General features: G+C 71.7%; 50 protein-coding genes (2 of these 50 only partly in view). 28 read left to right on the forward strand and 22 right to left on the reverse strand.

Annotated elements, in window-relative coordinates:
- Positions 1 to 815: the 3' portion of a LysR family transcriptional regulator gene (locus ACIBKY_RS20360; RefSeq protein WP_397098217.1), read on the forward strand. 25 nt of this gene lie to the left of the window's left edge; the window shows 815 of its 840 coding nt (coding positions 26–840); its start codon lies off the left edge, out of view; its stop codon occupies positions 813 to 815.
- Positions 816 to 831: 16 nt separating this feature from the next.
- Positions 832 to 1,455 carry a MerR family transcriptional regulator gene (locus ACIBKY_RS20365; protein WP_379625042.1) on the forward strand — a complete coding sequence of 208 codons (624 nt, stop codon included), beginning with the start codon at positions 832 to 834 and terminating at the stop codon, positions 1,453 to 1,455.
- A 1-nt stretch (position 1,456) separates the two neighbouring features.
- On the opposite strand, the gene ACIBKY_RS20370 is transcribed toward ACIBKY_RS20365, so the two are convergent.
- Genes ACIBKY_RS20370 through ACIBKY_RS20380 form a run of 3 tightly spaced genes read right to left on the reverse strand, consistent with a single transcriptional unit; the run spans position 1,457 to position 3,955 of the window.
- A complete protein-coding gene (locus ACIBKY_RS20370; RefSeq protein ID WP_397098219.1) occupies positions 1,457 to 2,218 on the reverse strand; it encodes an SDR family NAD(P)-dependent oxidoreductase in 762 nt (253 codons plus the stop codon).
- A gap of 19 nt (positions 2,219 to 2,237) precedes the next feature.
- A complete protein-coding gene (locus ACIBKY_RS20375; protein ID WP_397098430.1) occupies positions 2,238 to 3,092 on the reverse strand; it encodes an RNA polymerase sigma-70 factor in 855 nt (284 codons plus the stop codon).
- Positions 3,092 to 3,955, reverse strand: a complete 864-nt coding sequence (locus ACIBKY_RS20380) for an NAD-dependent epimerase/dehydratase family protein (protein ID WP_397098221.1) — start codon at positions 3,953 to 3,955, stop codon at positions 3,092 to 3,094. The genes ACIBKY_RS20375 and ACIBKY_RS20380 overlap by 1 nt, the downstream gene beginning before the upstream one ends.
- An 88-nt stretch (positions 3,956 to 4,043) precedes the next feature.
- Between ACIBKY_RS20380 and ACIBKY_RS20385 the strand changes: the two genes are divergently transcribed.
- On the forward strand, positions 4,044 to 4,718 hold the full coding sequence (locus ACIBKY_RS20385; protein WP_397098223.1) for a ThuA domain-containing protein: 675 nt from the start codon (positions 4,044 to 4,046) through the stop codon (positions 4,716 to 4,718).
- Here ACIBKY_RS20385 and ACIBKY_RS20390 read toward each other — a convergent pair.
- A complete protein-coding gene (locus tag ACIBKY_RS20390) occupies positions 4,708 to 5,310 on the reverse strand; it encodes a TetR/AcrR family transcriptional regulator (RefSeq protein ID WP_397098225.1) in 603 nt (200 codons plus the stop codon). The two genes, ACIBKY_RS20385 and ACIBKY_RS20390, sit on opposite strands and share 11 nt — an antisense overlap.
- 54 nt (positions 5,311 to 5,364) lie before the next feature.
- Here ACIBKY_RS20390 and ACIBKY_RS20395 point away from each other — a divergent pair, with 54 nt between their 5' ends.
- From ACIBKY_RS20395 to ACIBKY_RS20405, 3 genes are all read left to right on the forward strand, one after another.
- On the forward strand, positions 5,365 to 5,991 hold the full coding sequence (locus tag ACIBKY_RS20395; RefSeq protein WP_397098227.1) for an NAD(P)-dependent oxidoreductase: 627 nt from the start codon (positions 5,365 to 5,367) through the stop codon (positions 5,989 to 5,991).
- 71 nt (positions 5,992 to 6,062) lie between these two features.
- Positions 6,063 to 7,712 (forward strand): FAD-dependent oxidoreductase, encoded by a 1,650-nt coding sequence (locus ACIBKY_RS20400; RefSeq protein ID WP_397098229.1) that lies wholly within the window; start codon positions 6,063 to 6,065, stop codon positions 7,710 to 7,712.
- A complete protein-coding gene (locus ACIBKY_RS20405; RefSeq protein ID WP_397098231.1) occupies positions 7,709 to 9,196 on the forward strand; it encodes an ATP-binding protein in 1,488 nt (495 codons plus the stop codon). Before ACIBKY_RS20400 ends, ACIBKY_RS20405 begins: the two co-directional genes overlap by 4 nt.
- Positions 9,197 to 9,201: 5 nt before the next feature.
- Here ACIBKY_RS20405 and ACIBKY_RS20410 read toward each other — a convergent pair whose 3' ends face one another.
- The 4 genes from ACIBKY_RS20410 to ACIBKY_RS20425 form a co-directional block, all read right to left on the reverse strand.
- Positions 9,202 to 10,977 carry a hypothetical protein gene (locus tag ACIBKY_RS20410; RefSeq protein ID WP_397098233.1) on the reverse strand — a complete coding sequence of 592 codons (1,776 nt, stop codon included), beginning with the start codon at positions 10,975 to 10,977 and terminating at the stop codon, positions 9,202 to 9,204.
- A 62-nt stretch (positions 10,978 to 11,039) separates the two neighbouring features.
- Complete coding sequence (locus ACIBKY_RS20415; protein ID WP_397098235.1) at positions 11,040 to 12,254, reverse strand: alpha/beta fold hydrolase; 1,215 nt, start codon at positions 12,252 to 12,254, stop codon at positions 11,040 to 11,042.
- Positions 12,214 to 13,170, reverse strand: a complete 957-nt coding sequence (locus ACIBKY_RS20420; RefSeq protein WP_397098237.1) for a LysR family transcriptional regulator — start codon at positions 13,168 to 13,170, stop codon at positions 12,214 to 12,216. The genes ACIBKY_RS20415 and ACIBKY_RS20420 overlap by 41 nt, the downstream gene beginning before the upstream one ends.
- 4 nt (positions 13,171 to 13,174) lie before the next feature.
- On the reverse strand, positions 13,175 to 14,095 hold the full coding sequence (locus ACIBKY_RS20425; RefSeq protein ID WP_397098239.1) for a carbon-nitrogen hydrolase family protein: 921 nt from the start codon (positions 14,093 to 14,095) through the stop codon (positions 13,175 to 13,177).
- 67 nt (positions 14,096 to 14,162) lie between these two features.
- Between ACIBKY_RS20425 and ACIBKY_RS20430 the strand changes: the two genes are divergently transcribed.
- Complete coding sequence (locus ACIBKY_RS20430) at positions 14,163 to 15,218, forward strand: LLM class flavin-dependent oxidoreductase (protein ID WP_397098241.1); 1,056 nt, start codon at positions 14,163 to 14,165, stop codon at positions 15,216 to 15,218.
- Between the two features lie 36 nt (positions 15,219 to 15,254).
- Complete coding sequence (locus ACIBKY_RS20435) at positions 15,255 to 16,769, forward strand: AMP-binding protein (protein ID WP_397098243.1); 1,515 nt, start codon at positions 15,255 to 15,257, stop codon at positions 16,767 to 16,769.
- Here ACIBKY_RS20435 and ACIBKY_RS20440 read toward each other — a convergent pair.
- Positions 16,754 to 17,344 (reverse strand): TetR/AcrR family transcriptional regulator, encoded by a 591-nt coding sequence (locus tag ACIBKY_RS20440; protein ID WP_397098245.1) that lies wholly within the window; start codon positions 17,342 to 17,344, stop codon positions 16,754 to 16,756. The two genes, ACIBKY_RS20435 and ACIBKY_RS20440, sit on opposite strands and share 16 nt — an antisense overlap.
- 77 nt (positions 17,345 to 17,421) lie before the next feature.
- On the opposite strand from ACIBKY_RS20440, the gene ACIBKY_RS20445 reads away from it, so the two are divergent.
- Complete coding sequence (locus tag ACIBKY_RS20445; RefSeq protein ID WP_397098247.1) at positions 17,422 to 18,552, forward strand: cytochrome P450; 1,131 nt, start codon at positions 17,422 to 17,424, stop codon at positions 18,550 to 18,552.
- Here ACIBKY_RS20445 and ACIBKY_RS20450 read toward each other — a convergent pair.
- Complete coding sequence (locus ACIBKY_RS20450) at positions 18,549 to 19,433, reverse strand: cyclase family protein (protein WP_397098249.1); 885 nt, start codon at positions 19,431 to 19,433, stop codon at positions 18,549 to 18,551. The genes ACIBKY_RS20445 and ACIBKY_RS20450 overlap by 4 nt on opposite strands.
- Before the next feature lie 29 nt (positions 19,434 to 19,462).
- On the opposite strand from ACIBKY_RS20450, the gene ACIBKY_RS20455 reads away from it, so the two are divergent.
- A complete protein-coding gene (locus tag ACIBKY_RS20455; protein ID WP_397098251.1) occupies positions 19,463 to 20,587 on the forward strand; it encodes a serine hydrolase domain-containing protein in 1,125 nt (374 codons plus the stop codon).
- 5 nt (positions 20,588 to 20,592) lie between these two features.
- On the opposite strand, the gene ACIBKY_RS20460 is transcribed toward ACIBKY_RS20455, so the two are convergent.
- The 3 genes from ACIBKY_RS20460 to ACIBKY_RS20470 are packed head-to-tail and all read right to left on the reverse strand — an operon-like array spanning position 20,593 to position 23,651.
- Positions 20,593 to 21,387, reverse strand: coding sequence for an SDR family NAD(P)-dependent oxidoreductase (locus ACIBKY_RS20460; protein ID WP_379637216.1), 795 nt, complete (start codon positions 21,385 to 21,387; stop codon positions 20,593 to 20,595).
- A gap of 5 nt (positions 21,388 to 21,392) precedes the next feature.
- On the reverse strand, positions 21,393 to 22,004 hold the full coding sequence (locus tag ACIBKY_RS20465) for an isochorismatase family cysteine hydrolase (RefSeq protein WP_397098253.1): 612 nt from the start codon (positions 22,002 to 22,004) through the stop codon (positions 21,393 to 21,395).
- Positions 22,005 to 22,046: 42 nt separating this feature from the next.
- The gene (locus ACIBKY_RS20470) at positions 22,047 to 23,651 is read right to left on the reverse strand and encodes a BCCT family transporter (protein WP_397098255.1); all 1,605 of its coding nucleotides are present in this window, start codon (positions 23,649 to 23,651) and stop codon (positions 22,047 to 22,049) included.
- Positions 23,652 to 23,760: 109 nt separating this feature from the next.
- On the opposite strand from ACIBKY_RS20470, the gene ACIBKY_RS20475 reads away from it, so the two are divergent.
- Genes ACIBKY_RS20475 through ACIBKY_RS20500 form a run of 6 tightly spaced genes read left to right on the forward strand, consistent with a single transcriptional unit; the run spans position 23,761 to position 30,439 of the window.
- The gene (locus ACIBKY_RS20475; RefSeq protein WP_397098257.1) at positions 23,761 to 25,506 is read left to right on the forward strand and encodes a protein kinase; all 1,746 of its coding nucleotides are present in this window, start codon (positions 23,761 to 23,763) and stop codon (positions 25,504 to 25,506) included.
- 26 nt (positions 25,507 to 25,532) lie between these two features.
- Positions 25,533 to 25,748 carry a Zn-ribbon domain-containing OB-fold protein gene (locus ACIBKY_RS20480; protein WP_397098259.1) on the forward strand — a complete coding sequence of 72 codons (216 nt, stop codon included), beginning with the start codon at positions 25,533 to 25,535 and terminating at the stop codon, positions 25,746 to 25,748.
- Positions 25,745 to 26,068 (forward strand): VOC family protein, encoded by a 324-nt coding sequence (locus ACIBKY_RS20485; RefSeq protein WP_379620627.1) that lies wholly within the window; start codon positions 25,745 to 25,747, stop codon positions 26,066 to 26,068. The genes ACIBKY_RS20480 and ACIBKY_RS20485 overlap by 4 nt, the downstream gene beginning before the upstream one ends.
- Positions 26,069 to 26,084: 16 nt before the next feature.
- Complete coding sequence (locus ACIBKY_RS20490) at positions 26,085 to 27,620, forward strand: class I adenylate-forming enzyme family protein (protein ID WP_397098261.1); 1,536 nt, start codon at positions 26,085 to 26,087, stop codon at positions 27,618 to 27,620.
- Positions 27,607 to 29,703 (forward strand): acetate--CoA ligase family protein, encoded by a 2,097-nt coding sequence (locus ACIBKY_RS20495; RefSeq protein ID WP_397098263.1) that lies wholly within the window; start codon positions 27,607 to 27,609, stop codon positions 29,701 to 29,703. The genes ACIBKY_RS20490 and ACIBKY_RS20495 overlap by 14 nt, the downstream gene beginning before the upstream one ends.
- Positions 29,690 to 30,439 carry a glucose 1-dehydrogenase gene (locus ACIBKY_RS20500; protein WP_397098265.1) on the forward strand — a complete coding sequence of 250 codons (750 nt, stop codon included), beginning with the start codon at positions 29,690 to 29,692 and terminating at the stop codon, positions 30,437 to 30,439. Before ACIBKY_RS20495 ends, ACIBKY_RS20500 begins: the two co-directional genes overlap by 14 nt.
- A 7-nt stretch (positions 30,440 to 30,446) precedes the next feature.
- Here the strand turns inward: ACIBKY_RS20500 and ACIBKY_RS20505 are convergent, their stop codons facing one another.
- On the reverse strand, positions 30,447 to 31,124 hold the full coding sequence (locus tag ACIBKY_RS20505; protein WP_397098267.1) for a GntR family transcriptional regulator: 678 nt from the start codon (positions 31,122 to 31,124) through the stop codon (positions 30,447 to 30,449).
- Positions 31,125 to 31,364: 240 nt separating this feature from the next.
- The gene (locus tag ACIBKY_RS20510; RefSeq protein ID WP_397098269.1) at positions 31,365 to 32,012 is read right to left on the reverse strand and encodes a PaaI family thioesterase; all 648 of its coding nucleotides are present in this window, start codon (positions 32,010 to 32,012) and stop codon (positions 31,365 to 31,367) included.
- A gap of 266 nt (positions 32,013 to 32,278) precedes the next feature.
- On the opposite strand from ACIBKY_RS20510, the gene ACIBKY_RS20515 reads away from it, so the two are divergent.
- Positions 32,279 to 33,976: a CHAP domain-containing protein gene (locus ACIBKY_RS20515; RefSeq protein ID WP_397098271.1), complete on the forward strand. Its 1,698-nt coding sequence runs from the start codon at positions 32,279 to 32,281 to the stop codon at positions 33,974 to 33,976.
- Between the two features lie 48 nt (positions 33,977 to 34,024).
- On the opposite strand, the gene ACIBKY_RS20520 is transcribed toward ACIBKY_RS20515, so the two are convergent.
- From ACIBKY_RS20520 to ACIBKY_RS20530, 3 genes are read right to left on the reverse strand one after another with little or no spacing between them, the layout of a single operon-like run.
- Positions 34,025 to 34,852, reverse strand: coding sequence for a TIGR03619 family F420-dependent LLM class oxidoreductase (locus tag ACIBKY_RS20520; protein WP_397098273.1), 828 nt, complete (start codon positions 34,850 to 34,852; stop codon positions 34,025 to 34,027).
- Positions 34,849 to 35,784, reverse strand: a complete 936-nt coding sequence (locus tag ACIBKY_RS20525) for an acyl-CoA dehydrogenase family protein (protein WP_397098275.1) — start codon at positions 35,782 to 35,784, stop codon at positions 34,849 to 34,851. Before ACIBKY_RS20525 ends, ACIBKY_RS20520 begins: the two co-directional genes overlap by 4 nt.
- Positions 35,781 to 36,878, reverse strand: coding sequence for an acyl-CoA dehydrogenase family protein (locus ACIBKY_RS20530; RefSeq protein ID WP_397098276.1), 1,098 nt, complete (start codon positions 36,876 to 36,878; stop codon positions 35,781 to 35,783). The genes ACIBKY_RS20525 and ACIBKY_RS20530 overlap by 4 nt, the downstream gene beginning before the upstream one ends.
- Before the next feature lie 78 nt (positions 36,879 to 36,956).
- Here ACIBKY_RS20530 and ACIBKY_RS20535 point away from each other — a divergent pair, with 78 nt between their 5' ends.
- The gene (locus ACIBKY_RS20535; protein ID WP_379620607.1) at positions 36,957 to 37,712 is read left to right on the forward strand and encodes an SDR family oxidoreductase; all 756 of its coding nucleotides are present in this window, start codon (positions 36,957 to 36,959) and stop codon (positions 37,710 to 37,712) included.
- Between the two features lie 10 nt (positions 37,713 to 37,722).
- Positions 37,723 to 39,084, forward strand: a complete 1,362-nt coding sequence (locus tag ACIBKY_RS20540) for an FAD-binding oxidoreductase (protein ID WP_397098278.1) — start codon at positions 37,723 to 37,725, stop codon at positions 39,082 to 39,084.
- Here the strand turns inward: ACIBKY_RS20540 and ACIBKY_RS20545 are convergent.
- Positions 39,081 to 40,169: an alcohol dehydrogenase catalytic domain-containing protein gene (locus tag ACIBKY_RS20545; protein WP_397098280.1), complete on the reverse strand. Its 1,089-nt coding sequence runs from the start codon at positions 40,167 to 40,169 to the stop codon at positions 39,081 to 39,083. The genes ACIBKY_RS20540 and ACIBKY_RS20545 overlap by 4 nt on opposite strands.
- Positions 40,170 to 40,269: 100 nt before the next feature.
- Between ACIBKY_RS20545 and ACIBKY_RS20550 the strand changes: the two genes are divergently transcribed.
- From ACIBKY_RS20550 to ACIBKY_RS20560, 3 genes are all read left to right on the forward strand, one after another.
- Entirely contained in the window at positions 40,270 to 41,523 is a 1,254-nt protein-coding gene (locus ACIBKY_RS20550) for an ABC transporter substrate-binding protein (protein ID WP_397098282.1), read from the forward strand.
- Entirely contained in the window at positions 41,520 to 44,798 is a 3,279-nt protein-coding gene (locus tag ACIBKY_RS20555; RefSeq protein WP_397098284.1) for an ATP-binding cassette domain-containing protein, read from the forward strand. Before ACIBKY_RS20550 ends, ACIBKY_RS20555 begins: the two co-directional genes overlap by 4 nt.
- 113 nt (positions 44,799 to 44,911) lie before the next feature.
- A complete protein-coding gene (locus ACIBKY_RS20560) occupies positions 44,912 to 45,652 on the forward strand; it encodes an ABC transporter ATP-binding protein (RefSeq protein WP_397098286.1) in 741 nt (246 codons plus the stop codon).
- An 853-nt stretch (positions 45,653 to 46,505) separates the two neighbouring features.
- On the opposite strand, the gene ACIBKY_RS20565 is transcribed toward ACIBKY_RS20560, so the two are convergent.
- A complete protein-coding gene (locus ACIBKY_RS20565) occupies positions 46,506 to 47,048 on the reverse strand; it encodes a TetR family transcriptional regulator (RefSeq protein WP_397098288.1) in 543 nt (180 codons plus the stop codon).
- Positions 47,049 to 47,139: 91 nt separating this feature from the next.
- Here ACIBKY_RS20565 and ACIBKY_RS20570 point away from each other — a divergent pair, with 91 nt between their 5' ends.
- On the forward strand, positions 47,140 to 49,359 hold the full coding sequence (locus tag ACIBKY_RS20570; protein ID WP_397098290.1) for an MMPL family transporter: 2,220 nt from the start codon (positions 47,140 to 47,142) through the stop codon (positions 49,357 to 49,359).
- Positions 49,340 to 49,834, forward strand: coding sequence for a cupin domain-containing protein (locus ACIBKY_RS20575; protein ID WP_397098292.1), 495 nt, complete (start codon positions 49,340 to 49,342; stop codon positions 49,832 to 49,834). The genes ACIBKY_RS20570 and ACIBKY_RS20575 overlap by 20 nt, the downstream gene beginning before the upstream one ends.
- Here the strand turns inward: ACIBKY_RS20575 and ACIBKY_RS20580 are convergent.
- Positions 49,831 to 50,916 (reverse strand): ROK family transcriptional regulator, encoded by a 1,086-nt coding sequence (locus ACIBKY_RS20580; RefSeq protein ID WP_397098294.1) that lies wholly within the window; start codon positions 50,914 to 50,916, stop codon positions 49,831 to 49,833. The two genes, ACIBKY_RS20575 and ACIBKY_RS20580, sit on opposite strands and share 4 nt — an antisense overlap.
- 109 nt (positions 50,917 to 51,025) lie before the next feature.
- Between ACIBKY_RS20580 and ACIBKY_RS20585 the strand changes: the two genes are divergently transcribed.
- The 4 genes from ACIBKY_RS20585 to ACIBKY_RS20600 are packed head-to-tail and all read left to right on the forward strand — an operon-like array spanning position 51,026 to position 55,206.
- On the forward strand, positions 51,026 to 52,249 hold the full coding sequence (locus ACIBKY_RS20585; RefSeq protein WP_397098296.1) for a Gfo/Idh/MocA family protein: 1,224 nt from the start codon (positions 51,026 to 51,028) through the stop codon (positions 52,247 to 52,249).
- Positions 52,249 to 53,502 carry an ABC transporter substrate-binding protein gene (locus tag ACIBKY_RS20590; protein WP_397098298.1) on the forward strand — a complete coding sequence of 418 codons (1,254 nt, stop codon included), beginning with the start codon at positions 52,249 to 52,251 and terminating at the stop codon, positions 53,500 to 53,502. Before ACIBKY_RS20585 ends, ACIBKY_RS20590 begins: the two co-directional genes overlap by 1 nt.
- Positions 53,499 to 54,410 (forward strand): carbohydrate ABC transporter permease, encoded by a 912-nt coding sequence (locus ACIBKY_RS20595; protein WP_397098299.1) that lies wholly within the window; start codon positions 53,499 to 53,501, stop codon positions 54,408 to 54,410. The genes ACIBKY_RS20590 and ACIBKY_RS20595 overlap by 4 nt, the downstream gene beginning before the upstream one ends.
- Positions 54,397 to 55,206, forward strand: coding sequence for a carbohydrate ABC transporter permease (locus ACIBKY_RS20600; RefSeq protein WP_397098301.1), 810 nt, complete (start codon positions 54,397 to 54,399; stop codon positions 55,204 to 55,206). The genes ACIBKY_RS20595 and ACIBKY_RS20600 overlap by 14 nt, the downstream gene beginning before the upstream one ends.
- 3 nt (positions 55,207 to 55,209) lie before the next feature.
- Here ACIBKY_RS20600 and ACIBKY_RS20605 read toward each other — a convergent pair whose 3' ends face one another.
- On the reverse strand, positions 55,210 to 55,489 hold the 3' end of the coding sequence (locus ACIBKY_RS20605) for a cytochrome P450 (protein WP_397098303.1). The gene runs 881 nt beyond the window's last position; 280 of the gene's 1,161 nt are visible here — the last part of the coding sequence; its start codon lies off the right edge, out of view — the gene reads right to left on this strand; it ends in the stop codon at positions 55,210 to 55,212.

Below are 55,489 nucleotides of genomic sequence, written 5' to 3' on the forward strand. Positions count from 1 at the left end.
CCATTGCGATCGCGCGGGCCGGCAGCCTGCGCCGCGCGGCCGGCGTGCTGCACATCGCCCAGCCCACCCTCTCCGAGCAGCTCAAGGCGCTGGAGAGAGAGATCGGCGCGGAGTTGTTCACCCGCTCGTCCAGCGGTGTGCGGCTCACCGAGGCGGGCGAGGTGTTCCTCGCCCAAGCCACCGTCGCCGTCGACGCCTTCGAGCGCGCGGTGGCCGCCGCCCGCGGCAAGGGCCAGGCGCTGCGCATCGGCGTGGCGGACGGGCTCGGAGACGTGCAGGCGCGGCTGCTGTCCCACCTGCCCGGCGAACCCCGGCTGCGCGTGGCGCCCATGAGCACCGCGGAGCAGATCGTCTCGATCACCGACGGCAGCCTGCAGGCGGGGCTCGGCTACGCCCCCGGCACGCTGCCGCGCGGCGTGGCCCGCACGCTCATCCAGCGCGCCGCCGTCCACGCCCTGCTCCCCCGCGAGCACCCCCTGGCCTCCCAGGACGCGCTGCCGCTGGCCGCCCTGGCCGCCGAGCCGCTGGTCATGCCCGAGTCGGACGGCGGCCGCTTCCTGTCCGGCTTCGTCCGCCACCGCCTGCACCCCCGCCTCGGCCCTGCCGCCGCCACCCACGACCTGGCCGTTAACCTGGTCGCGTCCGGCGCCGGCTACACCCTGTGCGTACGCAAGGGGACGCCCGTGCCGGAGGCGCTGGCGTTCGTGCCGATCGCGGAGGCGGTGCCGCCCATCGAGGTCGTCTTCCTGTGGAACCGCCAGGCGGAGGTGCACGACCTCGTCACCGCGGCCCGTCAGCTCGCACGCTCCGGTTAGACGTTATGGTCTACCGATGCGCATCTCAGAGCTGAGCGCCGAGTCCGGTGTCGCCCTGCCGACGATCAAGTACTACCTGCGTGAGGGCCTGCTCCACCCGGGTGAGCAGCGCTCCGCCACGCGCGCCGACTACGACGACACGCACCTGCGCCGGCTCCGGTTGATCCGCGCCCTGCTGGAGGTGGGCAAGCTCCCGGTCGCCTCGATCAAGAAGATCATCGAGGCGGTGGACGACGAGAGCCTGCCCGTCCACACCATGCTCGGCACCGCCCACTACGCCCTCGCGCCCGAGGTCTCCCCCGCCGAGCCCGGCGACGAACTGGAGGCCGCCCGCGCCGAGGTGGACCGGGTGGTCGCCGAGCACGGCTGGCGGGTGCTGCCCGACGCGCCGCCCAGGGCGGAACTGGCCGAGATCCTCCTCAGGATGCGCAGCCTGGGCATGACACCGGACCTCGCCCCCTACGCCGAGGCGGCCGACCGGATCGTGCGCGAGTTCGAGATGGCGACCATCCCGTTCGACGGGCCGCGCGACGCCGCCGTGGAGGCGCTGGTGCTCGGCACCGTCCTGTACGGCAAGGCGTTCGACGCCCTGAGGCGCCTGGCCCAGGAATCGGAGTCGGCCCGCCGCCTCAACCGCTGATTCAGGCGATCACGTGGGTCTCGCCGCCGTCCACCAGGAGCGAGGCGCCGGTGACGAAGGAGGCCGGTTCGCCGGCCAGGAAAGCCACCACGTCGCCGATCTCCTGCGGGCGGCCGATGCGGCCCATCGGCGTGGCCGCGGCACGGGCGGCGAGGTTCTCGGCGCTGCCGGACAGCTCGCGCAGGCGGTCGGTGTCGACCGAGCCCGGCAGGACGTTGTTGATCAGGACGCCTTCCGCGGCCACCTCCCTGGCCAGGGTCCGTACGACGCCCGCGACCGCCGACCGGGTGGCGTTCGACAGGGCCAGGCCGTCGAGGGCCTCGCGGACCGAGCGGCTGGTGATCGTGACGATGCGGCCCCAGCCTCGCGAGCGCATCTCGGGCAGCACGGCGTGGATCAGGCGGACGGTGCCGAGGAGGTTGCGCTGGACGGCCACGTCCCACTCGGCCAGGCTCATGTCCACGAAGCGACCGGCGGGCGGGCCGCCGGCGTTGGCCACCAGGATGTCCACGGGCCCGAGGACGTCACGGGTCTCGGCCACCACCCGCGCCGCCGCCGCGGGGTCCTCCACGTCGGCGAGGACGGCGTGCACGACGCCGCCGAACTCCTGAAGCTCGACCACCGCGTCCGCGAGGCGCTCGGGGTTGCGCGCGCTCACGCAGACGTTGGCGCCCTCCCTGGCCAGAGACTTGGCCGAGGCCAGGCCGATGCCCGCGCTGCCGCCGGTGACCAGTGCTACCTTGCCCGCGATGCCGAGATCCATACGGGCGACTATAAGCCGATCATGGGCGTATCCGCGTGAGCTTGTCGGGGTTGAGGACGCCGAGCATGGTGACGATCTTGCCGTCGCGGATCTCCAGGCTGACGAGCTGGTCGGTGCCGCCCACCGTGGTGAGCAGCGCCGGATGGCCGTTGGTCTCGCCGAGCCGCATCTCGCCGAACAGGTAGCGCGACATGAGGCCGTTGAGGAAGGCCATGACCTTGTCCCGGCCGTGGATCGGCTTGAGCGCCGCGCGCACCTTCCCGCCGCCGTCGTTCCAGATGACCACGTCCTCGTGCAGGAGCGAGGTGAGCGCGGCCATGTCGCCGCCGGCCGCGGCCTCCATGAAGCGGGTCAGGAGCTCGGTGTGCTGCTGGGCCGTGGGGGTGAAGCGGTCGCGGCCCTCGGCCAGCCGTACGGAGGCCCGGTGGTGCATCTGCCTGGCGTTGGCCTGCGTCACGCCGACGATCTCGGCGATCTCCGGGTACGGGAGCTCGAAGGCCTCCCGGAGCACGAACACCGCCCGCTCCGGCGGCGTCAGCCGTTCCATGAGATGGAGGGTCGCGAAGGCCACGGTGTCGCGCAGTTCGACGGTGTCGAGCGGGCCCACCTGCGCGGCGGGCACAGGCTCCGGCAGCCACGGCCCGGTGTACGCCTCCCGCTTGACCCGCGCCGAGCGCAGCTGGTCCAGCGCCAGGCGCGAGACCACGGTCACCAGGAACGCCCGCGGCTCCCTGACCTCCTCCCGGTCGGTCCCCTGCCAGCGGATCCAGGCTTCCTGGACGACGTCCTCCGCGTCCCACATGCTGCCGAGCAGGCGGTACGCCAGCCCCAGCAGCATGGGGCGGTGCTCCTCGAATGCGTCCACGCCCAGCATCATGCCTTCTCGTGGACGAAGGCCGAGTGGCGGGGCCGCCAGTTGAGCTGGAGCCGGGCGCGCGTGTTGTCGGCGCCGCGCAGGCCGGTCATGAACGCCACGCCCCAGCCGCCCAGGGCCGGCCTCGCCATCTCGACGGGCACCCGCGCCGGCTCCGGCGCGCCGAGCCGGGCGGCCAGCGCGGGCAGCCACTCGGCCATGGTGACCGGGGTGTCGTCGACCACGTTGAGCGCGCCGGTGAGGTCGCGGTCGAGTGCGGCGACGACCGAGGTGGCCGCGTCGTGGGCGTTGGTGAAGGAGAAGACCGAGCCGCCCTCGCCGACGACGGGCAGCTGACCGGCCAGGATCGCCCGGGTGGTGGAGCCGCCGGCGTCGTAGGCGGTGCCGGGGCCGGTCAGGTGGCCGATGCGCAGCACCAGGCCGCCCGCCCGCGCGGTGAGCGACTCCAGTTCGATCAGGGCGTCGCGGACCGCCGTGAACTCCGCGGGCGGGTTCTGCCAGAGCGGGGTCTCCTCATCGGCGGGGCCGTCGCCGGGCTCGTAGGCGTAGGCAAGACCCTGGCTGATGATCCGCGCGCCCGGCGCGGCCTCGATGAGCGTGCGGGTGCCCTCGGTGCGCAGGCGGCTGGTCAGTTCCATGTCCCGCGCGAAGGTGAGCGGGTTGATCGCGTGCGGGATCGCGGTCAGCAGGTTGACGATCACGTCGGGCGCGGCCGCGCGGACGTAGCGCACCGCCGCGTCGTGGTCGAGCGCGTCAAGACCGGTGGACCGCGAGCCCGCGATCACCTCATGGCCGACCGCGTCCAGCAGCGGGACCAACTGGCGGCCGATCACTCCGGTGGCTCCGGCGACGAGAACTCTCATGATCACTCCAAGTCTTAGGGCAGGTACTGTCGCCTACTGGACGGAACACCCCCTTGGGTTGTGACAACTTCCGTGATGAGGTTTGTGGGTGGCGAGAAATCTGATCCTTTCCGGAGGCCTCTTCCACGACTTCGAGGCCACGTCGGCGGCGTTGGCCGAGGTGCTGGCCGAGGTGGGCGTCGAGTCCGAGATCACCGAGGACATCGCCGGCGCGCTGAGCGAGCCGACGGAGGTGCCGCTCATCACCGTCAACGCGCTGCGCTGGCGGATGGACCTCGACCGCTTCGCCGACCAGCGGGAGCGATGGCGCTTCGAGCTGCCCGCGCAGGCGCGCACGACGCTGCTCGACCACCTCGACCGCGGCGGCGGGCTGCTCTGCATGCACACGGCCGCGATCTGCTTCGACGACTGGCAGGGCTGGCCGAGGGTGCTCGGCGGCTGCTGGACCTGGCCCAAGTCCCATCACCCGCCTCTGGGCTGGACGGGCGTGCGGGTGCACGGCGGCCACCCGATCGTGGCCGGGCTGCGCGACTTCGACGTCGTGGACGAGGTCTACAGCGACCTCGACGTGCTGCCCGACGTGCGGCCGCTGGCCTCGGCGAACGGCCAGCCCCTCGTCTGGGCCCGTCCGGTACGGCGCGGCCGCGTCGTCTACGACGCCCTGGGCCACGACACCCGCTCCTACGACAACGAGGTTCACCGCACCCTGCTGCGCCGGGCGGCGCTGTGGCTGCTGAAGCGGCCGGTGGAGTTCAGCGAGTAGGGGCGCCGAACAGGGTGGCGACGACGGCGCGCGCGTACTCCTCGGCGCTCACCGCCTGGTCCACGAAGTACGACAGGTGGGCCCGGTGGTAGCAGGCGCCCATCAGCAGGGAGGCGAGCACGTCACAGTCGGCGCCGGCGGCGATCCGCCCGCCTTCCTGCTCGGAGCGCAGGATCGAGGCCAGGATCCGGATCGGCAAATGGGGCCCGGCTTCCCGGTTCGCCAGCATCCCGCGGAACGTTCCGAGCAGCGGCGGGTCGCCGATCATGCCGGAGGCGATGGGCGCGGTGCTGGTGTAGAAGGTGATGGCGGCGAGCGTGAACTCCGTCAGGTGGGCGTTCAGGTCGCCCTCCCCCGTGGCGGCGCGCAGCCGTCCCAGCGGCGGGGCGAGCGCGGGCATGCGCTCCAGGATCACCGCCAGGAACAGCTCCTCCTTGGCGCTGAAGTGCTTGTAGAGCAGCGCCTCCGAGCATCCGGCCAGCCGGGCGATGCGCTTGGTCGTGGCACCGGCGATGCCGTGCTCAAGAATGGCCTGGTAGGCGGCCTCGATGATGCGCTCGCGGGTCTGCCCGGCTTGACGGTGAGTAGGCACTCACCCATCATAGGGGTGAGTGAGCATTTACTTACTAAGAAGAGGACCGTTCAGATGAAACTCACCGTCTACGGCGCGACCGGCGGCACTGGCCGCCTCTTCATCGACCAGGCGCTGCGCGAGGGCCACGTGGTGACGGCGGTCGCCCGCCGCCCGGAGGCGGTCACGGCGGAACATCCGGGACTCGGCGTGGTGGCCGGCGACGTCATGGAGGCCGGGACGCTGACGATCGAGCCCGACTGCGACTCCGTCGTCTTCCTCGCCGGTCCGGCCAGGAGCGGACCGCCCACGGTCTACTCCGAGGGCGTGCGCAACGTGATCGGCGCCATGGACGCCGCCGGGGTCAAGCGCCTCGTGGTGGTCACCAACGGCATGATGAACGGCCCGTCCGACACGGTCGCGCAGCGGCTGACCAAGATCGTCATTCGCTCGCTCTTCCTGAGGACGCCCTACCGGGACAACGTCCGCGTGGTCCGGTGGATCCGCGACAGCCCGCTGGACTGGACCGTCGTCCGCCCGCCCCGCCTGCTCGACTCCCCCGCGCGCGGCACCTACCGCACCGCCGTCGACGACTGCGTGCGCGGCGGGATGTCCATCGGCCGCGCCGACCTGGCCGACGCCGTGCTCCGCGTGCTGCCCGACCCGGACACCCACCGGCACACGGTCGACGTCGCGTACTGAGGCGGCGGCTTACCTCGTCATTGGAAAAGCCATGACATCCTTCCCTTAGGAACCTTGGGGAAGGGACGGGCATGGACAAGCCGGTCATCGTGACAGTCGACGACGACCCTGGCGTGTCGCGGGCAGTCGCCCGCGACCTCAGACGCCGGTACGGCCAGCAGTACAGAATCGTCCGCGCGGAGGCGGCGCAGCAGGGCATGGACGCCGTCAAGGAGATGCGGCTGCGCGGCGACGACGTGGCGGCCATCCTCGCCGACTACCGGATGCCGCAGATGAACGGCGTGCAGTTCCTGGAGGCCGCCATGGACATGTACCCCTTCGCCCGCCGTGTCCTGCTCACCGCCTACGCCGACACCGACGCCGCGATCCAGGCGATCAACGTGGTCGACCTCGACCACTACCTGCTCAAGCCCTGGGACCCGCCGGAGGAGAAGTTCTACCCGGTCATCGACGACCAGCTCGACGCCTGGCAGCGCACCGACCGCAAGGAACGGGCCGAGCTGCGGGTGATCGGTGACCGGTGGTCGTCGGGGTCGTACAAGGTGCGCGACTTCCTTGCCCGCAACCAGGTGCCCTACCAGTGGATGCTGGCCGACGACCCGGAGGCGACCCAGCTCATCGCCGCCGCCGGTGAGGACTGCCGGCTGCCGCTGGTGGTCACCGCCGCCGGCGACACGCTTGAGGCGCCCGACCAGGCCACGCTCGCCATGTCCGTGGGCCTGTCCACCACGCCGGCCACCGACTTCTACGACCTGATCGTCATCGGCGGCGGCCCCGCCGGGCTGGGCGCGGCCGTGTACGGAGCCTCGGAGGGGCTCAACACCGTGCTGGTCGAGTCGCTGGCCACCGGCGGGCAGGCCGGGCAGAGCTCCAGGATCGAGAACTACCTGGGCTTCCCCGACGGCGTATCCGGCGCCCAGCTCGCCGACCGGGCCCGCCGCCAGGCACTGAAGTTCGGGGCCGAGATCCTCACCGCCCGCAAGGTCGCCACCCTGGAGCCGCGCGGCCAGGCCCGGGTGATCGGCTTCCACGACGGCGGCGAGATCGCCGCGCACGCCGTCATCCTGGCGACCGGCGTCAGCTACCGCAGGCTGACCGCCCCCGGCCTGGACGACTTCGTCGGCCAGGGCGTCTATTACGGCGCCGCCCTTACCGAGGCCCCCTCGTGCAGGGACAGCGAGGTCTGCATCGTGGGCGCGGCCAACTCGGCCGGGCAGGCCGCCGTCTACCTGTCGGGATTCGCGAGCAAGGTCAATTTGTTGGTGAGGGGTGACGGACTGGAGGCCTCCATGTCGCACTACCTCATCGAGCAGATCGCGGCGATCCCGAACATCGAGGTCCACGTGCAGACACACGTGACGGCCGGGCACGGTGACGGACACCTGGAGCGGGTGACCGTCTCCACCAAGGGCGAGGAACGCGACATCGACACCCAGTGGATGTTCGTGTTCATCGGGGCCGAGCCGTACACCGACTGGATGGGCGAGGCCGTGGAGCGGGACGCGCGAGGTTTCGTGCTGACCGGGCCCGACCTGGTTCAGGGCGGCAAGCGGCCGCGTAACTGGTCGGCGCGGCGGGAGCCGTACTTCCTGGAGACCAATGTGCCCGGGGTGTTCGCGGCCGGCGACGTGCGGGCCGATTCGATCAAGCGGGTGGCCTCGGCCGTCGGCGAGGGGGCGATGGCCGTCTCGCTCGTGCACCGTTACCTGGAGAAGCAATGACCGATCTACACGGTGAACAACCGGACGCGGCGTGCGCGGTCGTCGACAGCGGCCACGGGCCCATCGACATAGACGAACTGCGCAAGCTCTTCCTGTTCGAGAAGCTCACCGACGGGCAGCTCACCAAGCTGGCGATGAGCGGCAAGGTGGTGGAGTTCGCCGCCGAGGAGAACATCGTCACGCAAGGCGAGCCGGCCGAGTGCTTCGCGGTGCTGATCTCCGGTGAGATACAGATGATCCAGGAGACCCTCAGCGCGGGCACCGTCGCCATGCCCCGCACCTCCCAGCCCGGCGTGTACGGCGGAGCCACCTCCGCGTACCTGGCCGACCGGGCGCCGGACACCTACCAGCACACGCTGCGCGCGACGGCGCCGACGCGGATGTTCATCCTGCCGGGCAAGAAGTTCGCGCACATCGTGACCGAGTGGTTCCCGATGGCGATGCACCTGCTCGACGGCGTGCTGTCCGGCGGCAGGATGCAGCGGGAGATCATCGACCGGCGCCAGCGGCTGACCGCCCTGGGCACGATCACCGCGGGCCTGACCCACGAGCTGAACAACCCCTCCGCCGCGGCGGTGCGGGCGGTGGGTGAGCTGCGCCAGCTGATCAAGGACTCCCGCATGCAACTCGCGCAGCTGGCCGAGGACGGGATACCGCCGAGCAAGCTCCGGCACATGATCGAGATGCAGGACGCGTGCGCGAGCGCGGTCGGCCAGCTTCCGCCCCGCAGCCCGCTGGAGATCTCCGACGCCGAGGACGAGCTGGGCGAGGCGCTGGAGGCCATCGGCGTGAGCGACGCGTGGGACCTGGCGCCCGCGCTGGTCAACGCGGGCTTCGACCAGATGAACCTGGACAAGATCACCCAGAAGGTGGGCCGCGAGCACGTGCCCGGCGCGCTGCGCTGGCTGGCCGAGGCGGTCGAGATCTCGCAGATGCTCAACGAGGTGACCGAGGCCACCGAGCGCATCACCAAGCTGCTGGCCTCGGCCAAGCAGTACTCGCAGATGGACCGCGCGCCGTTCCAGATGGTCGACGTGCACGACCTGCTGGACAGCACGGTCACGATCTTCCGCGGCAAGATCGGCCCGGGGATCACCGTGGTCACCGACTACGACCGCACGCTGCCGACGATCCCCGCCTACGCCGGCGAGCTCAACCAGGTGTGGACCAACCTGATCCACAACGCCCTGGACTCCATGGGCGAGGAGGGCACGCTCACGATAAGGACGGCCCACGACGAGGACGAGGCGATCATCGAGATCGGCGACACCGGCCCCGGCGTGGCCGAGGCCATAAAGGATCGCATCTTCGAGCCGTTCTTCACCACGAAGACCGTCGGGCAGGGCACCGGCCTCGGGCTGGACATCTCCTACCGGATCGTGGCGGGGCGGCACGGGGGCGAGCTCAAGTGCCGGTCGGTGCCGGGTGACACCTGGTTCGAGGTACGGCTGCCGCTCAGGGAGACCGTCCAGACCCAGGCATAGCCTCCTCAGCAGGCGGTCCAGGTGACCCAGCCCTGACCTCGGCCGGTGATCTTCCAGCCCGCCGGAGGCGCACCCGCCTCCGGCGCGGCCACGACCGTGCACAGGCCCTCGGGCAGGGGTCCTTCGGCCGGTCTGAGGCGTTCGACCGCGGTCCAGTGCACCCGGTGGATCAGATGCACCCAGATGTTCCACTTCACCCGGGTGTCCAGGCCGACACGGCCGTGCGTGAGCCTGGGCAAGCCGTCGTTCCCGGCCGCCGGAGCCGACTTGGGCGCGAGGTCCGCCGCGAAGGCCACGTTGGGCACGGCCAGCGCGAAGGCCAGCACCAGCGCGCCCGCCACCCTCGTGCGAACCGGCCCCTTCGCACGAACCGGCCCCTTCGCACGAACCGGCCCCTTCGCACGGACCGGCCCCTCTGCGCCGATCAAAGCCCTTGTGCGGATCAGCCCCTGTGCGCGGACCAGCGCCGCGGCGGTGATCGCGGCCAGCAGGACGAGCGCCGCGACCGAGGCGCCCACCGGGTCGAACCGGTCGCGTACCCCGCTGAGGAAGGCGGTCTCGGGGAAGTCGAAGGCGATGTAGTGGTAGCGGGTCAGCCGGTCGCCGGCGTACCAGGCGGCCAGCCCGCCGGACAGCGCCAGCAGCCCCGCCGACGCCGACGCGCCCGCCAGGGCCGCCCGCCGCGAGCGCAGCAGCGCCACCAGCCCCACGAGTGTCCACGCCACCGCCACGCAGGCCAGGTAGCGCCCGTAGGCGTAGTTGCCGACCCGGTGCTCATCGGGCAGGGCCGCCGACGACGCGTACGCGATCCCCAGCGTGAGCGCCAGCGCCGCCCCCGCCGTCACCCGGTACGGCGAGCCCCCGCGCACCAGCACCACCAGGGCCGCCACGATGCCGACCCCGGCCATGCCCCAGGTGGCCGTGACCAGGTACCAGATCTGCCCGGCCGCCCCGGCCAGCGAGCGCGCCTGCCCCTCCAGGCTGGTCATCCGCTCCAGCGCCAGCCCCGACAGGTCCTTGACCCCGCTGGGGTACAGGGCGGCCTTGAGCCGGGCGTTGACCAGCGCCCCCGCGGCCCCGGCGACCGCGGCGGCCCCCAGCGCCCAGAGCCCGGCCCGCAAGGGCATCCGCCGAAGGGCCAGCACCCCGGACACGCACACCACGAAGACACCGAACAGGATCGCGCCGCGCATGTGCATGGCCAGGGCGAGCCCCGACAGCGCCCCCGCCACCACCCCGGGCACCACGCTCCGGCGGGTCACCAGGTCGTGAAGGGCGGCCAGCCAGCCCAGCACCAGCGTCGGCAGCACCGCGTCCACCAGCGCCAGCCCGGAGAACACCAGCAGCGACGGCGCCAGCCCGGCCACGAACGCCAGCACCAGCGCCGCCCGCCGCCCGAGCGCCAGCCGCCGCAGCACCAGGTACGCCAGCGGGAACGCCGAGGCGGAGGCCGCCGCCCCGAGCCCCGACACCAGCCGGTAGACGGTGGCCGGGTCGGTGCTCAGCCAGTAGAGAGGCGCCAGCAGCAGCGGGTAGCCGCCCTGGTAGAACGTGCTGCCGGAGTAGTCGCCGCCGGGCCCGCCGGCCAGCCAGCGGGCGGCCAGCAGGTAGCCGACCTCGTCGGGGTTGGCCACGGGCCCCGCGTGGTGGCGGAACAACCACAGCCGCAGCAGCAGGTGGGCGAGCCAGCCGCCGGCCAGCAACCACGGCAGGCGCGCGGGACGCGAACGGGAGAGGGGCGCCGGTCCGGTGACCGGGCGATCGATGACTGACGTCTGCATAGTGCGGCGATTCCATCGATCACCGCCTAACCCGCCCGTTACCTCATCCGGTTATGCGGGCGTTATGCCTGTCCCGAGATCATGTCCATGAGCCGGGCGGAGATCTTCTCGCCGTCGGCGCGGAAGCCGTTGTGCTCGTACTCGTTGGTCACCCAGGTGCGGACGTTGCCCACGTGGGCGGCGGTCTCCAGCGACAACCGCGCGTCCACGTACATGTCGTCGTGGTAGACCACCGCGGCGACGGGTACCTGGTTGCCGGCCAGGCGGTCCGGGTCGTAGAGCGGGCCCAGGGTGGCGTCGGCGGCGAGCGCGTGCGCGGCTTCGCGGTAGGGGCGCAGGGCGCGGATCTCGTCGAACATCCACGGGTAGGTCATCTCGCCGGTGAACGTGCCGGGCTCGTCGAGTTCCTTGGGGCGCAGCCGTTCGGCGGACCAGTCGGTGGCCGAGCCCTGGGCGTAGCAGGGCTCGTGCATGAGGGCGTACAGGGGCGAGCCGATGAAGCCGGTCGCGTTCATGACGCCGTAGAGGAAGGTGTCCGACAGGCGATCGCCGGCCCACGCCTCATCCAGCAGCCAGTGCACGCTCTCGAAGCCGTCGCTCATGCCGAACTGCATGCCGAGCATCTGGAAGCGGCGGTGGGTGAGCACGTCGCCGTCGGGCAGCACGACCTCGTTGGCCAGCAGGTGGTGCGCGACGCGCTCGGCCACGGCGGCGTCCCCGGGGTAGCGCCGGTAGTACGCGGCGGTCTTCTCCACGACCCTCGGGTAGGTGCGGGCGTAGACGTCGTCGGCCGTGGCGGTGAGGCCGGGCAGGCCGCCGGTGATGTGACAGGCCTTGAGGCCCTCGGGGGCCAGCGACAGGTACGTCATGGTGAGGAAGCCGCCGTAGCTCTGGCCCCAGGTCTCCCACCGCTCGACGCCGAGCGCCTTCCTGATGTGCTCGCAGTCGCGCACGATCGAGTCGGCGCGGAAGTGGCGGTAGTAGCCGGCGCCGGCGGGCTGGGCGGGGGTGCTCCTGCCGGTTCCGCGCTGGTCGAGCAGGAGCACGCGGTGGGTCTTCAGGATGTGGCGGAAGTGGGCCTTGCCGAACAGGCGGGGGGACTTTCCGCCGGGTCCGCCCTGGAGGAACACCGCCCACGGCAGGTCGTCGCCGGCCTTGGGCGGGTCGACGATCTCGCGGGCGAAGACCTGGATGGCGGGGCCGCCCGGGTCGTCGTGGTCGAGCGGAACGGTGAACTCATGGTCGACGGCGGTCAGGCCGGGCATCGTCACTCTCACCCCGCAACCCTAGCCAGCCCACGTATCTCGGCCGTTCCCGGGCATGTGCCGCGAAGATCTCCGCGGCCAGCCGCCGTACCTCGCCGGACCGCTCGGCCACGGCGCCGTCCGGATGCCACACGAGCAGGTGGCGCATCGTCAGCGGCGTCCCGGCCAGCGGCCTGATCACCAGCCCGGGGCTTTCGGCGAACGTGGCGCGGCAGGGCGCGACGGCGCCGCCCGCGGTGACCATCTCCCTGATCACCCAGCCGTCCGAGGCCTTGTGCGGCGTGCGCGGCGCGAACCCGGCCCGCACGCAGGCCAGCAGGAAGCACTCGGGCCAGCCGCCGCCGTCCGGCGGCGCCAGCACGAACGACTCCCCCGCCAGCTCGGCGAGGTCGATCTCCGCCCGTACGGCCAGCCGGTGCCGCTCCGGCAGCGCGATGAAGACCGGCTCCTCGGCGATGACCTCGCAGCGCAGCGGCGTCGGCGGGCGCAGCTCGTGCTCGCGGTAGTCGGCGACGACCGCGGCGTCGAGGCGTCCGGCGGCGACCAGGTCGCAGAGCAGCCGGGGCGAGTCGTCGGTGAAGGAGCTGACCTGGTCGCCGCCCAGCCGTTCGATGAGGCCGGGCAGGATCGGGCCGGCGACGCCGCCCAGCCGTACCTCTCCTTGGGGGTGTGCGGCGGCGCCGCGGACGAGCTCGTCCATGCCCATGAGCAGCAGCCGCGAGCGCTCCAGCACGTACTCGCCGAGCGCGGTGGGCACCACGCCCTGCCTGCCGCGCGCGAACAGTTGGCCGCCGAGCGCCCGCTCGATGCGCTGGAGCTGCGCGGTGAGCGCGGGCTGCGAGGTGCCCAGCGCGGCGGCGGCCTTGGTCAGGCTGCCCGCGTCGGCGATGGCGCAGACGGTTCGCAGGTGGCGTAGTTCCAGGCTCATGGCGTCACTCGGTGAAGTCGGCGGCGCCGAGGCGGCGGCGGTTCACCTCCAGGCGCAGGACGTCCGGCCGGTTGTAGTGGCCGGCCGGGTCGAAGGCCTGGCGTTCGCCGCGCACGACCGCGGGGTCGATGTCGGCGACGACCAGGCGTTCCTCGCCGGAGACCGGCTCGACGATCCACTCGCCGTCGGGTCCGGCGATGGCCGAGCCCCCGTCGGCGCGTGAGCCGAGGTCCTTCAGCGCCTCGTGGAACGGGAAGTCGGCGGGCACGTCGGCGTAGGAGAACAGGGCGCCGGCGGCCAGCGAGTAGACGCGGCCCTCGCGGGCGACGAAGCGGGTGATGTCCTTGGTCAGGCTCGTGGATCCGGGCCAGACGGAGACGTGCAGGTCGATGCCCTGGGCGTAGAGGGCCTGCCGGGCGGTGGGCATCCAGTTCTCCCAGCAGTTGAGGCCGCTGACCCTGATGTCCTTGTACGCGTGGGCGCGCAGGCCGTGTCCGTCGCCGATGCCCCACACGAGGCGTTCCTCGAAGGTGGGCATGAGCTTGCGATGGGCGGAGACGACGCCGTGGTCGGGCGAGATGGCGACCAGCGTGCAGTAGACGGTGCCGGCGGACCGCTCGGTGATGCCGAGGTAGGTGAAGACGCCGAGGTCGCGCACGGCCTCGGTGATCGTGGCCAGCTCGGGGCCGTGCAGCTCGACGGCGGCGTCCAGGTAGTAGGCGTAGGCGCGCTTCTGGTCGGCGTTGCCGAACTGCGCGCCGTCGGTCTTGTCCACCCAGAACGGATAGCCGGACAGGAACGTCTCGGGGAAGGCGATCAGGTCGATCTCACCGGCGCGTGCCTGCTTGAGAACGTCGAGGACCTTGGCCGTGCCGGCCTGGGGGTCAAGCCAGGGGCAGCGGGCCTGGGCGGCGGCGATTCGCATGGCGTGATCCTATAGCTCCTGATACGCTACCCAAGCGAGCGCTTGGTTCACCGTGAGGGGCTGACGCATGAAGTTCTCGACCTTCCACCTTTTCCACCGGTTCGACGGCCAGAGCTTCAAGGACGTCTACGACTACCACCTGGAGCTCATCGAACTGGCCGAAGAACTGGGCTTCGACGGGGTACGGCTGGCCGAGCACCACTTCCGCGACTACGGCGTCGTGCCGAACCTGTTCACGCTGCTGGCCCACGCCGCCGCCCGCACCACGCGGATCAGGCTCGGCACCGGCATCGTCGTGCTGCCCCTGCACAACCCGATCCACGTGGCCGAGGAGGCCGCGCTCGTGGACGTGCTCTCCGGCGGCCGGCTCGACCTGGGCATCGGGCGCGGCTACCAGAGCTTCGAGTTCGAGGGCTTCGGCATCGACCTGGCCGAGGCGCGCGACCGCTTCAACGAGGCGCTGGAGGTCGTGCTCGGCCTCTGGACCTCCTCCGAGTTCCGGCACGAGGGCAAGTTCTACAAGACCGGGGCCGAGGTCACGCTCACCCCGCGGCCGCTGCAGACCCCGCACCCGCCCATCCACGTGGCCGCCGTCTCCCCCGAGACCGTCACCATGTACGCCGAGCGCGGGCTGCCCATCCTGGCCGACCCGGCGGCGACGTTCAGGAAGGTCGCGAGCGCGGCCGAGCGCTGGCGCGAGACCGCCCGGCAGGCGGGCCACGCCGGGGACGCCGACCTGGTGGTGGCGCGCAGCGTCTACGTCGCGCCGACGGTCGAGCAGGCCCGCGCCGACCAGGCCCGCTTCGAGGCGGCCTTCGACCGCTCGCGCATCTTCAACGAGAAGAGCGCGCCGATCGACCCCAAGACCGGCAAGGCCGCCCAGGGCTTCGAGTACTACCAGGACCGCTACCTCAAGGGCGGCGAGGTCTCCAACGACTTCCGCTGGGAGCAACTGGAGGTGATCGGCGACCCGGCCCGGGTGATCGAGCAGATCACGCTGCTGCGTGACGCCGGCTTCTCGAACCTGCTGTGTGACTTCGGCAGCACCCGGCCGTTGCCGCTGGAGGAGATGAAGCAGGTGATGCGGTTCTTCGCCGCCGAGGTCATGCCCGCCTTCCGTTGATATTTCGTGAAGCCTCACCCCCCACCTGGAGGCGCGATGATCCACAACCTGACCCTCTCCGACGTCCTGTCCGAGCACGCGCGCAGCCGCCCCGAGACCACCGCGGTGGTCGACGGCGAGGTACGCCTGACCTACCCGCACCTGGACGCGCGGGTGTCCCGGCTGGCCAGTGCCCTGGCCGGGCGCGGGGTGGCGGCGGGGGACCGGGTGCTGTGGCTGGGACAGAACTCGCACGCCATCCTGGAACTGCTGCTGGCCTGCTCCCGCCTGGGCGCCGTCTTCTGCCCGGCCAACTGGCGGCAGTCGGCCGGCGAACTGCGCTTCGTCCTGTCCGACCTCTCGCCGGCGGTCGTGGTGTGGGAGCACTCCGACACCACCGCCGCGCTGGTGCCCGGCTCCGGCCTGGCCGAGATCGGCACGCCCGCGTCGTGGGTGCGGGCGGGCGAGGAGTACGAGGAGTTCCTGGCCTCGGGGGAACCGCACGACTTCCCGCCGGTCGAGGACACCGCGCCGGTGCTGGCCCTGTACACGGCCGCGTTCGACGGGCGTCCCAACGCCGCGTTGCTGAGCAGCGCCGCGCTGGTGGCGCACAGCGCCTCCCTGCTCGTGGTGCGCCAGATGGAGCCCGGCTTCACCTTCCTGGGCAACGGGCCGCTCTTCCACGTGGGCACGATGATGTTCTGCCTGGCCACGTTGCAGATCGGGGGCACGAACGTGCTCATGCCCGCCTTCGACGCCGAGGAGCTGTGCCGGCTGGTCGACGCGGAGAAGGTCACGCAGGCGTTCCTGTTCGGGCAGATGATCGACACCGTGGTGGCGGCCAACGCGGGCGGCAAGTACGACCTGTCCTCGCTGCGCTTCGTCTCCCACTCGGCCGAGTGGGACGAGATGACCACCGTGGACGACTCGCCGTGGTGCCGCTCCAAGATGGGCGGGTACGGGCAGACGGAGGTGGGCGGCATGCTCACCTTCCTGGGCCTGGCGCCGGGCGCGGCGGGTTTCGCGGGCCGCCCCTCGCCGCTGGTCCAGGTCCGCATTCTGGCTCCCGACGGTACGGAGCTGGCGCCGGGTGAGGTGGGCGAGATCTGCGCCCGCGGCAAGAGCCTCTTCTCCGGATATTTCGCCCGCCCGGAGCTCAACGCGGCCAAGTCCGCGTACGGCTGGCACCACACCGGCGACCTCGGCCGCCGCGAACCCGACGGCACCATCACCTTCGTCGGCCCCAAACTCCGGATGATCAAGTCGGGCGCCGAGAACATCTACCCCGCCGAGGTCGAGCGGGCGCTCAAGGCGCACCCGGCCGTGGCCGACGCCGCCGTCATCGGGGTGCCCGACGAGCGCTGGCACCAGACCGTCAAGGCGGTCGTGGTGACCAGGTCCGGGGAGACTGCCGCCGCGGAGGACCTGATCGAGCACGTCAGGGCGACGCTGGCGAGCTACAAGAAGCCGCGCGAGGTGGTCTTCGCCGAGGAGATCCCGAAGAAGGGGTTCACACCCGACTACGACGTCCTCGACGAACGGTACGGCGGCGGAAACTACCCCGGCGTGTAGCCCAGCGGAAGCCCGGCGGCCAGATGGGACAGTGCCCGGTCGATCTCGGCCGGGCCGTCCATGTCCGGGTCCTTGGCCCAGTCGAACCAGACGCTCACGACGACGCCGACGATCGCACCGGTGATGTTGCGCATCTCCGGATCGTCGGCCGGACGGCCGGACCGCTGCGCCAGCATGTCCTGGATCGTCCTGATCGCCCCGCTGACGTTCTCCAGGCTCGCCGTCCACAGCTCGGGCACGGTCAGCATGAGCTTCTCGCGTTCGAGCCCTTCCGCGACCTCCTCCTCGCTCTGCGCGGCGAAGATGGCCCGCATGGCCTGGCGCATGGCCTCCACCGGGTGCAGGTCGGCGGGCAGCACGTCCAGCGCAGCCACGAACGGCGGGAACTGGTCGAGCAGCACCAGGTCTTCCTTGGTGGCGAAGTAGCGGAAGACCGTGCTGGGCGCGACCTCGGCGGCCTCGGCGACCTGCTCGATCGTGGTGGCCGCGTACCCCTGCTCGCGGAACAGGCGTAGCGCCTCCTTCTGGATCAAGGCCTTCGTCCTGGCTTTCTTGCGCTCGCGCAGCCCGCTCATGATCCCCATTCTGCCGCTCCGCGACGTCTCCTACAAAATGGTGGTCAACTTTGAAATCGGAGTCTACTCTCATAATTATGGAATTCCCCAAGACCTTCGCGAACCGCCCCGAGCTGCCCATCACCCGCGTGGCGTCCTACGACGGCCATCCCGGCTGGCTGGTCACCCGGCACGCCACGGTCAGGCAGGTGCTGGCCGACCCGCGCTTCAGCGCCCGGCAGGAGCTGCGGCGCCCGATGTTCCGGCCCGTGCGGGTCAACGGGCCGCGCGAGCCGGCCGCGCCCGGCTGGTTCTCCGCCATGGACGCGCCCGAGCACACCCGGTACCGGCGCCACCTGCACACCTGGTTCACCGCCCGCAACCTCAGGAAGCTCGAACCCCGGGTCACCGAGATCGCCCGCGAACTCCTGGACGCCATGGACGACCCGGCCGACCTGGTCAGGGACTACGCGCTGCCGCTGCCGTCCAAGGTCATCTGCGAGATCCTCGGCGTGCCGTACGCCGATCACGAGTTCTTCGAGGCCGAGACCGCGATCGTCGCCGCCTACGAACCGGAGTCCGCCAGGGCCGCCATGATCCGGCTGACCGGCTACATCCGCGGGCTGGTCGAGCGCGGGCCGGAGAGGGGCGTGCTGGCCGAGCTGATCGACAACGGCAGCGGCCTCACCCACGAGGAGCTCGCCAACATCGGCCTCGGCCTGCTGACCGCGGGGCACGAGACGACCGCGCACATGATCTCGCTGGGTGTGCTCGCGCTGCTGGAGAATCCCGGGCAGCTCGCCGCGCTGGCCGCCGATCCGGAGCTGATGGACTCGGCCGTAGAGGAGCTGCTGCGCTACCTGTCGATCCTGCACCTGGGCGCGCCCAACCGCGTCGCGCTGGAGGACGTGGAGCTCGACGGCGTCATGGTCAGGGCGGGCGAGACGGTGACCGTCAGCCTGCCCGCCGCCAACCGCGACCCCGAGGTGTTCACCAGTCCGGAGCGCCTCGACCTCGCCCGCCCCGAGGCACGCGAGAACGTCGGCTTCGGCCACGGCGCCCACCTGTGCCTCGGCCACAACCTCGCCCGGATGGAGATGGCCGTCGCCTACCGGGAGCTGTTCGCGCGCCGTCCGGCGCTCCGGCTGGCCGTACCCGCCGAGCAGGTCGTGCTGCGGCCGGACTCGGTGGTGTTCGGCGCGGTCAGCATCCCCGTGACCTGGACCTAGAGGATCGCGAGCGGATTGAGCGGGCTCGCGGTGCCGCCCACCAGCCGCAGCGGCGCCGCCACGAAGACGAAGTCGGTACGGCCGGCCGCCGCGAGCTCCTCCAGCCACAACATCTCGACGAGGTGGATGCCGTGGCGGTGCAGCAGGATCAGGTGGAGATCGTCCTCCAGCTCCTCGTCGGCGAGCTGGCGTTCGTTCAGCCCGCCGATCGCCGCGTTGTCGCAGGCCACGACGGCCACGTCACGCGCGGCCAGCCACCGTCCCGCGTCGGCGGACAGACCGGGCTGCCCCGACCAGTACTCCTCGGGCGAGCGCTCCCACACCAGCGGCCACCCGGTACGGATCACCGCCACGTCCCCGGGCGAGACGTCAGCGACGGCGGCCAGTTCCCCGGGCGTGATCCGGTGCCCGGCCGGAAGGTGCTCCACCCCCAGGTGGCGCGGCACGTCGAAGAGCACGCCCTTCGCCACCACCCCGCCCACCTGGTCGATCCCGCACTTCTTGGCCCCGTAGGAACGGACCTCGGCGGCCGGGTGCCCGTTGTACAGTTCCTCGCCCGACCACATGTGGCACAGCGCGTCCATGTGGGTGGTGGTGCCGTGCGCGGAGACGATCAGCGCGTCGTCGGCCATGCGCAGGCCCGCCCCGACCGGCCGGGCGCCCGCGGCGAAGTCGGCGCCGTCGATGGACATGTAGTGCTGCGGCAGCGGCCTGCCGCGCAGGTGGGGCCCGCGGCGTCCGATCGGGCCGGCCAGGCTGACCACCTGGCCGGTGACGGCGGCGCGCAGCGCGCTCAGGACGGCGGGGCCGTTCAGGAGGTTGAGAGTGCCGCGCTGATCGTCTGGGCCGAAGCGGCCCCAGTTGTTAGGCTCGGAAACCAAGTAAGCGCTTCCTTTCCTGCGGAGGTCTGATGCACTGCGATCCCCGGTTCTCGCGGGTGCGCGAGGTGTTCGAGCGGCAGTTCGCCGACGGCGAGGAGCTTGGGGCGGCCTTCGCCGTCTACGTGGACGGCGAACTCGTCGTGGACCTGTGGGGCGGCGCCGCCGACCGCCACACGGGCCGCGCGTGGCAGGCGGACACACCCGTCTTCGCCTACTCCTGCACCAAGGCGCTGACCGCCGCCGTCGCGCTGAGCGTGATCGACGACGTCACCGCGCCCGTCACCCGCTTCTGGCCGGAGTTCGCCACGCGGGAGACGACCGTGGAGCACCTGCTCTCGCACCAGGCGGGCCTGCCGGTGATCGAGGACCCGGTCCCCGTCGAGTCGTTCGAGGACCTGCCCGCCATCGCCGGCCGCCTGGCCCGCCAGCGGCCCCTGTGGCAGCCCGGCACCGCCCACGGCTACCACGCGCTGACCTACGGTTTCCTGGTCGGCGAGGTGGTGCGCCGCGTGACCGGCCGTTCGATCGGCTCCCTGGTGGCCTCGGAGATCGCCGGCCCGCACGCCCTGGACCTGTGGGTGGGCGCCCCGGACGACGTGATCGACCACGCCGCCCGCCTCACCACCCGCCCCCCATCCGGTACGGCTCCCGCCACCGCGATGCCTCCCGGCACCCCCGCGGCGCAGGCGGCCCTGGACCCGGACAGCCTCATGAACCGCGCCCTCGGCAACCCCGGCATGAACCTGCTCAAGGGCGGCGCCAACCACCCCGTCGTCCTGCGCGCCGGCTGGCCGGGTGCGGGCGTGGTCACCACCGCCAAGGCCCTGGCCGGCTTCTACCGGACCTTGATCGCCGGCGACCTCCTCCCCCGGGACCGCCTCAAGGACGCGCTGCGCCGCCGCGTGGAGGGACCGGACCGGGTGCTGCTCATGGACAGCTCGTTCGGCCTCGGCTTCTCCCGCCCCTCGACGACCTTCCTCACCCCGCCCAAGGCGGTGGAGGCGTTCGGCCACGGCGGCCTCGGCGGTTCCCTCGGCCTCGGCGACCCGGCCCGCGGCCTGGCCCTGGCCTACGTCATGAACCGCCTGGCCGGCAGCGTGACGGGCAGCCTGCGCGCGTACCGGCTGACCGAGGCCGTCTACGCCTGTCTCTGAGGGGTTCAATGCATGGTGATGCCGCCGCTCACCGAGAGCGTCTGCCCGGTGATGTAGGCGGCCCGATCGGTACACAGGTAGGCGACCAGCCCGGCCACGTCGGCCGGTTCGCCGAGGCGGCGGAGCGGGATGCTCTTGGCGATCTTCTCGACCAGGCCGGGCTTCTCCTCCGCCACCCGCCGCAGCATCGGGGTGTCCGTCGGCCCGGGACAGACCACGTTGGAGGTGACGTTGCCCCGGGCCGCCTCCCTGGCCAGCGTCTTGGCCAGTCCGAACAGGCCCGCCTTGGTGGCCGCGTACGCGCCTTCCCCGCCGGAGCCGGCCCGCGCGCCGTCCGACGAGACGAACACCAGCCGGCCCCACTCCCGTTCCAGCATCCCCGGCAGCAGCAGCTTGGTGAGCAGCATGGGCGCGCGCAGGTTGACCAGCCACATGAGGTCCCAGGCGGCCGGATCGCTGTCGACGAACGGCTCCACGATCGACACCCCCGCGTTGTGCACGAGGATGTCCACCGCCCCCACCTCGGCGCAGAACTCGCCGACGGAACCGGCGTCGGCCAGGTCCACCCGGCGCGCTTCCGCCCGTCCCGGCCCCTCCGACCAGGCGGTCCCCCCGGAGTCCACGACCCAGGGGAACGTGTGCGCCAGTTCGGCCGCCACCTTGTCCGCCGTCTCCTGCTGGACGTCGGCCACGACCACGTGCGCGCCGAGCGACACGAGATCCGCGCAGATGGCCGCCCCGATGGCCCCGGCCCCGCCGGTCACCACCGCCCGCCGTCCGTCCAGCCGCAGTCCTTCCATCTCCCTCACCTCTTCCGCTCAGGAGCACCGCCCCACGCCGCGACGAGGTCCGCGGCACTCACGCGGGTGGCCAGCAGTCCCAGTGTGTGCTTCAGTACGGCTGCCGCATAGTCGTCCGGTACCCCCGCCACCGCGTCCTTGACCACGCTCACGCGGTAGCCGAGGTTGACCGCCTCCAGGGCCAGGCCGGGGATACCGAGGTTGAGCGATACCCCGGTCGCCACGACGGTGGTGACGCCGAGGGAGCGCAGCGTCATGTCCAGCGAGGTGCCGGTGAACGGCGAGAAGCCGTGGTGGCGCCGGTTCTCCAGGTCGCCTGGGGCCATCAGCCCGTCGAGGACCTCCACGGCCGCGGTGCCCTCCAGCATGTGCGCGGGGTCGCGGAGCAGACCGGCGATGAACGGGCAGTTGTCGGTGTGCGAGCCCGCCCGGTCGGGGCGGAAGGCGGCGGTGCAGTGGATGACGGGTATCCCGGCGGCCCGCGCGGCGTCCAGGACGGCCATGGTGTTGGCGACGACGTCGTGCTTGTCACAGGCGGCGACCAGTTCCGGAAATTTCGTGAGATCGCCGATGACACCCCGCTGCATCTCCATCACCAGCACAGCCGTTCCAGCCATCCAGACCTCCAGCCAAGCGCTTGCTTGCCCAGCAGCGTAACATCACGCGGGCCAGGAAGGTCGGTCGCGCGGCAACGGGGAGGACGGGGCGTCCTCGTCGCCCACCACGCGCTTGATCGCCACCCACAGGCCATAGGGATGCCCCCGCACCGGCAGCGGCCCCGCGCCCGGATCCACCCGCAACTCCTTCACCAGGGCGACGCACATCAGCAGCATCACCACCACGAACGGCAGCGCGATGATGATCGTGGCCTGCTGCAGCCCGGTCAGGCCGCCGGAGATCAGCAGGACCACCGCCACCGCCCCGATCAGCACGCCCCACACGATCACCAGGGCGCGCGGCGGGTGCAGGGAGCCGCGGGTGGAGAGCGAGCCGAGCACGAGCGAGGCCGAGTCCGCGCCGCTGACGAAGTAGAGGGCGATGAGCACCACGGCCACGACGGTGGTGACGGCGGCCAGCGGCAGGTTGTTCAGCAGGGCGAACAGCGCGGCCTCCGAGCCCTTCGCGATGGCGGGGGCGAAGTCGGCGGTCCCGGCGCGCTGCATGGTCAGCGCGCTGCCGCCGCTCACGCAGAACCAGATGACGCTGACCGCGCTCGGCACCAGCATGACGCCGACGATGAACTCGCGGATCGTGCGCCCGCGCGAGATGCGGGCGATGAACGCGCCGACGAACGGCGCCCACGACAGCCACCACGCCCAGTAGAAGATCGTCCAGGTTCCCAGCCACTCCTTGCTGGTGAACGCGCCGGTCCGCGTGGACATGGCGATGAGGTCGGACAGGTAACCGCCGATCGAGGCGGGCACCAGGTCGAGGATCGCGACCGTGGGGCCGAAGACGAAGATGACGAGGGCCAGCACCAGCGCCAGGTAGACGTTGACGGTGCTGAGCCACTGCACGCCCTTGTGCACGCCGGTCGCGGCCGAGGCCACGAAGCACAGGGTCAGCACGAGAATGATGATCACCTCGGCGCGCCGGCCGCTGAAGTCGAAGAGCTGGTTGAGACCGGACTCGACCTGGAGGGCGCCGAGTCCGAGGCTGGTGGCGGTGCCGAAGACGGTGGCGAGGATGGCCAGCAGGTCCAGGACCCTGCCGATGCCCTTGCGCCGGCCGAACAGCGGCTCGAACGCGGCGCTGAACTGGTTGCCCCGCCCCTTGCGGAAGGTCGAGTACGCCAGCGCGAGGCCGGTGATCGCGTAGATGGCCCAGGGGTGCAGCGTCCAGTGGAACAGCGTGTACTCCATGGCCGTGCGCGCGGCGTCCGCGGTGCCCGCCTGGACGCCGATGCCGGGCGGCGGCTTGAAGTAGTGGGTCAGCGGCTCGGCGACGCCGTAGAACATGAGGCCGATGCCCATGCCGGCGGCGAACATCATCGCCATCCAGGCCAGCGTGGTGAACTCGGGGGTGTCGTCGTCGCGGCCGAGCCGTACCTTGCCATAGCGGCTGGCGGCGAGCACGAGCGCGAGCACCAGGAAGAAGTCGGCGGCCACCACGAACACCCAGCCGCAGTTGGTCAGGACCCAGCCCAGGGCGCTCGCGCCGACGGCGTTCAGCGACCCGGCGGAGACGGCGCCCCAGATCACGACGCCGAGCAGCAGGACCACGGCGATCGCGAACAACGGGGTATCGGGCTTGTGCGTTCTCATTACGCAGCGTCATACCCCAATAACGGAGGGCGAAATATCGCGCCGCGTGACAACCGGAACCGTGGGTGAGACCGTCGAACCGGAGACGGCTGTGTTATGGGGGTTCGCTTTGGTCCCTGGTTACCGCGAAGTTCGCCAGCTCGGCGCCGGCCGCACCGGCCGTGTGTTCCTCGCCACCTACCAGGCCACCGGCGCCTATGTGGCGATCAAGTACCTGAACGCCACCCTGCGCAGGGACGACGAGTTCATGACCCGCTTCCGCGCGGAGTCCCCCCGGCTCGTCGAGATCGACGATCCGAACGTGGTCACGTTCTACGAGTACGTGGAGACCGCCACCAGGGCAGCCGTGGTCATGGAGGTGGTCGACGGCGTCTCGCTGCGCACGCTGCTGAGCGAGCACGGCCGCACCAGCCCCGAGGCGGCGCTCGTGCTGCTCAAGGGGACGCTGCTCGGGCTGGCCGCGGCCCACGAGAAGGGCGTGGCGCACCGGGACGTCAAGCCGGAGAACGTCCTCGTGCAGGCCGACGGCACCGCCAAACTGGCCGACTTCGGCGTCGTGGTGCACGCCGAGGAGCCCGGCGTGCCCGCGGGCAGCCCGCCGTACATGTCGCCGGAACTCTGGACCCACGGTACGGCCGGCATCCCCGCCGACCTGTACGCCGCGGCCTGCGTGCTGTTCGAGTGCGTGAAGGGGCGGCCGCCCTTCCGGGCCGACGACATCGCGGCCCTGCGCGACAAGCACCTCGTGGAGCCGGTGCCGGTGGAGGTCGTCCCCGACACGCTGCGGGACCTGCTGCGGCGCGGGCTGGCCAAGGACCCGGCGGTGCGCTACGCCTCGGCCCGGCAGTTCGCGGCGGAGCTGGAGGAGGACGCGGTCGCCGGATACGGCCCCGGCTGGGAGCAGCGGGGCCGCCGCCACCTGGCCGAGCTGGCCACGCTGCTGGCGCTGCGTTTCCCGCTGGCCAAGCCGGACGCCGGCGCCTCTCCGCCGGGCGCTCCTGAGGCGCGCCGCGAGCGCCGCAAGGTGAGCCTGCCCCGGCTGCCCCCGCACCTTTGGGTGGCGGGCGGAGCCGTGGCCGCGGTGCTGATCGGGCTCATGCTGTCGGGCGGACGGCTGCCGCCCGGCCCCGGCATGCTGCTCGTCCCCCCGGACGAGGCCCCGCAGGGGGTGGCGCAGAGCCCCGCGACCTCCGCCAGGAAGCCCGCCGCCTCGCGCTCCGCTCCCCCCGCCTCCCCGAAGACCTCGCCGACCGGCCGGCCGGCGCGCACCGCCACCCGCGACGTCAGCCCGCCCGGCGTGCCGACCGACGCGCCGCCGCCCAGCCCCCCGGCGTCCAGTCCACCCGTGCCCAATCCACCCGCGTCCACCCCGCCGCCGGCCCCGACGTCCGCCCCGCCTCCCACGCCGACCGGCCGGGGGCTGCCGCCTACTTCCGTGCGGTCGGCGAGCATCATGGGCTGGAGTGGGTCGGCCGGAGCGGTGCGGGTCGCGGCCTCCGGAGCCGGGCCGGTGCGGCTGACGGTCTCCTACACGCGGCGCGAGGACGGCGAGAGCTCCCGCGTCGTGCACAGGGAGACGACCACGCTCAGCGGGCAGACCTCCTACACCTCGGGCTTCACCCGCGACCTCGGTGACGTGGGCTGCGGCGAGCGCGCGTACTTCGGCGTGGTGGTCCTGACGACGCCCGCCGCGGCCAACGGGCCGCAGGTGAGCGAGGTCGCCATGGACGGCCCGGCCTGCCCGCCGGCCTCGCCGTCGTCCTCCTCGTCCTCGCGCGGCGCCGCCTCGCCGCCTTCCCCTTCTCCCTCGGAGCCTTCTTCCTCGCCGTCGCCTTCCGAGGCCCTTGTTGACTAACCAAGCGTGCGCTAGCTTGGCAAGCGATGAAGCATGCCACTGTCTGCACGTTCACCGTGGTGTACCGCTCGTTCGTGCCCGAGTTCCGGGGGCGCGAGCCGTACGTGCTGGCCTGGGTTGACCTGCCCGACGGGACCCGCGCGTTCGGCCAGGTGATCGACTGTCCGCCCGGCAGCGTGCGCGTCGGGATGCCCGTCCGGATGACCCTCGTCGACGACCTACCCCAGTGGAGGCCAGCGTGAAGCTCGGCAACGTGTTCATCCCCGTCAAGGACCTCGACGAGGCGATCGCCTTCTACGGGCTGCCGGTCAAGTTCCGCGACGGCGACCGCTTCGCCGCCCTCGACGGCGGCGGGGTCACGCTGGCACTCGCCGCTCCGGCCGAGCACGTCACCGACGCCTGCGCGCCGTCCTACAAGGTCGATGACGTACGGCGGGCCGTACGGGATCTGGAAGCCCGCGGCGCGACCGTCCTCGCGCCGCCCGCGGCCGGTCCCCACGAGATCAGGGCGGTCCTGCGCGACCCCTCGGGCAACGTCTTCGTGCTGTACACGTCCCTCTGAACCGGAGGCCTCCCCCATGGCGCGATCACCCTATGGAAACTACGGCCACGCGATCCTGACCGCCGGCGCGCTGCGCACCCCCGACCGGGTCGCGCTCACCTACTGCGGCGAGCAGAGCTTCACCTACGACCAGCTCAACCGGATCGTCAACCGCCGCGCCCACGCCCTGCTCGCCGCCGGCGTCGAACCTGGCCAGAGGGTCGCGGCGCTGCTCAACGAGACGCTCCAGGTGGCCGAGGTCTACCTCGCCCAGGCCAAGATCGGCGCGATCACCGCGGCGCTCAACCCCTACTGGCCCGTCGAGACCCTCCGGGCCGTCGTGGAGCGCTCCGGCTGCACCGCCTTCGTCTACGACTCCACCGTCGAGGAGGTCGTCGAGCGGATCCGCCCGGACCTGCCCGCCGTCACCACCTGGATCAGCGCGGCCGGCCTTCAGCACGAGGACGAGAGCGAGCCCCCGCTCGCCGGCCACCACGACGACCCGCTCGCGCTCTACTACACCTCCGGCACCACCGGCCTGCCCAAGGCGGTCGTCCACACACACGCCTCATCACTGGCCACCGCCCAGATCTGGCTCGACGTCCCGCGCGCCGACGACTCCGTCTTCGGCACCGGCGCGATCATCTGGGGCATCGGCTTCCCCGCGATCGTCGGCCCGGCCCTGTACGCCGGGATGCGCCTCGTCCTCGAACAGGACTGGGGCCCGGCCAACTTCCTCAAGGTCGTCCCCCGCGAGAAGGTCACCCACGTCTCCCAGATCCCCTCCTTCTACGCGGCGCTGCTCGGCGGCGACGACCACGCCGGCGTCGACCTGTCCTCCCTTCGCGTGATCATGCTGGGCGGCGAGCCGCTGACCGCGCCCATGCTCCAGAAGATCAAGGAACGCCTCCCGGAGGCCGGGGTCTACTCCTACTACGGCCAGACCGAGGCCCCGTACACCTGCATGGGCCGCGTCGACGACGGCTCCACCCCGCTCGGCGCCTCCGGCCGCGCCCGCACCGGCAACGCCGTACGGATCACCGGCCCGGCCGGCGAGCGGCTCGTCGGGCAGACCGGTGAGATCAACCTGGCCGGACCGCACCGCATGGCGGGCTACGACGGCGAACCCGGCCAGACGGCCGACGTGCTGCGCGGCGACTGGTACGTGGGCGGCGACCTCGGCTCCCTCTCTCCCGAAGGCGTGCTGCGGGTGCTCGGGCGGCGCGAGGACGCGATCCTGAAGTCGGGCCGGTGGACCCAGCCATCCACGGTGGAGGAGGCGGCCGCCGCGCTCGACGGGGTGGCGGAGGCCGGGGCGACCGGCGTTCCGGAAGGGGCCTCCGAGCAGCGCGTCCTGCTGGCGGTCGTGCCACGGGCCGGGCACTCGCTGGATCCGGCGAAGATCGCGCTCGCCCTGGCCGACACGCTCGCGCCGCACCAGCGGCCGGACACCATCGTGGTCGCCGACGCGCTGCCGCACTTCCAGGACGCCTCCGGCGGGCCCGGCAAGCTGCTGCGCCGCGAGATCCGCGAGACCTACGGACACCTGGTGGAGCACGGTGACCCGGCCTGACCCCGCACCGCCCGAGCCCGCCCTGCCCGAACCCGCACCGCCCGAGCCCGTGTTCGCCGAGCGCGCGTTCACCGAGCCTGAGGCCAAGGCTCTGCTGGCGGCGGCCGGGATCGCGGTGCCACGGGGCGTCGTGGTGCGCGACGGCGACTTCTCCGCCGCGGCGGGCCTGACGGCGCCCCTGGTCCTGAAGGGCGTCGGCCCGCTCCACAAGTCCGACGTCGGCGCGGTCCGCCTCGGCCTCGCCCACGCCGACCTGCCCGCAGAGGCGAGCGCCATGGCCGCGCGCGCCGGACTCGACGCCTACCTCGTCGAGGAACAGGCCCCGCCCGGCATCGAGCTGATCGCCGGACTCGTCCACGATCCCGGGTTCGGCCCGGTTCTGCTGACGGGCCTGGGCGGCGTCTTCACCGAGGCCCTCCGCGACACCGCCCTGCGCCTGTGCCCGATCACGGAGACCGACGCGCGCCGCATGCTGGCCTCCCTGCGCGGAGCGCCCCTCCTGTACGGCTACCGCGGCGCGGACCCGGTGGACGTGGACGCGGTGGTCAAGATCCTGCTGGCGATGGGCGGAGCGGGCGGCCTGTGGGAACGGCTGAACCTGGGCGAGTTCGAGCTCAACCCGGTCATCGCCACGGCCGACGGCGCCATGGCCGTGGACGCCCGCTACATCCCCGGCCTTCACGAGGCTGCTCAAAGCCGCCCCGTACCCGACCTTCTGCCGTTGTTCGAGCCTCAAGCGGTGGCCGTGGTCGGCGCCTCCACCACCCGGCCGAACTTCGGGAACATGTTCCTGGAGTTCTACAAGGCCGCCGGGACACCCGTCGTGGCCGTCCACCCGACGGCCGGCGAGATCGCCGGCGTGCCCGCCGTGCCGTCGCTGGACGCCGCCGACGTCGACTACGCCCTCGTGGCCGTGCCCGCCGCACGATGCCCCGACGTGGTACGGCAGGCCGGACGCGTGCCGTACGTGCAGGTGATGAGCGGCGGCTTCGGCGAGACCGGCGAGCACGACCTGGAGGCGGAGCTGGTGTCGGCGGCCCGCGCGGCGGGGACACGGCTGCTCGGGCCGAACTGCATGGGGGTCTACAGCCCCCGGGGCCGCCAGACGTTCGTGGGCGGCGGGCTGGGCGAACCCGGCGGCATCGCGCTGATCTCGCAGAGCGGCGGGCTGGCCGGAGAGGTGATCAAGGTCGGCGAGCGCCGCGGGCTGCGGTTCAGCCGCGTGGCCACGGTGGGCAACGCGGCCGACCTGACCCCCGCGGAGCTTCTTCGCTGGCTGTCGGCCGATCCGGAGACCACGGCCGTGGGCCTGTACCTGGAGGATCCGCGTGACGGGCGTGCCCTCTTCGAGGCGGTGGCCGGTTGCCGGAAGCCCCTGGTCATGCTGGTGGGCGGGCGCAGTGCCCAGGGGCGGCGGGCCGCCGCCTCCCACACCGGCGGCCTGGTCGGCGACGGGCGCGTCTGGCAGGCCCTCGCCGACCAGACCGGCACCACGCTCGTGGCCAGTCAGGACGACCTGATCGGCGTGCTGTCCTACTTCCAGTCGCACGCGCGCCGCCTGACGTTCGGTGACACGGGCGGAGTGCTGGTGGTGGGGCCCAGTGGCGGGGCGAGCGTGCTGGCGGCGGACGTGCTGGACCGGGCGGGGCTGCGGCTGGATCCGCTGGCCGGCGACGCCACGAACGAGCTGCGCGGGCTCGGGGTCGGGGTCGGCAGTTCGCTGGCCAATCCGCTGGAGATTCCGGTGGGGCCGCGTGGGCGGGCCGAGCTGGTGCGCGAGGTGGTGGGGGCGATCGTGCGGCGGCAGCCGTACCTGGACGTGGTCGCGCACGTGAACGCGCAGAGCTTTTTCACCTACGGCACGCGGGCGGAGCCCTTGCTGGAATACGCGCGGGCTTTGGCTGCGGCGCAGGAAGAGGTGCGGGCGCGGGTGACCTTGGTCGTGCGGAATGCGGAATGTGCCCCCGGCGGGGTCGAAGAAGAGGTCAGGCGGATCGTCGCCGTGGCGGGGATTCCGGTTTATCGGTCGATGGAGGCGGCGGCCGTGGCCGTCGCGGCTGGAGGGCGTCATGGGACTGCTTGACGGGAAAGTGGCGCTGATCACCGGTGGCGCCCGGGGAATGGGCGCCGCTCATGTGCGCCTGTTTCTCGAAGAGGGCGCGCGGGTGGTGTTCGGGGACGTGCTCGACGACGAGGGAAAGGCGCTCGCGGAGGAGACCGGGGCGGTTTACGTCCGGCACGACGTGACCCGTCCGGAGGAATGGGCGCGCGCCGCCGACGCCGCCGTGGAGGCCCACGGGAAGCTGGACGTGCTGGTCAACAATGCGGGAATTCTCAAATTCCGGCGGATCGCCGACATGGCGCCGGAGGAGTTCAGCCGGGTGGTCGACGTCAATCTCAAAGGGACCTGGCTGGGCATCAAAAGCGTCATCGAGCCGATGAGAGCCGCGGGGCGGGGGTCGATCGTCAACATCTCCTCGATCGAGGGCTTTATCGGGGCGGCCGGGCTTTCCGCCTACGCGGCCTCGAAATTCGCCATCCGGGGGGTGACGAAATCGGCGGCCCGGGAGCTCGCGCCGTACAAGATTCGCGTCAACTCCGTCCATCCGGGGGCGATCAACACGCCCATGGCGCTCGACCCGGACATGATGAACGAGGTGGACGCCGATTCCTTCGTGAAATCCATGGTCATCAAGCGTTTCGCCAAGCCCGTGGAAGTGTCGCACGTGGTGGCATTCCTGGCCTCGGACAAGGCGTCGTACTGCACGGGCAGCGAGTTCACCGTCGACGGCGGGCTCACCACCGGCGCGGGCTACTGAATCACGCTCAGGTACGGCGGCGCCGCGTCCGGGTGGCGGCCACCGGATCGACCGCGGTCCAGGTGGCGGCCAGCTCGACCGAACGGGCGCGGCCCGCGTGGATGTGGCGCAGCACCTGGTCGGCGGCGGTGTCGGGATCGCGGGCCGCGATGGCCTCGTACAGCTCGTGGTGCTCGGCGCACTGCTGTTCCGGGTCATAGTGGGTGAGGCGGAACAACCATCTCAGCCGGGCCTCCAACGGGCGCATCATGTCGATCAGGAGCGCGTTGCCCGACAGCGCCACCACCGCGGTGTGGAACGCGGCGTTGGCCAGCGCGATCGCCCGAGCGTCCCGCCTGCGGGTGGCCTCGTCCGCCTGATCCAGTACGGCCCGCAGCGCCGCCAGCCCGTTCCCGCCGGCCCGCCGAGCCGCCAGCCGGGCGGCCAGCACCTCCAGGCTCTCCCGCACGTCGAAGAAGTCCGCCACGTCCTGGGGAGTGAACGGGCTGACCAGCACCCCCTGCCGCGGCACCAGCACCACCAGCCGCTCCGCCTCCAGCCGCCCGAGCGCCTCCCGCACCGGCACCCTGGACACCTCGAGCTCGGCGGCCAGGTCCCGCTCGATGAGGCGCTGCCCGGGGTGCAGGTCACCCTCGATGATGCGCTCCTTGAGCGTGGCGTAGACGGTCTCCCGGGCCGTGGACATGCCCCAACCCTACGGTCTCCCCCTGCCCCACCCTCCCCGGACAGACCAGCGCCTGGGGACCTCCCGGCCACCGACACCCCCAAGGACCCACCGAAGGGCCGACAGCCCGCGGCCCCCGCAGGGCGACAACCCGAGCGCACTCCCCATGGGGCGACAACCCGACGGCACTGCCCACGAGGCGACAACCCGAGGGCACTGCCCACGGGGCGACAACCCGATGGGCCTGTCGAGGGTGACGGCTCAGGGGGTCGGCAGATCTGGAGGCGGGAGGGGCGCCGGGCGGGTGGTCCAGCCTGTGGGGGTGATGAAGAGGCCGGTGGCCTCGACCAGCGGGGTGCCGTCCGGCGTGGTGATCCGGCCTTCCGACCAGGACTTGCGGCCTTCGGCCCGGACGTGTTCCGCCCTGGCCAGCAGGGGCGCGCCGTACGGGACCGGCTTGAGGTAGCGGACGGTCAGGGAGGCCGTCATCCCGGCCGCGCCCGCCGCCGCGGCGGCCTGGCCGAGCAGGTGGTCGAGGATCATCGCGCTGATCCCGCCGTGCACGGATCCGGGCGGGCCCTCGTGCATGGGCCGGAAGGACAGCCGCGCGTGTACGGCGGCGCCGTCGTGTTCGACGACCAGGGGCAGGGCGTGCGGGTTGGCCCCGCCGGTGACGGCGTTGCCCAGGTGGCGCAGGCTGCCGTCGGGCCCGATCTCGAACGGCTGCGGCGTGTCGCGGGTGGCGGCGCGCAGGCGGGCGGTGGCCTCGGCGAGCATCGCGGTGACGGCGGCGAGCTCGGGCTCCTGGACGTCGGTCAGAGCGGTGGCGTCCATCAGGTCGCGGACCTGCGCGGACAGCTCGCAGAGCGCCTGGAGCCGGGGTTCGACGGTGGCCGCCTCGATCGTCATGACCAGCAGCATACCGAACTATGTTCGGTAGATCTTTTCCCCCTTTCCCGGCGATTTCGTGAAATTTCTGGCAGGCTCTTGACCTGCGGTTTTGATACCGAGCTGCACTTGGCGGTTTCTTGGCTCATGCTTGACCTGGCCTTTTGGCGAGGTAGCCTCACTCCTCACGGAAGACAACAGCCCCCCACTGTCGTCACTAGCGTCCCGGGTTGCTCCCTCGTACCCGGGCTGCCCGGAAGGTCCGCAGCACGTACATGACCCCAGAGATGAAGAAGTTCATCGACCTGCTGGAGAAGGAACTCGGGTACTCCGAGAAGGCCGATGCGTACACCAAGTTCGGCGACTGGTACGGCAAGAACATCGAGTTCGACGCCGACTACAGCTCGGCACCTTGGTGCGACATGTACCTCTCCTGGGCGGCGGCCAAGCTGGGCTACGAGGACTGGGTAGGGCAGTTCGCCTGGACCGTGGCGCACGCCGAGTGGTTCCAGGAGCAGGACGCCTGGGGTAAGACGCCCAAGCCGGGCGCGTTCGTCTTCTACGACTGGCGCGGCGGCAACGACGTCGACGGCATCGACCACGTGGGCATCGTGACCCGGGTCGAGGGCAACACCATCCACACGATCGAGGGCAACATCGACGGCGGTGTCGCCAAACGCAAGGAACGCGACACCAGCAAGGTCGTCGGCTACGGCTATCCGGAGAAGATCAAGGCCCGCCTCGACAAGGAGGCCGCGCGGAAGCGCGACGAGCAGGAAGTCAAGGCCTCGACCGGCCACCCGTCCGACGGTGACGGCCTGCCGGACCAGGGGCTGACCGCGCTGATCCCCCAGACGGCCCCAGAACAGGCGCACGCCCCCCTGTCCGCCCCTTCACCCCAGAAGACCGCAGAAAGCCCCGCAGCGCCCAAATCCGGCGCGAACCGGCCCACCGAGGAGCGGCCCGAGGCCGCCAGGCCCGGCGTCGCCAGGCCCGGCGTCGCCAGCACGGCCCCGGAAGCCGGCAAGGCCGTCAAGAAGGGCAAGCACGCCAAGCCCGCCACCGCCGACACGAACGCCGCCACCACCGCGCCGCTGCCCGTGATCGTGGACACCAAGCCCGCCGACACGACCACCGCCCTGGGCACACCCGCGTTCATCGGCTCGGCCCTGATCGCCGCCCTCGCGGTGCTCGCCGTCGCCAAGACCCGCCAGCTCCGTGTACGGCCCGCTGCCGCCACCCCCGCCAAGCCCGCCCCCAAGCGCGGCAGGCGCCGCCGCCCCCGCCGCGGCCAGATCGCCCTGCGTACCACCTCCGAGGTCACCCTGACGACCGAAGAGACCACGCCCGCCGAAAGGCCGCTGGACCTGACGTTCGCCGGCCTGGAGTCCGCCCCGGCCAAGCCGGGCACCGAGCTGCCCCTGCGGACCGGTGCGGTGCTGGACCGGCCGATCGACACGATCAGCGCCCAGATGGAGGCCACGGCCAACGCCCTGGACACGCGGCAGCCCGCCCTGGAGACACGGCAACCTGCCCTGGACACGACGCCCGCCGTGGACACGAGGCAGCCCGCCGTGGACACCTCGCACTACGTGTTCTCCGAGGACACCGGCGCCCTCCCCCGCATCTTCGACGAGCCCGGCCTCGACCTCGACCGGCTCACCGCCAAGGCTCTGGAGAACCTCGACGCCGCCACCGCCCGCGCCGTCGAGCCGTTCGACCCTTTCACCCCGCGTATGTCCGCGCCGAAGAAGACGGACTCCTACCACGGCAGGCGCCGCCGCCCCGAACGCCCCACCGAGCTCGACACGGCCTTCGCCCAGAACGCCCAGTACGCCCCGGCCCGCGGACGACGCCACCGCGCCTCCGCCCACGCGACGTTCGTGGGCGACATCCTGGACACCCCGGAGGCGTTCACCCAGGAGGCCCCGCTCCGCGGCCGCCGTCACCGCCGCACGGAAGCATCCCGCCGCGTCAACGCGTGACGCTCCGGCGAGGAAGCGTCAACGCCCGGCGGTCCAGCGCGGAAAGCGTCAACGCGTGACGCCGTAGGCGGCGGCGAAGGCCGTCAGCCCGCTCACGGCCTCGCGCGTACGCGTCCACGGCCGCACGATCAGCCGGTCCACGCCCAGGGCCGCCCAGGCGGGCACCTCCTCGGGAGCGGCCAGCCCGTAGGCGTGCACGGTCACGGAGAAGTCCCGGCCGGCAGGCGGCCGCAGCGCCTTGAGCTGGGGCCGGACCGACTCCAGGGTGTGCGGCATGCTGATCCACCCGTCCCCGAGCGTGCGTGCCCGCCGCAGCGCCGCCGCCGACTCGCCGCCGCACAACACCGGCAGCCGCTCCTGCACGGGCTTGGGCTCGAAGGCCACCTCGGGAATGTCGTAGAAGCGTCCTGAATGACGCACGACAGGCTCGCTCCACAGCCGCCGCGCCACCGTGAGGGCCTCGTCCAGCCGGGCTCCGCGCGCCGCGAACGGCACCCCTGCCGCGTCCCATTCCCCCCGGTACCACCCGGCGCCCACTCCGCAGATGGCCCGCCCGCCCGACACCACGTCGAGCGTGGCGAAGGCGCGCGCCGAGACAAGGGGGTGCCGCAGCGCGAACAGGTGCACCGCCGTCCCCAGCCGCACGTGCCGCGTGCAGGCGGCCAGGAAGCACAGATACGCGGGCGCGTCGAACAACGGCGTCGCCGGCTTGATCCCGGGGTTCGCGCCGCCCGGATAGGTCGCCGCCGACAGGTCGGTGGTGAAGACGAGGTGCTCGGGCAGCCAGACCGACTCGAACCCGAGCTCGTCGGCGGCCACCGCCACGTCCTTCCAGGCGGCGGGGTGGATGAGGCCGAGCGGCACGCCGTACTTCATGGGAACCTCGCCGCCCCGGGCAGTTCGGCACGCACGATCGCGCGGTGCTCGGCCGCGCCGCCGTACGCGGCCGAAAGCGACCAGGCCCGCGCGAGCCAGAACCGCAGGTCCAGCTCGTAGGTGTAGCCGATGGCGCCGTGGACCTGCAGGGCGGTGCGCGCGGCGAGCGCCGCGGCCTCACTGGCCGCCGCCTTGGCCGCGCTGACGTCCCGCACGACGCTGGGCCGATCCAGGGTGAGCGCCGCCCGGCTCACCAGCGGAGCCGCGAACTCGATCGCGATCGCCACGTCGGCCAGCATGTGCTTGACCGCCTGGAAGGCGCCGATCGGGCCGCCGAACTGGGTGCGGGCGCGGGCGTAGCCGACCGAGGTGTCGAGCAGGTGGCGGGCCACCCCGATGAGCTGGGCGGCGGTCGCGACGGTCGCCCTGGGCAGGGCGGCGGCCCAGGATCCGGGCAGTTCCTCCGAGCCGGTCAGGCTCACCTCGAACATCCTGCGGCAGGGGTCGGCGCCCGGGACCGGCGCCGGCCGTACCCGATCACGGGTGGCCACGCGCGGGCCGGCCACGACGAGGTCGGCGAGGTCGGCGTCGGGCGCGAGTCCGTCGAGTGCGGCGCTCACCGTGAGCGCGCCGAGCTTGGTCAGCTCGGGACGACCCTCCAGCAGGTACGGCGCCGCCACGGCGGTCTCCACCACCGGGCCGGGCAGGCACGCGCGACCGGTCTCCTCCAGCGCAGGGACCAGGTCGATGAGCTCCAGCCCGAGCCCGCCGGCCGCGTCGGGCACCAGCGCGGTGAAGAAGCCGGTGGCGGCCAGCTCGGCCCAGCCCGGCGCTCGTTCGGTGCGCAGGGCCTGGGGTGGGCAGTGGGTGCGCAGGACGTCCCTGACCGTGGCGGCCAGGGCGAGCTGGTCGTCGGTGAAGGCGAAGTTCATCGGGGCAGCCCCAGGACTCGTTCGGCGATGATGGAGCGCTGGATCTCGTTGGTGCCGGCGTAGATGGGCCCGGCCAGGGCGAACAGGAAGCCGTCGTGCCAGGAGGTGGCGGCGGCGCGCTCGCCGAGCAGTTCCATGGCGAGTGTGTGCATGCGCAGGTCGAGTTCGGACCAGAAGACCTTGCCCATGCTGGTGGCCGAGCCGATCTCCGCGCCCTCGGACAGGCGGCGGGCGGTGGCGAAGGTGTGCAGGCGGTAGGCCTCGGCGTCGATCCAGCAGCGTGCGGCCCGGTCGGCGAGGACGGGGTCGGGCGCGGCGAGCCGCAGGAGGCGGTCGGCGGTGGCCAGGAAGCGGCCGGGGCTGCGCAGGGCGAGGCCGCGTTCGGAGGACGTGGTGGCCATGGCGATGCGCCAGCCTTCGCCGGGCTCGCCGAGGACCATGTCGTCGGGCACGAACACGCCGTCGAAGTGGAGTTCGGCGAAGCCGTGCTCGCCGTCGAGCTGGGCGATGGGCCTGACCTCGACCTCGTCGAGCGGGAAGAGGAAGTAGGTGAGGCCGCGGTGGCGTTCGCCGGAGGTGCGGAAGAGGCCGAAGCCGTGGGAGGCGTAGGCGGCGCGGGAGCTCCAGGTCTTGTGGCCGTACAGGAGCCAGCCGCCGTCGGCGCGTTCCGCCCGGGAGGTCAGGGCGGCCAGGTCGCTGCCCGCCTCGGGTTCCGACCAGGCCTGGGCCCAGACCTGCTCGGCGGTGGCCATGCCGGGCAGCCAGCGGGCGCGCTGCGCCGGCGTGCCGAAGCGCATCAGGGTGGGGGCGAGGAGGAAGATTCCGTTCTGGGTGACGCGGCCCGGGGCGCCGGCGGCCCAGTACTCCTCCTCGAAGATCAGCCATTCGATCAGTGAGGCGGCGCGCCCGCCGTACTCGATGGGCCAGGAGACGACCGACAGCCGTGCGGCGGCCAGCTCGGCCTCCCACGCGCGGTGGGCGGCGAAGCCGTCCCGGGTGTCCATGGACGGCAGCGCGGCGGGCAGGTGATCGGCCAGCCAGCCGCGTATCTCGGTGCGGAAGTCCTGCTCGGCCCGGGTGAAGTCGAGATCCACGCTACCCAACCTAGCGCACGCTTGGTTCTCCGGCCAGGTGGGCGGGACAGGGAGCCAAGCGCTTGTTACGATCCGCCCATGCTGCTCGACGGCAAGATCGCGATCATCACCGGCGCCGGTCCCGGCCTGGGCGCCACACTCGCCGGGCTGATGAGGGAGGAGGGCGCCGAGGTCGTCGCGGCGGCCAGGACCGGCCGACCGGTCCCCGGCGCGATCGCGGTGGCCGCCGACGTCACCGTGCCCGCCGACATGCGCGGGCTGGCGGCCAGGACGCTGGCCCGGTTCGGGCGCATCGACGTGCTGGTGAACGCGGCCTTCCCGGGCACGCATCGCCGCAACGTCCTCGACATGTCACCAGATGACCTTAGATCGTGGCGCGAAGCCGTAGATATCGGGACTTATGGGACTTTAGTGGCTTGTCGCTACATCGCTCCGCACATGGTGGCCCAGGGGTCGGGCTCGATCGTCAACGTCACCTCCATGTCCTCGCGCAAGGGCTACGCCGGCCGTTCCGACTTCGCCGTGGGCAAGGCGGGCGCCCATCTCCTGTCCCACTGCCTGGCCGACGAGCTCGGGCCCTCCGGGGTGCGGGTCAACTGCGTGGCGCCGGGCTGGATCGCCAGTGACGTGCTGGACGACTGGATGCGTACCAGAGCCGAATCCGAGGGTGTGACCTTCGACGAGATCCGCGAGCGGGACCTGCGGGCCATGGCCCTGCGCCGCATCGCGACGGAGGAGGACGTGGCTCGCGCCGTCATCTTCCTCGCCTCCGACCAGGCCGGCGCCATCACCGGCGCCACGGTCGACGTGAACTCCGGGCAACTGTTCACGTAACGTGCGGGACGTGCCGTTCTTCGATGCCCTGTCCGCCGTCCTGCCGTCCGGACGGATCATCCGCGACCCCGACGTCATCGCCGCCTCCTCCCGCGACCAGGCCGCCTGGGCGCCGCAGGGCCGCGCGGCCGCGCTCGTGCGGCCCCAGGACCCCGAGCAGGTACGCGCGGTGGTGGCCGTCTGCGCCGAGCACCGGGTCCCGGTGGTGACCCGCGGCGCCGGCACCGGCCTGTCCGGCGGCGCCAACGCCGTCGACGGCTGCGTGATCCTGGCCATGGAGGGCATGGACCGCATCCTGGAGATCGACGCCGCCGAGCAGATCGCGGTCGTGCAGCCCGGCGTGGTCAACGACCGGCTGCGCGCGGAGGTGGCCGGGCACGGCCTGTGGTACCCGCCGGACCCGGCCAGCTCCCCGTGGTCCACGATCGGCGGCAACGCCGCGACCAACGCGGGCGGCGTCTGCTGCGTCAAGTACGGCGTGACGCGCGACTACGTGCTGGGCCTCCAGGTCGTGACCGGCACCGGCGAACTGGTCAGGCTCGGCCGCAGAACCAGGAAGGGCGTGGCGGGCTACGACCTGACGGCGCTGTTCGTGGGCTCCGAGGGCACGCTCGGCGTCATCACCGAGATCACCGTCAGGCTGCTGCGCCTGCCCGCCGGCGCGCCCACGACGGTCGTGGGCGCGTTCGACTCGCTGGTCGCCGCGGGCCGGGCCGTCGCCGCCGTGGCCGCGAGCGGCGTCACGCCCGCCGCGCTGGAGCTGGTGGACCGCTACTGCCTGCGCGCGGTGGACGACTGGAAGAACATGGGCCTGGCCGACCTCGGCGACGTCCTGCTGCTGGGCCGGATCGACACCGGGAACGAGCGTGATGCCGCCGAGCTGCAACGCTGCTTCGACACGGCCGGCGCGGGCTGGAGCACCCGCTCCACCGACGCGGAGGAGGCCGAGGCGCTGTTCGCCGCGCGCCGGCTCGCCTACCCCGCGCTGGAACGGCTCGGCCCGGTGCTCACCGAGGACGTCTGCGTCCCCCGCGGCCTGGTGCCCGAGATGCTGACCAGGATCGAGGGCCACGCCAAGACGAACGACGTGCACATCGCCAACATCGCCCACGCCGGCGACGGCAACCTGCACCCGCTGATCGTGGTGCCCGCCGGCGACGACCACGCACGGGCCCGCGCGCAGCAGGCGTTCGAGTCGATCCTCGACGACGCGATCGCGCTGGGCGGCACGGTCACCGGCGAGCACGGCGTCGGACTCCTGAAGATGCGCGGCACGCACGCCGAACTCGGCCCCGAGGCGCTGGCCCTGCACCGCTCCGTCAAGGCGGCGCTCGACCCGGCGGGCATCTTCAATCCGGGCAAAGTGCTCTAGAAGGTGATCACGGTACGGGCCACCGCGCCCTGGCGGGTGTGCTCGACGGCCTCGTTGATCCGCTCCAGCGGGAGCCGTTCGCTGATCAGGCCGGACAGGTCGAGGCGGCCCTGCTGGGCGAGGGCGGCGAGCATGGGCAGGTCGCGGTGGGGCGCGCTGTCGCCGCCCTGGGTACCCATGAGGCGGCGCGAGGCGAACAGCAGGCCGGGCTCGATCTGCGCGGGCTGTCCCTGGGGCGGGCTGCCGACCATCACGGTGCTCCCGCCGGGCGCGGTGGCGGCGAAGGCCGAGGCCAGGACGCCGGGGACGCCGGTGACGTCGAAGGCGTAGTCCACGCCGCCCCGGACGATCTCGGCGACCTGCGCGGGCAGGTCCGCGGGGATCAGGGTGTGGGTGGCGCCGAAGCGCCCGGCGAGCTTGAGCTTCTGCTCGGCCACGTCGGCGGCGATGATCGTGGTGGCTCCGGCGAGGACGGCGCCCTGGATGACGTTCAGGCCGACGCCGCCGCAGCCGACGACGAGGACGGTGGCGCCGTGCCGTACCCGGGCGACGTTGAGCACGGCGCCGACGCCGGTGATGACGCCGCACGCGAGCAGGCACATCGCGTCGAAGGGGGCGTCCTTCGCGATCTTCACGCAGGCGGGCTCGCGCACGACCGCGTACTCGGCGAAGGAGCCGATGCCGATGAAACGGCGCGTCTGCGTGCCGTCCAGGTGCACGCGGGGCGGGCCGCCCATGATCGTGGCGAGGCGGTCCGGGCCCGAGCACAGGTGGAAGCGGCCGGCGCCGCAGGCCGGGCAGCCGCCGCAGGGGCCGCTCATCGAGACGACCACGTGGTCGCCGGGCTTCACCGCGCTCACGCCCGCGCCCACGCTCTCGACGATTCCGGCGCTCTCGTGGCCGAGGATGAACGGCAGGCGCGAGACGACCGGGCTCTTCCCGTCGATGGCCTTGAGGTCGGAGCCGCAGACGCCGGAGGCCTTGACCTGGACGCGTACCTCGCCTGGTCCGGGGTCGGAGACGTCCACCTCGTGGATCTCCATGGGCTTGCCGTACTCGGTCAGGACGGCCGCTCGCATCAGCATGCGCCGACCGTATCAAGCAATTGCTTGCTTGAACATTGACGTGCAGGAAACCGCTGCTTACGCTGTCCGAAACCAAGCGAGCGCTAGGCCAAATGGAGCGATGATGGCCCTGTTGCGGCGGGAACTCGGGATCATGGTGGCCGTACTGGTGGCGCTCGCGGGGTGCGCCGCCCAGCAGAAGGCCCCCGGCGCGGCGGGCGGCGCCGTACCCGGAGTGACGGACACGACGATAAAAATCGGCGGCGTGCTGACCAAGACCAGCGCCAGCGGCTACTCCACCAAGGACGCCGAGATCGGCGCCAAGGCGCGCTTCGAGCGCGCCAACGCCACGGGCGGCGTCCACGGGCGGAAGATCGAGTTCGTCGGCGCCGAGGACGACGGCCAGGACGCGGCCAAGGGCGACGCCGCGGCCAAGAAGCTCGTCCAGAAGGACCAGGTCTTCGCCGTGCTGCCGGTGCACGCGCCCAACTTCGGCGGCGCCGCCTTCCTCGAACAACAGGGCGTCCCCTGGTACGGCTGGGCCACCGGCCCCCAGTGGTGCGGCACCAAGACCGGCTTCGGCTACAGCGGCTGCCTGGCCCCCAAACCGGGCGCGGGCTCCCAGACCTGGTGGGGGCGGCAGATGGCCGACCTGCTCGGCGGCGCCGACGGCAAGTCCGTCTACGTGCAGACCTCCGACTCCAGCGGCAGCAAGTACGGCGGCAAGACCATCTCCCAGTCCTTCGAGGCGGCCGGGTTCACGCTCGTCGGCCTCAACTCGGCGCTGCCCGCCGCGGCGCCGCCACCCGACTGGCTGCCGTACGTCAACAAGATCATGACCTCGGACGCCGGCCGGCCGCCCGACATCGTGGTCTCGATCATCGCCGGGACCAAGTTCAACGTCGGGCTCTACACGGCGCTGAAGAAGGCCGGCTACAAAGGCACGCTCAGCGACGCCACCAGCTACGACGTGGCCATCCTCAAGGACCCGGCCACCGCGCAGGCGATGGAGGGCGTGATCGCCGCGCCCATGTTCGAGCCCTTCGAGTCGACCGCGCCGGAGATCGCCCAGTTGCGGCAGGACGTGGAGAAGGTCGCCCCCGGCACCCCGCTCACCCAGCACCTGGCCATCGGATACTGGTCGGCCGACATCTTCCTCGACATGGCCGGCAAAGCGGGCAAGGACCTCACCCGGCAGAAGGTGCTCGACGTGGGCAACGGCTCCTACAGCTACGAGAACGCGGGCTTCGGCAGGGTCCAGTACCCCAAGGACCATGCCGAGCCGAACGGCTGCGGCGCGCTGGTCAAGCTTGAGGGCGGCGCGTTCCAGGTGGCCAAGAACATGAAGTGCTTCGACAACGTGCCGCTCAAATGATCCTGGGCTACATTCTCAGCGGGCTGGTCACGGGCGCGATCTTCGCGGTGATGGGCTCGGGCCTGACCCTGTCCTATGCGGCCACCGGGGTCTTCAACTTCGCGCACGGGGCGGTCGGCTTTCTGACGGCTCTGGTGTACTACGAGCTCAATGTGGCGTTGGGGCTGCCGACGTGGGTGTGTGCGGTGGTGGCCGTCGGGATTTTTGCGCCTTTGCTCGGATATTTCCTGCACCGGGCGATGTTTCGGGGTTTGGCGCAGGCGGGGGAGACTGCGCAGATTGTCGGGACGATCGGGCTGACGATCGCGCTGCCCGCCGCCGGCCTGCTCCTCGTCGACCTCCTCGAACTCCCCAGCGCCGACGCCACCTCCCTCCCCCGCGGCCTCGGCCCCTTCCCTGCCACCTCCTACACCGTGCTCGGCGTGCCGCTCGACTCCGGGCAGCTCATCACGTTCGCCTTCGCCGCCGTCGCCGCGCTCGGGCTGTGGGCGTTCATGCGGCACACGCCGTACGGCCTGCGGATGCGCGCTAGCGTCGACCGGCGGCGCCTGGCGACCCTGCGCGGCATCGACGCCGACGCCACCTCCGGCCTGGCCTGGATGCTCGGCTCCGGCCTGGCGGGGCTGGCCGGAGTCCTGGCCGTCTCGATCATCGGGCTCGACGCGACCGCGTACACCGTGCTGCTGTTCGCCTCCGCGACCGCCGCGGTCTTCGGGCGGCTGCGCTCGATCCCGTGGACGTTCGCGGCCGGGCTCGGGCTGGGCGTCGTGCAGAACCTGGTCGCCGGATACACCGACTTCCTGTCGGAGATCACCGGCCTGCGTACGGCGGTGCCGGTCCTGCTGCTGTTCGCCGGCCTGATCCTGCTGAACCGATCCCGCGAACGCGTCGCCGGCAGCGCGGCCGAGGACGCGCCGCCACCCGACTACCTCGCGGGCATCCCGGCCTGGCGGCGCCGCCTGCCATGGGCCGTGGCGCTGGCCGTACTGATCGTCTTCACCTTCACCGCCCAGGAGTACTACGTCGGCATCGCCGCGCACGGGCTCGTCCTGGCGCTGATCTTCTGCTCCTTCGTCGTGGTGACCGGGATCGGCGGCATGGTCAACCTGGCCCAAGCCGCCTTCGCCTCGATGGCGGCGCTGACCTGCGGCTGGGCGTTCGCCTCCGGCCTGCCGTTCGCGGTGGCGATCGTGCTCGGCGTGCTGGCGGCGACGGCCGTGGGCATGCTGGTGGCGCTCCCCGCCCTGCGCCTCGGCGGCCGCATCCTGACCCTGGCCACGCTCGCCCTGGCCCTGCTGGCCGACCAGGTGCTCTTCCAGGTGGACGCGTTCAGCAACGGCACCATCGGCTGGCAGCTGCCCGCCCTCGGCTTCGGCTTCGCCGACACCTCCGATCCCCGCGTACGCGTCGTCGTCCTCCTGCTTCTCATCGGCCTGGTCGCCTTGCTGGTGCGCAACCTCGAACGCTCCGCCTCCGGCCGTGCCATCCTCGCCGTCCGCTCCGCCCCTGCCGCCGCCACCACCTCGGGCATCTCCGGCCCCCGAACCAAGATCATGCTCTTCGCCCTGGCCTCGGGGATCGCCGGGCTGGGCGGAGTGCTGTTCGCCATCTCCAAGGGCTCCATCACCGCCACCGACCTGCCAGCGTTCGCGGGGTTCGTATGGCTGGCGGTGGTGGTCCTCCAAGGCGTCCGGCGGATCGGCGGGGCCGTACTGGGCGGCCTGATCGCCGCCGCCTTCCCCGAAATCCTCTCAGCCTGGCAAATCTCAGCGCATGTAGGCGCGATCCTGTTCGGAGCAGGCGGCGTAATCCTCGCCAAACACCCGGACGGCGTCCTCACCCAACTAGCCCAGCAACGCCACCACCACCGCCAACGCCACGCACCCCGCCCCACTCCAAACCCCCTCCCCTCATCCCCCACCCCAGCACTCCCCCGGACCCCGATCACCCCGCCCTCCACTCCCACCCAGAGCTCCACCCCCACCCCGACCACTCCCACCCAGAGCTCCACTCCCACCCAGAGCTCCACCCCCACCCCGACCACTCCCACCCAGAGCTCCACCCCCACCCCGACCACTCCCACCCAGAGCTCCACCCCCACCCCGGCCACATCCACCCAGAGCTCCACCCCCACCCCGGCCACATCCACCCAGAGCTCCACGCCCACCCCGGCCACATCCACCCAGAGCTCCACGCCCACCCCCACCCCCACACCAACACCAGCACCCGCACCCGCACCGCCAGCGGCAGCGGCTGCGGCTGCGGCTGCGGCTGCGGCTGCGGCTGCGGAGGCTCACGGCACAGGCACGCACGGCACGACCGCTGGCAGCTCACCCGCGCCAGAGCGCACCATCGACGGAGTGGAAGCATCCACGCCCAGGCCCGGACCTGCCGCGGCCGAGGCTGCCGCAACCGGGGCTGTGACGACGGGGGCTGCCGTGGGCGGGACTGCCGCGGGCGGGACTGCCGCGGGCGGGACTGTGGCGGGCGGGACTGTGGCGGGCGGGGCTGCCGCGGGCGGGACTGTGGCGGGCGGGACTGTGGTGGTGCGGAGTCCGGGTGGGACGGTGGGTGGGGCCGGGGAACTGGATGCCACGCCGTTGTTCCGGCTGGACAACGTGGTGGCCGGGTATGGCGACACCACCGTGCTGCGCGGCGTGGACCTGGAGGTGCATGAGGGCGAGGTCGTAGCCCTGCTCGGCGCGAACGGGGCAGGCAAGTCCACCGCCTGCGCCGTGGCGGCCGGAGACCTGCCCGTCAGCACGGGCCGGGTACTGCTCAACGGCATAGACGTCACCCGATGGCCCGCGCACCGGCGGGTCGGCGAGGGCGTCCTGCTGGCGCCGGAGGGCCGCGGCGTGTTCCCCGGCCTCACCGTTGACGAGAACCTGCGCACCTGGCTCCCCGATCCGGAGGCGGTCTACGACCGGATGCCGCAGCTCGCGGCCCGCCGTACCCTGGCCGCAGGAGCCCTGTCCGGCGGCGAACAGCAACTGCTCACACTCGCCCCCGCCCTCATCAAACCCCCCGCGGTACTGATCGCCGACGAGCCCTCGCTCGGCCTGGCGCCGCTGATCGTGCAGCAGGTCTTCGAGATCTTCGCCGAACTCAGCGAACGCGGCGTGGCGTTGCTCCTGGTCGAGGAGAAGGCGACAGAGGTCCTGGCGGTGGCGGACAGGGTCGCGTTCATGAGCCTGGGCCGCATCACCTGGACCGGCCCCCGCTCCGAGGTAGACCCAACCCGCCTCACCGCCACCTACCTGGGAGCCCCCTAATGCCCAACCACCAGCCCACCTGGGGTGTTGATGCCCACAACCACTGACCTACCGCTCACCACGGCCGGAGCGCACCGCGACCGGTTCGCCGGCGTCCGCTTGGGAGTGTTGTGATGCTTGCTATCGAGGATGTGTCGGTTGCCTTCGGCGGGGTGCGGGCGTTGTCGGAGGTGACGTTCGAGGTGCCGGAGGGCCAGATCTGTGGTGTCATCGGGCCGAATGGTGCGGGGAAGACGACGCTGTTCGATGTCGTGTGCGGGTTGCGCAGGCCGTTGAGCGGGCGGGTCGGGGTGGATGGTGCTGATGTGACCGCTCTTTCGCCGCTCCGGCGGGCAAGGGCGGGGCTGCGCCGCACTTTCCAGCGTACGCAGGTGTTCGGGCGGCTCACTGTCGCGGGCAATGTGCTGGCTGCGCTCGACTGGCGTGGAGGTGGTGGTGGACTGCCTGCCGATCTGGTCGGGTGGCCGGCTCGGCGGCGGTTGGAGCGCGAGCGGGCCGGGCGGGTGGCGGAGGTTCTGGAGTTGTGCGGCCTGACTGAGCTTAGGGATGCCTACGCCGCGGCCCTCCCCGTCGGACAGCGGCGGCTGGTCGAGCTGGCGCGGGCGATCGCCGACCGTCCGCGCCTGCTGCTGCTCGACGAGCCGACTTCGGGCCTCGACCACGACCAGACGGTACGGCTGCGCCAGGTCGTTGCCGCGCTGGACACCACGGTCCTGCTGGTGGAGCACGACATGGGCTTCGTCATGGGCACCTGTGACCAGCTGGTGGTCCTCGACCTGGGCAAGGTCATCGCCCGCGGCACGCCGACGGAGATCCGGGAAAACCCGGTGGTCCGAGCGGCCTACCTGGGCTGACCTGATCCGAGCGGCCTACCTGGTCCAGCTGGCCCACGCAGGCCGACCTGGTCTACCGCCGTGCCGGGCCCACGCAGGACGGGGAGGCGAAGGTTTTTCAGGCCGGGCTGTGGCGGTACTCGTCAGGGTCGGCGTCGCGGTGGGTGTGGCCGTCGATGGGAGGCTCGGGGGTTCCCTGAGGTGTTGCGTTCTCGCTGGTTGAGGCCAAGGGTGCTCGTGTAGCGGACAAGGGCGCAGGCGTGGGGCTTGCCGTGGCCTGGGGTGCTGGCTTGGCATGTGGCGCGACCTGGGAGGCGGTCGTCTGTGGGGTGGCGGGTGCGGGCCTGGCTGCGGCCGGGAAGGCGAAAGTGGTGAGGGCGACGACTCCGGCGAGTGCCCCGGCGAGGACGCTGAGGTGGTGGAGGCGGGCGTGCATGTGGCGGCTCCAAGGGGTGCTGCGGGTTGGAGGGCCTAGCATCGCCCGGCCGGGGTGGGGGATGGGGAGTAGAACGGGGTTCTGGGGATAACGGCGACGCTCGGGCGAGAGCCTGTGGATAAGCGCGGGTCCATGGCGCGTGGGTGAGCTCAGGGCCTCGGCGATTCGGCGCGCGCCCATAACCCGGCGTGCCGGTGGCCCGCGGTGTCAGCGCCCGGGGCAGTCGGCCACCTGGGGCGTCGATGGCCCAGAGGCTGGGCGGCCCCGGGGCGTCGGCCACCCAGGGTGTTGGTAACCCCGGAAAGGAAGAGGCGAGGGGCCCGGAAGAGGCGAGGGGCCCAGGAGAGGTGAAGGCCCCGGGAAGGGTGGGGACCCAGGAACCGTGGGGGTCCGGGAAGAGTGGGGACCCAGGAAAGGTGGGACCCGGGAAGGGTGGGCTCAGGGGTTAGGGGGTTTGGGGGTTGGGGGTTGGGCGAGGTGGAGGAGTTCGGTGCGGACGAGTTCCTCCGGCAGGTCCATCGTGTGGACGACGCCCCACTGCAACGCCCCCAGCACAGCCCATCCACGGATCCGATCCTGTTCTGAGGGGTCCGGGCCGACCAGGCGTTCGTGGATGGCGTCGCGGAAGGTGCGGATGGCTTCGCCGGGGGTGCCGGGTGGGGCGGAGTCGGCGGTGCCGAAGTCTTCCATGAGGAGCCGGATCACCGCCCGGTTGCGCACCACGCAGTCCACCAGCGCGGGGACGAAGTCGTCGCGGGTGCCGAGCAGGGCGAAGACGTCGTCGGCGGCAGGCGCGAGCAGTTCGGCGGCCAACCGGTCCTTCGGGTGGAAGTGGTAGGCGACCGCGGTTTTGGTGAGGCCCACTTCGGCGGCGATGTCGGCCAGTGACGTGGCCGCGTAGCCGCGTTCTGCGAACAGGCGCTGGGCGGCGGCGAGGATGCGGCTGCGGGTGTCGTTCCCGGGGTCGATTGTGGTCATCATCTCATTTCCGGCCTAACACGAGATTTCCGGAAGTTTCCGTCTAATCTCGGCATCGTAGACGCTGTACGAGCGTACAGGACGGGCGTAAACAATGACGAGGTTTCTCGGGCGGCTCGGTAGCTGGTGTGCACGGCACGGGCGGCTGGTACTGGCGTTATGGGTGATCGCGGCCGCCGGCCTCATGGCCGGCAGCCTGGTCTCCGGCAGGCCGGTCAGCAACGACGTGACCATCCCCGGCACCGACGCGCAGCGCGCGCACGACCTGATGCGCGACGGGTTCGGCCCGGGGTACGCGCCGGGCGGCACGGTGCAACTGGTGCTCTATTCCGACAAGGGACCGCTCACGGACGAGCCGAAGAAACAGGCCGTCGAAAGGTCCATGGACAAGCTCCGCGACCTCCCCCACGTCGAGCAGGTCGAGACGCCCTACCGGCGCGGCGGCATCGCCTCCAACCTGCAGATCGGCCTGATCGTGGTCCGCATGGAGGGCCATGACAGCGCCAAGATCGCCGAGACCACGCAGGCGCTGTCGAAGGCCGCGGATCCGGCCCGTGCGGTGGGCATCGAGGTGGTTCCGGCGGACAGTTCGACGCCGGCCGACAAGGAGATCAAGACCGGCCCCAGCGAGATCATCGGCGTCACGTGCGCGTTGCTCGTCCTGGTACTGGCCTTCGGCACGCTCGTGGCCGCCCTGATCCCGATCTTCACGGCGCTGGTCAGCGTGGCCGCGGGCCTGGGCGTGATCGGGCTGCTCGGGCATGTGGTCGACGTGCCGAAGCAGGCGGGCATCATGGCCACGATGATCGGGCTCGGCGTGGGCATCGACTACGCGTTGTTCCTGCTCTCGCGGCACCGCAAGCTGCTGGCCGACGGGGTGCCGGTGCTGGAGTCGGTGCGGCGCACGGTGTCAAGTTCGGGCGGCGCGGTCGTGTTCGCCGGCGGCACGGTGATCATCGCGCTCAGCGCGCTCGTGCTCGGCGGCTTCCCGCTGCTGCGCACGCTCGGCTGGATCACCGGCATCTCGGTCGTCTTCGCCGTGCTCACCTCGATCACGCTGGTCCCGGCGCTGCTCGGCGTGCTGGGCGAGAAGGTCAACGCGCTCAAGGTGCCGTTCCTGGGCCGTCGCAAGGAAGGTTCCGGCGGCTGGGCCGGGCTCGGCGCGTGGGTCGCCAAGCGGCCGTGGAGCGTCCTGCTGGCCAGCGTCCTGGCGCTCGGCGCGCTCGCCGCGCCCGCGCTCGCGCTGAAGCTCGGGCCGCTCGACGACGGGTACGGCACGCAGGGCTCGGCCCCCCGCCGCGCCTACGAACTGATGGCCACCGGCTTCGGCCCCGGCAGCAACGGCCCGCTGGTCGTCGTGGCGGAACTGGGCAGCAAGGTGGCCAAGGCCACCGACCCGATCGTCGAAGGTCTGGCCAGGGACGTGGGCGACATCGACGGCATCGCCCACGTGAGCCCGCCCAAGCTCAACGACGCCGGCCGTACCGTGCTGATCCAGGCGATCCCCGACTACGCGCCCAGCGACGAGCGCGCGCCCGCCGTCGTCGAGGCGGTCAGAGCGCTGGACAGGCCGGGCGTGGACGTGCACGTCGGCGGCGAGGTGGCCGCGCTCGCCGACGCCGCGGACCGCATCTCGGGCAACACACCGCTGGTCATCGGCGTGGTGGTGCTGCTCAGCGCGATGCTCCTGCTGCTGGCGTTCCGCGCGCCGGTGGTCGCGCTCAAGGCGGCGCTGATGAACCTGGTGTCGCTGGGGGCCGCGTTCGGCGCGCTCGCGATCGTCTTCTCCTACGGCCTGGGCAGCCAGCTGGTCGGCATGGATCCACCGGCCGACGCCTCCTACCTGCAGACCCTCTTCTTCACCGTGCCGATCGAGCCCTACGTGCCGTTGATGCTGTTCGCGGTGCTGTTCGGGCTCTCGATGGACTATGAGGTGTTCCTTCTGACGGCGGTACGGCAGGCGTACCTCAAGCACAATGACAACCGGCGGGCGGTGGCGGAGGGTCTGGGCTCGACCGGCCGGGTCATCACCTCCGCCGCCCTGATCATGGTCGCGGTGTTCGTCGCCTTCATCGCCTACCCGGACCCGCTGGTGAAGACGTTCGGCGTGGGGCTCGCGGTGGCCATCGCCGTGGACGCCACGATCATCCGCGGCTTCCTCGTCCCCGCCACGATGGTGCTGCTCGGCCGCCTCAACTGGTGGTGCCCGCGCTGGCTGGACCGGCTGCTGCCCAACCTCTCCGTCGAAGGTCACGAGGACGACGAGGAGCCGCAGGTCTGGAAGAGTGAGCCCCATGTCGTATCCCGAAGTTAGGTACAAAGGCGACTCGGGAGAGCACAGCGGCGTGCTCCGCCCGGCCGATCAAGCCCCTGACCTGGTCATGGGCGCCGGTGGCACCGAGGTGCACTATCTCGGAACCGGCGCCACCACCGACGGGCAGTTCGGGCTGTATCGGTGGGAGATGGGCGTCAGGCCGGGCGGCGCCACCCCGCACTTCCACCGGACGATCTCCGAGTCGTTCTACGTGATCTCCGGCTCGGTCAAGCTCTACAGCGGCGACACGTGGGTGGACGGCCGCCCCGGCGACTTCCTGTACGTGCCGCCCGGCGGCCACCACGGCTTCCGCAACGAGTCGGGCGAGCGGGTGACCATGCTGATCCTGTTCACGCCGGGCGCGCCGCGGGAGGCGTACTTCGAGGCGCTGGCCGAGCTCGCCACCTCCGGCCGCAAGCTGAGCGACGAGGAGTGGACCGAGCTCTATCACCGGCACGACCAGTACATGGTCTAGAGCCCGAGGATCTCCCTTTCCACGTGGTCGAGGGCCAGCCGTACCCCGCCCAGAGCGACGCTCTCGTCGCCGAACGTGGAGGTGACCACCTCGGGCACGCCGAGGCACAGGTCGGTCAGATGGCGGCGGAACGGCGTGAGCAGGACGTCGCCCGCGCGGGAGTAGCCGCCGCCGACCACCAGCAGGTCGGGGTCGACGGCCAGCACGAGGGCGGCGGCCCCGATCGCGAGCTTCTCCGCGAAGCGCTCCACCGCGCGGGCGGCGGCGGGGTCGCCGTCGCCGGCGGCCTTGAAGACGGCGGCCGCCTCGCCGTGCGTGTCGAGTTCCGCGGCGGCGTCCTCCCAGCCGACCTGGCGCAGCGCGCCGATCTCGCCGGCCGCGCCGGTCCTGCCGCCATGGAGCCGGCCGCCGATCAGCATGCCCGCGCCGACCCGATGGCCCACCAGGACGTAGACGACGTCGGCCGCGTGCTGCGCGCTGCCGCGCCAGTGCTCGGCCAGGGCGGCGAGGTTGGCGTCGTTGGCGGCCAGGCCCTTGCACCCGAACCAGCCCCCGGCCAGCCCCGCGAGATCCACGCCCGTCCAGCCGGGCAGCACGGTCGACAGGGAGACGCGGCCCGAGCGGTCCACGACGCCCGAAGTGCCCGCGCAGATCGCCCAGACCCGGGTACGGGCCACGCCCGCGACGTCCACGCAGGACAGCGCGGCCTGGCGGGCGGCCTCCAGGCGTTCGGGAGCGGGGGCGCCGTCGGAGACGGGCACGCGGTGCCAGCTGACGACCTCGCCGTTGAGGTCGGCGAGCGCGGCGAGGATCTTGTTGGCGCCGATGTCGACGCCGAGCGTGTATCCGGCGTCGGCACGGAAGCCGAACCTGCGGGCGGGCCGGCCCATGACGCCTTCGTCCGGCGGGATCTCCCTGACCCAGCCGCGCTCGGCCAGTTCGTCCAGGACGGTCTCGACGGTCTGCCGGGACAGCCCGGTGATCCGGCCGAGCCGGGTGAGCGTGGCCACGCCTTCGCGGCGTAGCGCGTTCAGCGTGACCTGGGTGTTCACCCGTCGCAGGAGCGAAGCGTCACCCGCCACTTATGTGACTCCGTTTCATAACTGTGACCGACTCCACCTATTGACCTGTTTGACCTCGAATCCTAGCATCAGCCGACATACGTGAATTGGTTACATATCTGGAGGGCTGATGGTCACTCTCGCCGTCGTCGGCGCGGGTTCACGCGGGTCCGGGTACGCCCGCCGCGCCGAGGGCAGGGCACGCGTGGTGGCCGTCGCCGACCCGCTGGCGGCCCGCCGGGAACGTTTCCCCGATGCCGCCCACTACGCCGACTGGCGCGAGCTGGCCGCCCTCCCCCGCCAGGCCGACGCCGTGATCATCGCCACCATGGACGCCGACCACGTCGAGCCCGCGGTCCGCTTCGCCGAGCTCGGCTACCACATCCTGCTGGAGAAGCCGATGGCGGTCTCCGAGCAGGACTGCCGCACGATCGTGGCCGCCGCGGAGAAGGCCGGCACCGTCTTCGCCGTCTGCCACGTGCTGCGCTACACGCCCTACACCCGGACGCTCAAGCGGCTGCTCGACGCGGGCACCATCGGCGAGATCGTCAGCGTGCAGCACCTGGAACCGGTCGGCTGGTGGCATCAGGCCCACTCCTACGTGCGCGGCAACTGGCGGCGTACCGACGAGTCGACCTTCATGCTGCTCGCCAAGTCCTGCCACGACCTCGACTGGCTCGTGCACATCATGGGCAGGCAGGTCACCCGGGTCTCCTCCTTCGGCGGGCTCAAGCACTTCCGCCCGGAGAACCGCCCCGAGGGGGCCGCCGACCGCTGCCTGGACTGCGCGGTCGAGAGCACCTGCCCCTACTCCGCGCCCCGCCTCTACCTGCCGCTCGCCGGGCGCGAGAGCTGGCCGCTGACCGTGATCACCGAGGACGTCTCGGCGGCGGGCGTCCGCGAGGCGCTGCGCACCGGCCCGTACGGCAGATGCGTCTACGCCTGCGACAACGACGTCGTGGACCACCAGGTGGTCAACATGGAGTTCGAGGGCGGCGCGAGCGCGGCGTTCACCATGACCGCGTTCACCCCCCAGCAGCACCGCCAGACCCGGATCTTCGGCACGCACGGCTCCATCGAGGGCGACGGCGTGCTGCTGAGGGTGACCGACTTCGTCACGGGCGAGACGTCCGTCGTCGACAGCTCCGCCACCGGCGACGGTACGGCCGGCGGCGGCCACGGCGGCGGCGACGAGGGCCTGATGGCGGCGTTCCTGAACGCGGTCGAGACCGGAGACCGCTCGGCCGTGCTGTCCTCGCCCGGCGAGAGCCTGCACAGCCACCTGATCGCCTGGGCGGCCGAGAGGTCCCGCCTCGACGGCACCACCGTCACCTTGGAAGGAACCCCCCGATAATGCACGGTAAGAAGATCCCGGCCGCTCTGGTCGCGGGACTGCTGGGCCTCGGCCTGGCGGCCTGCGGCGGGCAGGGAGCCGGAACCCCCAGCACGCAGAAGCCGGCCGACGGCGGGCGCGGCCCGCTCACGTTCGCCAGCGGCAAGTTCGAGGCCGAGGCCACGCAGAAGATCGTCGACACCTGGAACGCCGCCCACCCGAACGAGAAGGTCACCTCGGTCCTGCTGCCGGAGAGCGCCGACGAGCAGCGCCGCAAACTCATCCAGAACGCCCAGACCAAGTCCGACTCCTTCGACGTCCTGCTCATCGACGCCGTGTGGACCGGCGAGTTCGCCGCCAACCGCTGGGCCGACGAGCTGACCGGGCCGCGCTTCGACGTCACCGGCTTCCTTCCCCCGTCCGTCGAGACCGGCAAGTACCGGGGCAAGCTCTACGCGATGCCGCTGTTCACCGGCACCGGGCTGCTCTACTACCGCAAGGACCTGGTCAAGGAGCCGCCCAAGACCTGGGACGAGATGAAGAAGATCTGCGCCGAGGTGCTGCCGAAGCAGAAGGGCATGTCCTGCTACGGCGGGCAGTTCGACAAGTACGAGGGCCTGACCGTCAACTTCGCCGAGGCGGTCAACTCGGCCGGCGGCCAATTCCCCGAGGTCAGCAGCGAGTCGGCCAAGCAGGCCGCGCGGTTCCTGGCCGACGGCTTCAGCTCCGGGATGATCCCCAAGGAGGCGGTCACGTACAAGGAGGAAGAGGGGCGCGTCGCCTTCCAGGAGGGCAAGCTGCTCTTCTACCGCAACTGGGCCTACATGTACGAGGCCGCCAACAAGACCGACGGCTCCAGCAAGGTCGCCGGCAAGTTCGACGTGGCGCCGATCCCCGGGCTGAACGGGCCGGGCGCCGGCACGCTCGGCGGCAACAACCTGGCCCTGTCGGCCTTCTCCAAGCACAAGGAGACGGCCAAGGACTTCATCGCCTTCGTCACCTCGGCCGAGCAGGAGAAGGCGTTCGCGCTCATCAACTCCACGCCCATGGCCAGGGCCTCGCTCTACGAGGACCCCGAGCTGATCAAGAAGTACCCGTACCTGCCCGCGCTCAAGGAGGGCATCCTGGCGGCCAAGCCGCGGCCTTCCGCGGTCAAGTACGGCGACGTCACCGCGGCCATCCAGGAGTCGGCGTACGCGATCGTCTCCGGGACCAAGCCCGTCGACCAGGCGCTCGCCGAGATGCAGTCCGCGCTGGGCCCCCTGCTCAAGTGATCCGCACCCGGCAGAATCTCCTCGGCTGGGGGATGGTCTCGCCGACGCTGGTCGTACTGGCGCTGGTGGTGTTCTATCCCCTGGTCGCGGCGATGCGCGAATCCTTCTACACCAGCGGTCAGACGCTCGACGCCGACGGCTTCGTGGTCGAGGGCGAGCGGTTCGCCGGCGCGGCCAACTACGCCGGCGTCCTCGGCGAGCGCTTCCTCAACGCCACGCTCAACACCACGCTGTTCACGGTCGCGACGGTGGCGATGGAGGTCGTGCTCGGCGTCGCGATGGCGCTGGTCATGCACCGCGCCTTCCGCGGGCGCGCGTTCCTGCGGGCCAGCATCCTGGTGCCGTGGGCGGTGCCGACCGCGGTCTCCGGCCTCATGTGGAAGTGGATCTTCCAGGCGGACGGCGTCGCCAACACGATCCTCGGCACCCAGATCCTCTGGACCGCCGACGGCGCGTGGGCCAAGCTGGCCGTGATCATCGCCGACGTGTGGAAGACGTCGCCGTTCGTCGGCCTGCTGGTGCTGGCCGGGCTGCAGATCATCCCCGCCGAGGTGTACGAGGCCGCCCGCGTGGACGGCGCCTCCGCCGGGCAGCGGTTCTGGCGGATCACGCTCCCGCTGGTCAAACCGGCGCTGCTGGTGGCGGTGCTGTTCCGGCTCATGGACGCCTTGCGGGTCTTCGACCTGCCGTACGTGCTCATCGGACCCCGCAAGGCTTCGGTCGAGACGCTGTCCGGGCTGATCTGGGACGAGGCCACCCGCGTCCACTACGGCCCCGCCTCCGCCTACGGCACCGCCCTGTTCGTCTACATCGCGGTGATCGCGTTCGTGTTCGTGAAGCTGCTGGGCGCCGACCTGCTGAGCGACGTCCGGGCCCGCAAGAAGGAGTCGCGCGATGCTGCTGCGTAGAGCGGGCCTGGCGGGCATCGCCCTGTACTGCCTGGTGCCCTTCTACTGGATGGTGGTCTCCAGCTTCCGCCGTACCTCCGACATCTACGACAAGTCGCCGGTGCCGGTGCCGTGGTCGCTGGAGAACTACGCCGCCGTCTTCGCCGAGGGCATGGGTTTCGGCCGCGCGCTGGGCAACAGCCTGCTGGTCGCCTCCGTCACGACCGCCGTGACGCTGCTCGTGGGCACGATGACCGCGTACGCCCTGGCCCGGCTGACCTTCCGCGGCAAGAACCTCATTCTCGCCCTGATCATCGCCGTGTCCATGTTCCCCGGGGCGCTGCTGATCGTGCCGCTGCTGAAGCTGTTCACCACGATCGGCTGGATCAACACCTACCAGGCGATGATCGTCCCTTCGATGTCGTTCGCCCTGCCGCTGACCGTGTGGAACCTGACCGTCTTCTTCCGCCAGCTCCCCCTGGAACTGGAGCAGGCCGCCATGATCGACGGCTGCACGGCCTTCGCCGCCTTCCGCCGCGTCCTGCTCCCCCTGGCCGCACCCGGCGTCTTCACCACCGCGATCATCGCGTTCATCTGCACGTGGAACGAGTTCATCATCGCCGTGACCATGGTCAACGACCAGGCGACGCAGACCGCCACGGTCCGCATCGCCCAGTTCACCGGCGCGGCCAAGTTCGACACCCCGTTCGGCACGCAGATGGCCGCGGGCGTCCTGGTGACGATCCCGCTGGTCCTGCTGGTTCTGTTCTTCCAGCGCCGCATCGTCGCCGGCCTCACGGCGGGCGCCCTGAAGTAGCCCTCACCAGCTGACCGGCAACGCCCGCACACCGCCGGTCACCGACGAACGATCACACTCGACCTCCTCCGCCGGTACGGCCAGCCGCAACGCCGGCAGGCGCGCCAAGACCGTGGTGAGCACCTGGTGCAGCAGCAGCCGGGTCAGGTGCGCGCCCAGGCAGTAGAACTTGCCGTGCCCGAAGCCGAGGTGCGGGTTGGGCACGCGGTCGATCAGGAACGCGCCGGGATCGCGGAACCAGCGCCCGTCCCGGTTGGCGGCCTGCATCGACAGGACCACCAGG

Source organism: Nonomuraea sp. NPDC050394 (assembly GCF_044459065.1).
Classification (GTDB): domain Bacteria; phylum Actinomycetota; class Actinomycetes; order Streptosporangiales; family Streptosporangiaceae; genus Nonomuraea.

What these genes read in the sequence shown, in the direction of transcription:
- ACIBKY_RS20470 (WP_397098255.1), bottom strand. Translation starts at nt 23,651, where the DNA reads ATGAGAACGCACAAGCCCGATACCCCGTTGTTCGCGATCGCCGTGGTC.
- ACIBKY_RS20505 (WP_397098267.1), bottom strand. Translation starts at nt 31,124, where the DNA reads ATGTCCACGGCCCGGGAGACCGTCTACGCCACGCTCAAGGAGCGCATC.
- ACIBKY_RS20525 (WP_397098275.1), bottom strand. Translation starts at nt 35,784, where the DNA reads ATGAACTTCGCCTTCACCGACGACCAGCTCGCCCTGGCCGCCACGGTC.
- ACIBKY_RS20590 (WP_397098298.1), top strand. Translation starts at nt 52,249, where the DNA reads ATGCACGGTAAGAAGATCCCGGCCGCTCTGGTCGCGGGACTGCTGGGC.
- ACIBKY_RS20585 (WP_397098296.1), top strand. Translation starts at nt 51,026, where the DNA reads ATGGTCACTCTCGCCGTCGTCGGCGCGGGTTCACGCGGGTCCGGGTAC.
- ACIBKY_RS20520 (WP_397098273.1), bottom strand. Translation starts at nt 34,852, where the DNA reads ATGAAGTACGGCGTGCCGCTCGGCCTCATCCACCCCGCCGCCTGGAAG.
- ACIBKY_RS20460 (WP_379637216.1), bottom strand. Translation starts at nt 21,387, where the DNA reads ATGGAAGGACTGCGGCTGGACGGACGGCGGGCGGTGGTGACCGGCGGG.
- ACIBKY_RS20560 (WP_397098286.1), top strand. Translation starts at nt 44,912, where the DNA reads ATGCTTGCTATCGAGGATGTGTCGGTTGCCTTCGGCGGGGTGCGGGCG.
- ACIBKY_RS20440 (WP_397098245.1), bottom strand. Translation starts at nt 17,344, where the DNA reads ATGAGCGGGCTGCGCGAGCGCAAGAAAGCCAGGACGAAGGCCTTGATC.
- ACIBKY_RS20435 (WP_397098243.1), top strand. Translation starts at nt 15,255, where the DNA reads ATGATCCACAACCTGACCCTCTCCGACGTCCTGTCCGAGCACGCGCGC.
- ACIBKY_RS20570 (WP_397098290.1), top strand. Translation starts at nt 47,140, where the DNA reads ATGACGAGGTTTCTCGGGCGGCTCGGTAGCTGGTGTGCACGGCACGGG.
- ACIBKY_RS20425 (WP_397098239.1), bottom strand. Translation starts at nt 14,095, where the DNA reads ATGCGAATCGCCGCCGCCCAGGCCCGCTGCCCCTGGCTTGACCCCCAG.
- ACIBKY_RS20400 (WP_397098229.1), top strand. Translation starts at nt 6,063, where the DNA reads ATGGACAAGCCGGTCATCGTGACAGTCGACGACGACCCTGGCGTGTCG.
- ACIBKY_RS20545 (WP_397098280.1), bottom strand. Translation starts at nt 40,169, where the DNA reads ATGCTGATGCGAGCGGCCGTCCTGACCGAGTACGGCAAGCCCATGGAG.
- ACIBKY_RS20410 (WP_397098233.1), bottom strand. Translation starts at nt 10,977, where the DNA reads ATGCAGACGTCAGTCATCGATCGCCCGGTCACCGGACCGGCGCCCCTC.
- ACIBKY_RS20550 (WP_397098282.1), top strand. Translation starts at nt 40,270, where the DNA reads ATGATGGCCCTGTTGCGGCGGGAACTCGGGATCATGGTGGCCGTACTG.
- ACIBKY_RS20465 (WP_397098253.1), bottom strand. Translation starts at nt 22,004, where the DNA reads ATGGCTGGAACGGCTGTGCTGGTGATGGAGATGCAGCGGGGTGTCATC.
- ACIBKY_RS20515 (WP_397098271.1), top strand. Translation starts at nt 32,279, where the DNA reads ATGAAGAAGTTCATCGACCTGCTGGAGAAGGAACTCGGGTACTCCGAG.
- ACIBKY_RS20395 (WP_397098227.1), top strand. Translation starts at nt 5,365, where the DNA reads ATGAAACTCACCGTCTACGGCGCGACCGGCGGCACTGGCCGCCTCTTC.
- ACIBKY_RS20380 (WP_397098221.1), bottom strand. Translation starts at nt 3,955, where the DNA reads ATGAGAGTTCTCGTCGCCGGAGCCACCGGAGTGATCGGCCGCCAGTTG.
- ACIBKY_RS20375 (WP_397098430.1), bottom strand. Translation starts at nt 3,092, where the DNA reads ATGCTGGGCGTGGACGCATTCGAGGAGCACCGCCCCATGCTGCTGGGG.
- ACIBKY_RS20575 (WP_397098292.1), top strand. Translation starts at nt 49,340, where the DNA reads ATGTCGTATCCCGAAGTTAGGTACAAAGGCGACTCGGGAGAGCACAGC.
- ACIBKY_RS20600 (WP_397098301.1), top strand. Translation starts at nt 54,397, where the DNA reads ATGCTGCTGCGTAGAGCGGGCCTGGCGGGCATCGCCCTGTACTGCCTG.
- ACIBKY_RS20370 (WP_397098219.1), bottom strand. Translation starts at nt 2,218, where the DNA reads ATGGATCTCGGCATCGCGGGCAAGGTAGCACTGGTCACCGGCGGCAGC.
- ACIBKY_RS20500 (WP_397098265.1), top strand. Translation starts at nt 29,690, where the DNA reads ATGGGACTGCTTGACGGGAAAGTGGCGCTGATCACCGGTGGCGCCCGG.
- ACIBKY_RS20555 (WP_397098284.1), top strand. Translation starts at nt 41,520, where the DNA reads ATGATCCTGGGCTACATTCTCAGCGGGCTGGTCACGGGCGCGATCTTC.
- ACIBKY_RS20405 (WP_397098231.1), top strand. Translation starts at nt 7,709, where the DNA reads ATGACCGATCTACACGGTGAACAACCGGACGCGGCGTGCGCGGTCGTC.
- ACIBKY_RS20455 (WP_397098251.1), top strand. Translation starts at nt 19,463, where the DNA reads ATGCACTGCGATCCCCGGTTCTCGCGGGTGCGCGAGGTGTTCGAGCGG.
- ACIBKY_RS20565 (WP_397098288.1), bottom strand. Translation starts at nt 47,048, where the DNA reads ATGATGACCACAATCGACCCCGGGAACGACACCCGCAGCCGCATCCTC.
- ACIBKY_RS20430 (WP_397098241.1), top strand. Translation starts at nt 14,163, where the DNA reads ATGAAGTTCTCGACCTTCCACCTTTTCCACCGGTTCGACGGCCAGAGC.
- ACIBKY_RS20535 (WP_379620607.1), top strand. Translation starts at nt 36,957, where the DNA reads ATGCTGCTCGACGGCAAGATCGCGATCATCACCGGCGCCGGTCCCGGC.
- ACIBKY_RS20420 (WP_397098237.1), bottom strand. Translation starts at nt 13,170, where the DNA reads ATGAGCCTGGAACTACGCCACCTGCGAACCGTCTGCGCCATCGCCGAC.
- ACIBKY_RS20510 (WP_397098269.1), bottom strand. Translation starts at nt 32,012, where the DNA reads ATGACGATCGAGGCGGCCACCGTCGAACCCCGGCTCCAGGCGCTCTGC.
- ACIBKY_RS20480 (WP_397098259.1), top strand. Translation starts at nt 25,533, where the DNA reads ATGAAGCATGCCACTGTCTGCACGTTCACCGTGGTGTACCGCTCGTTC.
- ACIBKY_RS20365 (WP_379625042.1), top strand. Translation starts at nt 832, where the DNA reads ATGCGCATCTCAGAGCTGAGCGCCGAGTCCGGTGTCGCCCTGCCGACG.
- ACIBKY_RS20490 (WP_397098261.1), top strand. Translation starts at nt 26,085, where the DNA reads ATGGCGCGATCACCCTATGGAAACTACGGCCACGCGATCCTGACCGCC.
- ACIBKY_RS20445 (WP_397098247.1), top strand. Translation starts at nt 17,422, where the DNA reads ATGGAATTCCCCAAGACCTTCGCGAACCGCCCCGAGCTGCCCATCACC.